This window comes from Pseudomonas sp. GW821-FHT04D07, assembly GCF_059420225.1.
Genome location: NZ_JBWKTH010000019.1, coordinates 57,672 through 114,464, shown reverse-complemented (window position 1 = coordinate 114,464; position 56,793 = coordinate 57,672). Strand labels below are relative to the sequence as shown.

49 protein-coding genes, 1 tRNA gene and 2 pseudogenes (2 of these 52 running past the window's edge) are annotated in these 56,793 nt (G+C 62.1%); 16 read left to right on the top strand and 36 right to left on the bottom strand.

Annotation, left to right across the window (positions count from 1 at the left end; all coding sequences use genetic code 11):
• From ssuE to AC07T0_RS21180, 6 genes are all read left to right on the top strand, one after another.
• Positions 1-324 carry the 3' portion of an NADPH-dependent FMN reductase gene (ssuE, locus tag AC07T0_RS21205; RefSeq protein WP_495003057.1) on the top strand. Its footprint begins 270 nt before the window's first position, so the window shows 324 of its 594 coding nt (coding positions 271-594); its start codon lies beyond the left edge, outside the window; its stop codon occupies positions 322-324.
• Between the two features lie 93 nt (positions 325-417).
• Positions 418-1,383, top strand: a complete 966-nt coding sequence (locus AC07T0_RS21200; protein ID WP_495003056.1) for a sulfonate ABC transporter substrate-binding protein — start codon at positions 418-420, stop codon at positions 1,381-1,383.
• A 25-nt stretch (positions 1,384-1,408) separates the two neighbouring features.
• A complete protein-coding gene (gene ssuD, locus AC07T0_RS21195) occupies positions 1,409-2,557 on the top strand; it encodes an FMNH2-dependent alkanesulfonate monooxygenase (protein ID WP_495003055.1) in 1,149 nt (382 codons plus the stop codon).
• Between the two features lie 8 nt (positions 2,558-2,565).
• On the top strand, positions 2,566-3,348 hold the full coding sequence (gene ssuC, locus AC07T0_RS21190; protein ID WP_495003054.1) for an aliphatic sulfonate ABC transporter permease SsuC: 783 nt from the start codon (positions 2,566-2,568) through the stop codon (positions 3,346-3,348).
• Positions 3,345-4,151 carry an aliphatic sulfonates ABC transporter ATP-binding protein gene (gene ssuB, locus AC07T0_RS21185; RefSeq protein WP_495003053.1) on the top strand — a complete coding sequence of 269 codons (807 nt, stop codon included), beginning with the start codon at positions 3,345-3,347 and terminating at the stop codon, positions 4,149-4,151. Before ssuC ends, ssuB begins: the two co-directional genes overlap by 4 nt.
• 41 nt (positions 4,152-4,192) lie before the next feature.
• Positions 4,193-4,408 carry a TOBE domain-containing protein gene (locus AC07T0_RS21180; RefSeq protein ID WP_248797965.1) on the top strand — a complete coding sequence of 72 codons (216 nt, stop codon included), beginning with the start codon at positions 4,193-4,195 and terminating at the stop codon, positions 4,406-4,408.
• A gap of 61 nt (positions 4,409-4,469) precedes the next feature.
• Here the strand turns inward: AC07T0_RS21180 and AC07T0_RS21175 are convergent, their stop codons facing one another.
• Complete coding sequence (locus AC07T0_RS21175) at positions 4,470-5,159, bottom strand: NYN domain-containing protein (protein WP_495003070.1); 690 nt, start codon at positions 5,157-5,159, stop codon at positions 4,470-4,472.
• A gap of 508 nt (positions 5,160-5,667) precedes the next feature.
• Here AC07T0_RS21175 and AC07T0_RS21170 point away from each other — a divergent pair.
• Entirely contained in the window at positions 5,668-5,964 is a 297-nt protein-coding gene (locus tag AC07T0_RS21170) for a DUF6124 family protein (RefSeq protein WP_495003052.1), read from the top strand.
• Positions 5,965-6,249: 285 nt separating this feature from the next.
• Here the strand turns inward: AC07T0_RS21170 and AC07T0_RS21165 are convergent, their stop codons facing one another.
• The 12 genes from AC07T0_RS21165 to AC07T0_RS21110 all read right to left on the bottom strand — a co-directional run bounded on the left by AC07T0_RS21165 (position 6,250) and on the right by AC07T0_RS21110 (position 18,725).
• Complete coding sequence (locus tag AC07T0_RS21165; RefSeq protein WP_495003051.1) at positions 6,250-6,879, bottom strand: class I SAM-dependent methyltransferase; 630 nt, start codon at positions 6,877-6,879, stop codon at positions 6,250-6,252.
• A gap of 202 nt (positions 6,880-7,081) precedes the next feature.
• Positions 7,082-7,726, bottom strand: coding sequence for a methionine ABC transporter permease (locus tag AC07T0_RS21160; RefSeq protein WP_495003050.1), 645 nt, complete (start codon positions 7,724-7,726; stop codon positions 7,082-7,084).
• On the bottom strand, positions 7,716-8,837 hold the full coding sequence (locus tag AC07T0_RS21155; protein ID WP_495003049.1) for a methionine ABC transporter ATP-binding protein: 1,122 nt from the start codon (positions 8,835-8,837) through the stop codon (positions 7,716-7,718). Before AC07T0_RS21155 ends, AC07T0_RS21160 begins: the two co-directional genes overlap by 11 nt.
• Position 8,838: 1 nt before the next feature.
• Positions 8,839-9,648 (bottom strand): MetQ/NlpA family ABC transporter substrate-binding protein, encoded by an 810-nt coding sequence (locus AC07T0_RS21150; protein WP_495003048.1) that lies wholly within the window; start codon positions 9,646-9,648, stop codon positions 8,839-8,841.
• Between the two features lie 171 nt (positions 9,649-9,819).
• Positions 9,820-11,175 (bottom strand): LLM class flavin-dependent oxidoreductase, encoded by a 1,356-nt coding sequence (locus AC07T0_RS21145; RefSeq protein ID WP_495003047.1) that lies wholly within the window; start codon positions 11,173-11,175, stop codon positions 9,820-9,822.
• Complete coding sequence (locus AC07T0_RS21140; protein WP_495003046.1) at positions 11,175-12,368, bottom strand: SfnB family sulfur acquisition oxidoreductase; 1,194 nt, start codon at positions 12,366-12,368, stop codon at positions 11,175-11,177. The genes AC07T0_RS21145 and AC07T0_RS21140 overlap by 1 nt, the downstream gene beginning before the upstream one ends.
• A 23-nt stretch (positions 12,369-12,391) precedes the next feature.
• Positions 12,392-13,633: an SfnB family sulfur acquisition oxidoreductase gene (locus AC07T0_RS21135; protein WP_495003045.1), complete on the bottom strand. Its 1,242-nt coding sequence runs from the start codon at positions 13,631-13,633 to the stop codon at positions 12,392-12,394.
• A 211-nt stretch (positions 13,634-13,844) separates the two neighbouring features.
• On the bottom strand, positions 13,845-14,600 hold the full coding sequence (locus AC07T0_RS21130) for a hypothetical protein (RefSeq protein ID WP_495003044.1): 756 nt from the start codon (positions 14,598-14,600) through the stop codon (positions 13,845-13,847).
• Between the two features lie 411 nt (positions 14,601-15,011).
• Entirely contained in the window at positions 15,012-15,761 is a 750-nt protein-coding gene (gene tcyN / locus AC07T0_RS21125; RefSeq protein ID WP_152741694.1) for an L-cystine ABC transporter ATP-binding protein TcyN, read from the bottom strand.
• A gap of 4 nt (positions 15,762-15,765) precedes the next feature.
• Positions 15,766-16,431: a cystine ABC transporter permease gene (tcyL, locus tag AC07T0_RS21120; RefSeq protein WP_103498504.1), complete on the bottom strand. Its 666-nt coding sequence runs from the start codon at positions 16,429-16,431 to the stop codon at positions 15,766-15,768.
• On the bottom strand, positions 16,431-17,228 hold the full coding sequence (gene tcyJ / locus AC07T0_RS21115) for a cystine ABC transporter substrate-binding protein (protein ID WP_495003043.1): 798 nt from the start codon (positions 17,226-17,228) through the stop codon (positions 16,431-16,433). Before tcyJ ends, tcyL begins: the two co-directional genes overlap by 1 nt.
• A gap of 504 nt (positions 17,229-17,732) precedes the next feature.
• Positions 17,733-18,725, bottom strand: a complete 993-nt coding sequence (locus AC07T0_RS21110) for a D-cysteine desulfhydrase (protein ID WP_495003042.1) — start codon at positions 18,723-18,725, stop codon at positions 17,733-17,735.
• A gap of 190 nt (positions 18,726-18,915) precedes the next feature.
• Between AC07T0_RS21110 and epsC the strand changes: the two genes are divergently transcribed.
• A complete protein-coding gene (epsC, locus tag AC07T0_RS21105; protein WP_495003041.1) occupies positions 18,916-19,845 on the top strand; it encodes a serine O-acetyltransferase EpsC in 930 nt (309 codons plus the stop codon).
• A gap of 225 nt (positions 19,846-20,070) precedes the next feature.
• On the opposite strand, the gene AC07T0_RS21100 is transcribed toward epsC, so the two are convergent.
• The 3 genes from AC07T0_RS21100 to AC07T0_RS21090 all read right to left on the bottom strand — a co-directional run bounded on the left by AC07T0_RS21100 (position 20,071) and on the right by AC07T0_RS21090 (position 22,250).
• Complete coding sequence (locus tag AC07T0_RS21100) at positions 20,071-20,328, bottom strand: hypothetical protein (protein WP_495003040.1); 258 nt, start codon at positions 20,326-20,328, stop codon at positions 20,071-20,073.
• 211 nt (positions 20,329-20,539) lie between these two features.
• Positions 20,540-21,436, bottom strand: coding sequence for an SDR family oxidoreductase (locus AC07T0_RS21095; protein ID WP_495003039.1), 897 nt, complete (start codon positions 21,434-21,436; stop codon positions 20,540-20,542).
• A 73-nt stretch (positions 21,437-21,509) separates the two neighbouring features.
• The gene (locus AC07T0_RS21090; protein ID WP_495003038.1) at positions 21,510-22,250 is read right to left on the bottom strand and encodes an SDR family oxidoreductase; all 741 of its coding nucleotides are present in this window, start codon (positions 22,248-22,250) and stop codon (positions 21,510-21,512) included.
• 125 nt (positions 22,251-22,375) lie between these two features.
• On the opposite strand from AC07T0_RS21090, the gene AC07T0_RS21085 reads away from it, so the two are divergent.
• The 3 genes and pseudogenes from AC07T0_RS21085 to AC07T0_RS21075 form a co-directional block, all read left to right on the top strand.
• A complete protein-coding gene (locus AC07T0_RS21085; protein ID WP_495003037.1) occupies positions 22,376-23,266 on the top strand; it encodes a LysR family transcriptional regulator in 891 nt (296 codons plus the stop codon).
• Positions 23,267-23,370: 104 nt separating this feature from the next.
• Positions 23,371-24,408 carry an L-glyceraldehyde 3-phosphate reductase gene (gene mgrA, locus AC07T0_RS21080; protein WP_495003036.1) on the top strand — a complete coding sequence of 346 codons (1,038 nt, stop codon included), beginning with the start codon at positions 23,371-23,373 and terminating at the stop codon, positions 24,406-24,408.
• 182 nt (positions 24,409-24,590) lie between these two features.
• Positions 24,591-24,827 (top strand): annotated as a pseudogene (locus tag AC07T0_RS21075) (AAA family ATPase); the annotation flags it as partial.
• 495 nt (positions 24,828-25,322) lie between these two features.
• Here the strand turns inward: AC07T0_RS21075 and AC07T0_RS21070 are convergent.
• The 4 genes from AC07T0_RS21070 to AC07T0_RS21055 all read right to left on the bottom strand — a co-directional run bounded on the left by AC07T0_RS21070 (position 25,323) and on the right by AC07T0_RS21055 (position 29,429).
• Positions 25,323-26,105: a MetQ/NlpA family ABC transporter substrate-binding protein gene (locus AC07T0_RS21070; protein WP_495003035.1), complete on the bottom strand. Its 783-nt coding sequence runs from the start codon at positions 26,103-26,105 to the stop codon at positions 25,323-25,325.
• A 268-nt stretch (positions 26,106-26,373) separates the two neighbouring features.
• Positions 26,374-27,282, bottom strand: a complete 909-nt coding sequence (locus tag AC07T0_RS21065) for a sigma 54-interacting transcriptional regulator (RefSeq protein ID WP_495003034.1) — start codon at positions 27,280-27,282, stop codon at positions 26,374-26,376.
• 58 nt (positions 27,283-27,340) lie between these two features.
• Entirely contained in the window at positions 27,341-27,922 is a 582-nt protein-coding gene (locus tag AC07T0_RS21060) for an alpha/beta hydrolase (protein ID WP_495003033.1), read from the bottom strand.
• Between the two features lie 433 nt (positions 27,923-28,355).
• Positions 28,356-29,429 carry a fatty acid desaturase gene (locus AC07T0_RS21055; protein WP_495003032.1) on the bottom strand — a complete coding sequence of 358 codons (1,074 nt, stop codon included), beginning with the start codon at positions 29,427-29,429 and terminating at the stop codon, positions 28,356-28,358.
• Positions 29,430-29,525: 96 nt separating this feature from the next.
• On the opposite strand from AC07T0_RS21055, the gene AC07T0_RS21050 reads away from it, so the two are divergent.
• Positions 29,526-30,530, top strand: coding sequence for an AraC family transcriptional regulator (locus AC07T0_RS21050; protein ID WP_495003031.1), 1,005 nt, complete (start codon positions 29,526-29,528; stop codon positions 30,528-30,530).
• A 19-nt stretch (positions 30,531-30,549) separates the two neighbouring features.
• Here the strand turns inward: AC07T0_RS21050 and AC07T0_RS21045 are convergent, their stop codons facing one another.
• Positions 30,550-31,236, bottom strand: a complete 687-nt coding sequence (locus AC07T0_RS21045) for a Crp/Fnr family transcriptional regulator (protein ID WP_495003030.1) — start codon at positions 31,234-31,236, stop codon at positions 30,550-30,552.
• Positions 31,237-31,322: 86 nt separating this feature from the next.
• Here AC07T0_RS21045 and AC07T0_RS21040 point away from each other — a divergent pair, with 86 nt between their 5' ends.
• Complete coding sequence (locus tag AC07T0_RS21040; RefSeq protein ID WP_495003029.1) at positions 31,323-31,847, top strand: Mpo1 family 2-hydroxy fatty acid dioxygenase; 525 nt, start codon at positions 31,323-31,325, stop codon at positions 31,845-31,847.
• Positions 31,848-31,927: 80 nt separating this feature from the next.
• Here the strand turns inward: AC07T0_RS21040 and AC07T0_RS21035 are convergent.
• From AC07T0_RS21035 to dibA, 9 genes and pseudogenes are all read right to left on the bottom strand, one after another.
• Positions 31,928-33,781 (bottom strand): annotated as a pseudogene (locus AC07T0_RS21035) (GMC family oxidoreductase); the annotation flags it as partial.
• The gene (locus tag AC07T0_RS21030; RefSeq protein ID WP_495003028.1) at positions 33,778-34,290 is read right to left on the bottom strand and encodes a sorbitol dehydrogenase; all 513 of its coding nucleotides are present in this window, start codon (positions 34,288-34,290) and stop codon (positions 33,778-33,780) included. The gene AC07T0_RS21030 and the pseudogene AC07T0_RS21035, both read right to left, overlap by 4 nt.
• A complete protein-coding gene (locus AC07T0_RS21025) occupies positions 34,287-35,660 on the bottom strand; it encodes a cytochrome C (RefSeq protein ID WP_495003027.1) in 1,374 nt (457 codons plus the stop codon). The genes AC07T0_RS21030 and AC07T0_RS21025 overlap by 4 nt, the downstream gene beginning before the upstream one ends.
• Before the next feature lie 271 nt (positions 35,661-35,931).
• Positions 35,932-36,921 carry a sulfate/molybdate ABC transporter ATP-binding protein gene (locus AC07T0_RS21020; RefSeq protein WP_495003026.1) on the bottom strand — a complete coding sequence of 330 codons (990 nt, stop codon included), beginning with the start codon at positions 36,919-36,921 and terminating at the stop codon, positions 35,932-35,934.
• Positions 36,922-36,924: 3 nt separating this feature from the next.
• Complete coding sequence (cysW, locus tag AC07T0_RS21015; protein ID WP_495003025.1) at positions 36,925-37,797, bottom strand: sulfate ABC transporter permease subunit CysW; 873 nt, start codon at positions 37,795-37,797, stop codon at positions 36,925-36,927.
• Positions 37,798-37,810: 13 nt separating this feature from the next.
• Positions 37,811-38,629, bottom strand: coding sequence for a sulfate ABC transporter permease subunit CysT (cysT, locus tag AC07T0_RS21010; RefSeq protein ID WP_495003024.1), 819 nt, complete (start codon positions 38,627-38,629; stop codon positions 37,811-37,813).
• A gap of 70 nt (positions 38,630-38,699) precedes the next feature.
• The gene (locus tag AC07T0_RS21005) at positions 38,700-39,710 is read right to left on the bottom strand and encodes a sulfate ABC transporter substrate-binding protein (protein WP_495003023.1); all 1,011 of its coding nucleotides are present in this window, start codon (positions 39,708-39,710) and stop codon (positions 38,700-38,702) included.
• 156 nt (positions 39,711-39,866) lie between these two features.
• A complete protein-coding gene (gene oscA, locus AC07T0_RS21000; RefSeq protein WP_040071968.1) occupies positions 39,867-40,049 on the bottom strand; it encodes a sulfur starvation response protein OscA in 183 nt (60 codons plus the stop codon).
• A 337-nt stretch (positions 40,050-40,386) separates the two neighbouring features.
• Positions 40,387-42,306 (bottom strand): phosphodiesterase DibA, encoded by a 1,920-nt coding sequence (gene dibA / locus AC07T0_RS20995; protein WP_495003022.1) that lies wholly within the window; start codon positions 42,304-42,306, stop codon positions 40,387-40,389.
• A 167-nt stretch (positions 42,307-42,473) separates the two neighbouring features.
• On the opposite strand from dibA, the gene desA reads away from it, so the two are divergent.
• Both desA and AC07T0_RS20985 read left to right on the top strand, forming a co-directional pair.
• Entirely contained in the window at positions 42,474-43,658 is a 1,185-nt protein-coding gene (gene desA / locus AC07T0_RS20990; protein ID WP_495003021.1) for a delta-9 fatty acid desaturase DesA, read from the top strand.
• A 147-nt stretch (positions 43,659-43,805) separates the two neighbouring features.
• Positions 43,806-44,795 (top strand): GGDEF domain-containing protein, encoded by a 990-nt coding sequence (locus AC07T0_RS20985; protein ID WP_495003020.1) that lies wholly within the window; start codon positions 43,806-43,808, stop codon positions 44,793-44,795.
• Between the two features lie 174 nt (positions 44,796-44,969).
• Here AC07T0_RS20985 and AC07T0_RS20980 read toward each other — a convergent pair whose 3' ends face one another.
• The 3 genes from AC07T0_RS20980 to gabD all read right to left on the bottom strand — a co-directional run bounded on the left by AC07T0_RS20980 (position 44,970) and on the right by gabD (position 49,214).
• Positions 44,970-46,181, bottom strand: coding sequence for an HDOD domain-containing protein (locus tag AC07T0_RS20980; protein ID WP_495003019.1), 1,212 nt, complete (start codon positions 46,179-46,181; stop codon positions 44,970-44,972).
• A gap of 132 nt (positions 46,182-46,313) precedes the next feature.
• Positions 46,314-47,597: a 4-aminobutyrate--2-oxoglutarate transaminase gene (gene gabT, locus AC07T0_RS20975; RefSeq protein WP_495003018.1), complete on the bottom strand. Its 1,284-nt coding sequence runs from the start codon at positions 47,595-47,597 to the stop codon at positions 46,314-46,316.
• A 174-nt stretch (positions 47,598-47,771) separates the two neighbouring features.
• Positions 47,772-49,214, bottom strand: a complete 1,443-nt coding sequence (gene gabD / locus AC07T0_RS20970; protein WP_495003017.1) for an NADP-dependent succinate-semialdehyde dehydrogenase — start codon at positions 49,212-49,214, stop codon at positions 47,772-47,774.
• Positions 49,215-49,611: 397 nt separating this feature from the next.
• On the opposite strand from gabD, the gene AC07T0_RS20965 reads away from it, so the two are divergent.
• Positions 49,612-49,688, top strand: a tRNA-Arg gene (locus AC07T0_RS20965).
• Positions 49,689-50,011: 323 nt separating this feature from the next.
• Here AC07T0_RS20965 and AC07T0_RS20960 read toward each other — a convergent pair.
• The 3 genes from AC07T0_RS20960 to pgaC all read right to left on the bottom strand — a co-directional run.
• Positions 50,012-55,297, bottom strand: a complete 5,286-nt coding sequence (locus tag AC07T0_RS20960; protein WP_495003016.1) for a dermonecrotic toxin domain-containing protein — start codon at positions 55,295-55,297, stop codon at positions 50,012-50,014.
• Between the two features lie 132 nt (positions 55,298-55,429).
• Positions 55,430-55,936 carry a poly-beta-1,6-N-acetyl-D-glucosamine biosynthesis protein PgaD gene (pgaD, locus tag AC07T0_RS20955; RefSeq protein ID WP_495003015.1) on the bottom strand — a complete coding sequence of 169 codons (507 nt, stop codon included), beginning with the start codon at positions 55,934-55,936 and terminating at the stop codon, positions 55,430-55,432.
• Positions 55,933-56,793: the 3' portion of a poly-beta-1,6-N-acetyl-D-glucosamine synthase gene (gene pgaC / locus AC07T0_RS20950; protein ID WP_495003014.1), read on the bottom strand. The gene runs 495 nt beyond the window's last position; the window shows 861 of its 1,356 coding nt (coding positions 496-1,356); its start codon lies beyond the right edge, outside the window — the gene reads right to left on this strand; it ends in the stop codon at positions 55,933-55,935. Before pgaC ends, pgaD begins: the two co-directional genes overlap by 4 nt.

Sequence of the window (56,793 nt, the reverse complement as noted above, 5' to 3'; positions counted from 1 at the left end):
CTGCTGCCCGAACGCGCCCTGAGCCACAAGGTGGTGCTGCCCATGGCCACCGGCGGCAGCATCGCCCATATGCTCGCGGTGGATTACGCCCTCAAGCCGGTGCTGTCGGCGCTCAAGGCCCAGGAAATGCTCCACGGCATCTTCGCCGAAGACAACCAGATCGCCTATGGCGAAGGCAGCGCCCTGGCGCAGCTGGCACCGGCCCTGGAACAACGCCTGACCGAGGCCCTGGAGCAGTTCCACAGCGCCCTGGCGCGACGGCCCAAGCCGTTGGACCCGACACTGCTCAATGATCGCCTGCTCAGTGCTCGCTGGAGCATCTGAGTCGCTTCACCCGATACCGATGTACTGGCCTTACTCGCCCGCCAACGGGCAAGCAGGTGCAGCCAAAACCCTCACAGCAAAAAGGAGAGCGCCATGCGCACTGTCATTTTGCGTCGTGGTCTGGTCGCTCTGTTTGCTGCGGCTGTCACCTTCGGCGCTATCACTCAAGCTCAAGCCGAGACGCTTCGGATCGGTTATCAGAAATACGGCACCCTGGTGCTGCTCAAGGCCAAGGGCACCCTGGAAAAACGCCTCGCCGCCCAGGGCGTGCAGGTGCAATGGACTGAATTCCCCGGCGGCCCGCAACTGCTCGAAGGGCTGAATGTCGGTTCCATCGACTTCGGCGTGACCGGCGAAACGCCGCCGGTCTTCGCCCAGGCCGCCGGGGCCGATCTGCTCTACGTCGCCTCGGAACCGCCGGCGCCCACCAGCGAAGCGATCCTGGTGCCCAAGGACTCGCCGATCCAATCGGTACAAGATCTCAAGGGCAGGAAGGTCGTCCTCAACAAAGGCTCCAACGTCCATTACCTGCTGGTCCGCGCCCTGGAAGACGCCGGTCTGAAGTACAGCGATATCCAGACCGTGTTCCTGCCGCCAGCCGATGCCCGCGCCGCTTTCGAGCGTGGCAGCGTCGATGCCTGGGTCATCTGGGATCCCTACCAGGCCGCCGCCGAACAACAACTGCAGGCCCGCACCCTGCGTGACGGTACTGGCCTGGTGGACAACAACCAGTTCTACCTGGCGACCAAACCCTATGCCGAAAAACATCCCGAAGTGATCAAGGCCCTGGTGGAAGAAGTCCGCGCCGTGGGCGACTGGTCCAAGGCCAATCCCGAGGAAGTCACCAGCCAGGTGGCGCCGCTGCTTGGCCTGCCCGCCGACATCACTCGGATCTCGGTGAAACGCCAGGGCTATGGCGCGCAATTCCTCACGCCGGAAGTGATCGCGGCGCAACAGAAAATCGCCGACAGCTTCTACCAGCTCAAATTGATTCCCAAACCGCTAAGCATCAAGGACGTGATCTGGACCCCGCCGGCGGCCGTTGCCAAAACACTTTGAACCGTATTCCTTAGGAGACCACTCCATGAGCCTCAATATTTTCTGGTTCCTGCCTACCCATGGCGACGGCCATTACCTTGGCACCGCCGAAGGCGCGCGCGCCGTTGACCACGGTTACCTGCAACAAGTGGCCCAGGCCGCCGACCGCCTCGGTTTCGGTGGCGTGCTGATCCCTACCGGGCGTTCCTGCGAGGACTCCTGGCTGGTGGCCGCCTCACTGATCCCAGTGACCCAACGCCTGAAATTTCTCGTTGCCCTGCGCCCCGGGATCATCTCCCCGACGGTGGCGGCACGCCAGGCCGCGACGCTTGACCGACTGTCCGGCGGGCGCGCGCTGTTCAACCTGGTGACCGGCGGCGACCCGGACGAACTGGCCGGCGACGGTCTGTTCCTCAGCCATGAAGAACGCTACCAGGCTTCGGTGGAGTTCACCCGTATCTGGCGGCGCGTGCTGGAAGGTGAAACCGTCGACTACGACGGTCAGCACATCAGCGTCAAAGGCGCCAAGCTGCTCTATCCGCCGATCCAGCAACCGCGCCCACCACTGTACTTCGGTGGTTCGTCGGAAGCCGCCCAGGACCTCGCCGCCGAACAGGTGGAAATGGTCCTGACCTGGGGCGAACCGCCCGCCGCCGTTGCCGAGAAGATCGAGCAGGTCCGGGCCAAGGCCGCCAAGCTCGGGCGCACCGTACGCTTCGGTATTCGCCTGCATGTGATTGTCCGTGAAACCAATGCCGAAGCCTGGCAAGCGGCGGACAAACTGATCTCCCATCTGGATGACGAGACCATCGCCCGCGCGCAGAAATCCCTGGCGCGCTTCGACTCCGTCGGCCAACAGCGCATGGCCGCCCTGCACGGTGGCAGCCGCGACAACCTGGAAGTCAGCCCCAACCTCTGGGCCGGCGTCGGCCTGGTCCGCGGCGGTGCCGGCACAGCGCTGGTCGGTGACGGCCCGACCGTGGCCGCGCGGGTCAAGGAATATGCCGACCTGGGCATCGACACCTTTATCTTCTCCGGTTATCCACACCTGGAAGAGTCATACCGGGTCGCCGAACTGCTGTTCCCGCACCTGGATATCGAACATCCGGAGCTGCCGAAAAGCGCCGGCTACGTCAGCCCCTTCGGTGAGATGGTCGCCAACGACATCCTGCCCAAAGCCGTGTCCCAGAGCTGAGGCCGGCCATGACCAGACTTACCCACAAGCTCGCGCCCTGGGCCCTGCCGGTGCTGTTGCTGGCGGTGTGGCAACTGTCGGTGTCGGCCGGTTGGCTGTCGACCCGGATCCTGCCCGCGCCGAGTGCCGTGGTCGAAGCCGGCATCGCCCTGGTGAAGAGCGGTGATCTCTGGAAACACCTGGCCATCAGCGGCTGGCGCGCCGGTATCGGCTTTGCCATCGGCGGCGGCATCGGCCTGGCCCTGGGCTTTATCACCGGCCTGTCGAAATGGGGCGAACGCCTGCTCGACAGTTCGGTGCAGATGATCCGCAACGTGCCGCACCTGGCGCTGATTCCGCTGGTGATCCTCTGGTTCGGCATCGACGAGTCGGCGAAGATTTTCCTGGTGGCCCTGGGCACCCTGTTTCCGATCTACCTCAATACCTACCATGGCATTCGCAACGTCGACCCGGCGCTGGTGGAAATGGCCCGCAGCTACGGCCTGTCCGGTTTCAGCCTGTTTCGCCAGGTGATCCTGCCGGGCGCCTTGCCCTCGATCCTGGTGGGCGTGCGTTTTGCCCTGGGCTTCATGTGGCTGACGCTGATCGTCGCGGAAACCATTTCCGCCAGTTCCGGTATCGGTTACCTGGCGATGAACGCCCGGGAATTCCTGCAAACCGACGTGGTGGTTTTGGCCATCGTTCTCTACGCCGTCCTCGGCAAACTGGCGGACCTCGCGGCCCGTGGCCTGGAACGGGTCTGGCTGCGCTGGCACCCGGCCTATCAAGTGAGCAAGGGCGGTGCGCAATGACGGCGCAACAACCTCCACGCCTGCTGCGGGGTATTCCGTTGGCGGTGCGCAACCTGCAAAAAACCTTTGGCCCGCGCCAGGTGCTGCGAGAGATCGACCTGCATATCCCGGCCGGGCAGTTCGTCGCCGTGGTCGGCCGCAGCGGTTGCGGCAAAAGCACCCTGCTGCGCCTGCTGGCCGGTCTCGACCAACCTAGCGGCGGTGAGTTGCTGGCCGGTTCCGCGGCGCTGAGCGAGGCCCGCGAAGATACCCGGCTGATGTTCCAGGAAGCGCGTCTGCTGCCGTGGAAAAAGGTGATCGACAACGTCGGCCTGGGTCTCAAGGGCAACTGGCGCCCGCAGGCTCTGGAAGCGCTGGAAGCGGTCGGCCTGGCGGACCGTGCCCATGAATGGCCGGCGGCCCTGTCCGGTGGCCAGAAGCAGCGCGTGGCCCTGGCCCGTGCGCTGATCCACAAACCGCGCCTGTTGCTGCTGGACGAGCCACTGGGGGCCCTGGACGCCCTGACCCGGATCGAAATGCAGCAACTGATCGAGCGGCTCTGGCAGCAGCATGGTTTTACCGTGTTGCTGGTGACCCATGACGTCAGTGAAGCCGTGGCCATCGCCGATCGGGTGATCCTGATCGAAGACGGCCAGGTCGGCCTGGACCTGCACGTCGAACTGCCGCGTCCGCGGGTGCGGGGTTCCCATCGCCTGGCGGCGCTGGAGACCGAAGTGTTGAACCGGGTGTTGTCGCTGCCTGGCGTACCGCCCGAGCCGGAACCTGTATCGCCCTTGCCTACGCAGTTGCGTTGGGCGCTGTAACCCATGCCTTGCCTACTCAATCAACGACAGGAATCCATGCCATGACCATCAAAGCCATCAACGTTCGCAACCAGTTCAAGGGCACCATCAAGGAAATCGTCAGCGGCGACGTGCTCTCGGAAATCGACGTACAGACCGCTTCGGGGATCGTCACCTCGGTGATCACCACCCGTTCGGTGAAAGAACTGGAACTGCAGATCGGCAGTGAAGTGATCGCCTTTGTGAAATCCACCGAGGTGTCCATCGCCAAGCTGTAAGCGATGGAACCCTATGGCCCCGGAGGGTTTGGCCCTTCGGGGTTTCTTTTTGGACAAAAGCTCACCAGTAATCCGGTTTTCTCGCCGGTTTTTTTCGGGTAGGCACTTGGCGTGGCAACTGACACGCGGCCAACTCCTCCCGTGTCACGACGTGGCGCATCCAGTGCGAGTGATTCCTCAATGAACCGGGGGCATTACGCTTGATATCTTCTCGATGCGGAAGAATCACCCCCACTTGGACTTCAGGGTAATCCTCTCGAAGTGCCTTGAGGACGGGAGTCATATCGGTATCGGCAGACACCAGCACGATTTGCCCGATGCGCTCACAGGCAGGCAATGCGGCTTGTTTGGCCGCGAGTCGATACATGCTGATCGCGATGTGAACATCGGTCTCTTTTTCTTCAAGCTTCCAGATAGCGACCTGATCCAGCCTTGACGCCGGTGTATTTCGATCGACGAATCGAGGTGCAAGCCTCGGCTCCAGTGGATGCCGCCCGTAATACACACGAACGCCTTTTTCGATGAGCGCACGTAGATAAGTGTCTTGAGCTTCTTTAGAGGTACGACCGCGGGTCGCGAGATCGGGTTTGACACCCGAGGTGAAAAAACACACCGACGCCAACTCGCTCTCTGGCTGTTCAGCATGAAGGATATGGGTAAGCAACGCAGGAAGGTCCAGCCATTTGTACTCAGTTCCTGCCAGCAGGCCGTAAAACAGGTTGTATCCGTCCACGAAGCAGGCTGTACGCACAGATTCAGTCCCTTGAAACGAAAAAACCGGCGCTAGGCCGGTTTTTTCACCCCAACAGCCAGCGAACTGAATCGCTGCGTACGGGGCTGAGTAGTGTTTTAAGAATGCCACAGATGACGTTGATGTCAACTCACTACGACCGTTGAATACATTCTTGGTGCAAGCACCAAAGCTCATCAGCAAGACGTTTCCCTTTCCCTTGCGTGAACTTTCCTAGAAAATCCTTTCGGCTTGCGCCTGCCATTCTCGGGACCTAGGCTTGGACCTGTCACTGCAAAAACACAGTGATCGGGTTTGGTAGCCCGAGGTCAATCAAGGCGCATGGCGCCACCGAGTCGATTTTCTGTTGGCGTTTTTTATTGCCCACGGTTTTCGTCTATGGCGGCTCTGCGCAGGGCACCTTCGGGTGCGCTGGGTTCCTTGATTCCCGGTCTACCAACCTGCGTATAGCCGCCACCCATATCGTTTGGTAGCGATCAGTGTCGGCTCCATCAATCAAGGAGTTGCCATGAAAACAATCGTTCCTGATCCGCCCGTACAAAATGCATCTTTTGTAGATGCCGAGGCCGCCGAACGCGCCTTCGCTCACTATGAATTGCCACGCCATCCTGTGCGCAAAGCACTGACTCCGAACACCGAAGACACCCTGAACAATCTCGACTCGATCCTACGTTCGGCAGCCGCGACGGCGTATGAGTCCGCCGATCATCTCAGCGGCACGCCTCGCCAACTGGCGATGGCCTCGGTGCATCTGATCGAGCTGGCGCAGAGCCAGGTGGATGACTTGCTCGCACAACGACACTGACGCGCCGGACATGTCCTTTGTGGGAGCTTGAGAGCGCCACGAAACCTGTGGGAGCTGGCTTGCCGGCGATAGCGGTGGTGAATATGACGTTGCTATCGCTGGCAAGCCAGCTCCTACAGGGGATCGCGTTTCAAGGCACCTGCAAAGGGGCTCTTGAGGCCGTCAAAAGCTTCGCGGGCAAGCTCCGCTCCCACAATGTCCGAGTTGTCCGCAAATTTTGTGGATGCCCCCGGACCTGTGGGAGCGGAGCTTGCCCGCGAAGACGTCAGAACAAGCGCCGCAAAATCAGATCTTGCGCCACACGCTCGCCAGCCAAGGCTGTTGCTCACGCGGCAATCCGGTGGGGCGATAGTAGTGCTCCAATTCGACAAAACCCGCCGCCGTCAGCAGCTCCCGCCAGGCCGCCAGGTCATGGTACGAGCCATAACGCTCGCCGTTCCAGCCTTCCTGGTTTTCCCCACGCGGGTTGGAACTGAACAACACACCGTCAGGCTTCAAGGCGCCGTGTAATTGCCCCAGCACTCGCGGCAATTCCTGGCGCGGGATATGGAACAACACAGCGTTGGCGAAGATCCCGTCGAAGCGCTCGGACGGCAAATCGAGTTCAAGGAAGTTCTGTTGCAGCACCTCGCAACCGCTGTCCTCGCGGGCCATCTGCGCAAAGCGCTCGGAACCGTCGAGACCGACCGCGATATGGCCCATGCGGGTGAAGGCCTGCAAATCCCTTCCCGGACCACAGCCGAAATCCAACACGGTAAACGGCGCCGTACCCTGGATATGCCGCAGCAGTGCATCGATGTTCTGGCTCACATCGTGGTCGCGGGTACCTTCGCGGAAGCCTTCGGCACTGCGGTTGTAGTGACCAAGGGTGGTGGAAGCAATCTGTTCGAGGTCGTTGGGGCCGAGGGTTTTCATCGAGGTCTGCACGGGCTGGGGGCGGATGATCTGAATATACCATCCAGGCTATTTCTGCGGTGCCTGTCAGGCCGTCTTCGCGGGCAAGCTCCGCTCCCACAGGGTTTCCGGTCGGACACAAGAATCCGGTACGGCCGCAAAACTGTGGGAGCGGAGCTTGCCCGCGAAGGGGCCAGACCATCCACCGCCCAACCCACTACCCTCAGCGCTTGTTCAGCACCCGCGCCAACCGATCCCCACCCAGCTGAATCACCGCCACCAGGATCACCAGCAAGACGATCACCGTCAGCATCACCTGGCTGTCAAAACGCTGATAGCCATACCGATAAGCAATATCCCCCAACCCACCCGCACCAATCGCACCCGCCATGGCCGAGGAGTTGATCATGGTCACCAACGTGATGGTGAAACCGCCGACAATCCCCGGCAACGCCTCGGGCAACAGCACATGCCAGACGATATGCCAGCGCCGGCAACCCATGGCCTGGGCTGCCTCGATCAAACCATGATCAACCTCGCGCAGGCTCACCTCGGCGATCCGCGCAAAGAACGGCGTGGCCGCGATGGTCAGCGGCACCACCGCCGCCCACACGCCATAGGTGGTACCGACGATCAATCGGGTAAAGGGAATCAACGCCACCATCAGGATCAGGAACGGGATCGAACGGAACAGGTTCACAAACGCCCCCAGCACCCGGTTCACCACCGGCGCTTGATAGATCCCGCCCTTGCCACTGGTGACCAGGATCACCGCCAACGGAATGCCCAGCAACAAGGCGATCAGCGACGACACGCCAACCATCAGGAAGGTGTCGATCACCCCCTGCCACAAACGATCAAGCCACATAACCCAGCACCTCCACCTGTTGCGCCCAACGCCCGGCCCGCTGGCGCAGCTCCTCGGCCGCCAGCGCCGAACCGCTCACCGCCAGCAGCAGCTGCCCCAGCGCATGTCCCTGGATCCGTTCGACACCGCCCTGCAGCAAGCGCACGCGCCCGCCGAGGGCACTGAACAGCGCCGCCAGATCCGGTTCGTCGGCAACGCTGCCGGTCAATTGCAAACGCAACACCACCGCCGATTCCGATGACTCGGGCCGTGCCCGCAAGCGCTCTTGCAGCTCCGCCGGCAAGGCGTGTTGCAGTGGCGCCAACAAGGTCCGGCTGACCTCATGTTGCGGATCGCCAAACACCTGCCAGACCGGCCCCTGCTCGACGACCCTGCCATGCTCCAGCACCACCACCCGGTCACAGATCTCGCGGATCACCGCCATCTCGTGGGTGATCAGGACAATGGTCAGGCCCAGGCGCTGATTGATCTCGCGCAGTAAGCCGAGGATCGATTGCGTGGTTTCCGGGTCCAGCGCCGAGGTCGCCTCGTCACACAACAGGATCGCCGGGTCATGGACCAACGCCCGGGCAATCCCGACCCGCTGTTTCTGCCCGCCGGACAACTGCGCCGGGTAGGCCTTGTGCTTGTCCCGCAGCCCCACCAGGTCCAGCAACTCGCGGACCTTCTGTTCCCGTTGCAGCTTCGGCACCCCGGCCACCTTCAACGGCAGCTCGACGTTCTGCCAGACCGTCTTGGCCGACATCAGGTTGAAGTGCTGAAAAATCATGCCGATGCGTCGACGCAGCTCCACCAGACGGTTTTCATCAAACTCACCGATATCGACCTGGTCAATCAGCACCCGCCCCGAACTGGGTTGCTCCAGGCGATTGATGGTGCGGATCAGCGACGACTTGCCGGCGCCGCTGCGGCCGATAATGCCGAATACCTCGCCACGTTGGATGTCCAGGTCGATACCTTGCAAGGCATGCACCGAGCCCTCGCGGCCGTCGTAGGTTTTACCCACGCCGATAAAACGCACGTGGGCACGATTGAGTTCGGGATGCAGTTCGGTCTGCTCGGCACTGCGCGGCGTTTCCTCACGCGGGCGCTGGAGGTTGACGACACTCATGTCAGCCTTCCCAACCGGCCTGGTACAGCTTGCCGTGGGCTTTATCCAGGGCAGCGCGCACCGCCGGCGAATGCTGGTAGATATCGACGAACTTGATCAGCCGTGGGTCGCTTTTCTCTTTCGGCTGGATCACGAACTGGATCACGTATTCCTTGTGATCGAGACCATCGAACAGCAGCGCGGAGCCGGCATCGAAGGTCTTCGCCAGACGGATATAGGCCGGATAGCCCTGGACCAGATCGGCATCATCGTAGGCGCGCACCAATTGCACGGCTTCGACCTGGAGGATCTTGATCTTTTTCGGGTTGCTGATGATGTCGTCTTCGGTGGCCTTGTAGCCGACGCCAGGTTTCAGGCTGATCAGCCCGGCCTTGGCCAGCAGTTGCAGGCCGCGGCCGCTGTTGATCGGGTCGTTGGCGATGGCCACGGTGGCGCCTTGCGGCAGCTCGTCGAAGCTTTTGTATTTTTTCGAGTAGAGACCGACGTTGTTGATGATCCCTGGGGCAAAGGGCACCAGGTCGAAACCGGCGGCGGCCTTGGCATTTTCCAGGAAGGGAATGTGCTGGAAGTAGTTCACGTCGATATCGCCGGCGGCGAGGCTGACGTTGGGCGCGATCCAGTCGGTGAACTCCACCAGCTCGACTTTCAGGCCCTGTTTGCCGGCCTCTTCGACGGCGGCTTCCAGGGGAATGGCGAAGGCGGCGGTGGTGCCGACCTTGAGGGGCGCGTCAGCGGCGTGGGCGATGACGCTGAAGAGGCCGAGGGCCAGAACCAGTGCTTTGACTGGTTGGGTGAGGCGTGTTGTTTTCATGATGGGGTTCCAGTCATAGGTTTTGGGGTGTCCGGGCGGGCCTCTTCGCGCTCCCACAGTTTTGAGCCGTACCTGATTCTTGTGTACGACCGCCCCCCCCCTTGTGGGAGCGGAGCTTGCCCGCGAAGACGACAGAACAGGCGCAGCAGTATCAAAGGGTGACTCAGGCTCTCAGGACCGGCGATAACCCGCCCCGGCATGTTGCTGCGGCAGATACGCCTCACCGTGAAACAGCTTTTCGCGCAAGGTCCCCTGGTCATAAGCAGTCTTGTACGACCCGCGCCGCTGCAACTGCGGAATCACCAACTCGATAAAGTCCACATAGCTTTCCGGAGTGACGATGCGTGTCAGGTTGAAGCCATCCAGCCCGGTTTCGGCGACCCAAGACTCCAGCTCATCAGCCACCTGCTCGGCCGAACCGACCACAGTGAAATAGCGCCCACCCAAAGCGTGCTGCTCAAGCAACTTGCGCCGGGTCCAGTCGTTGTTCTGCAAGTTCCTGGTCGCCGACTGGATCGCGTTGCTCTTCACATACTGGATCGGCTCATCCAGTTCGTACTCGGCAAAATCGATCGCGGTGGACGCGGAAAAATGCGCCACCCCTGCCTCTGCACTGGCATAGCCCAGGTACTCGGCATGCTTGGCCCAGGCCACCTCTTCGGTTTCGCCGACAATCACGTTCAAACCCATGAACACCTTGATGCCGTCAGGATCACGCCCCGCCGCCACCGCACTGGCTCTTACCTTGTCCACCTGGACCTTGGTCGCCGCCTTGTTCTGCCCGCTGATAAACACGCACTCGGCATGCCGCCCGGCGAACTCCAGGCCACGCTCCGAACTGCCGGCCTGAAACAGCACCGGCGTGCGTTGCGGCGACGGCTCGCAGAGGTGATAACCCTCCACCTGATAGAACTCGCCGACGTGATTCACCTTGTGCACCTTCTCCGGCTGGGCGTAGATCCGCCGGACCGGATCGTTGAGTACCGCGTCGCTTTCCCAGCTGCCTTCCCAGAGTTGGTAGAGCACCTCCAGGTACTCATCGGCCTGATCGTAGCGGCGGTCATGCTCAACCTGCGCCTTGAGGCCCATGGCCCGGGCGGCACTGTCGAGGTAACCGGTGACAATGTTCCAGCCGACCCGTCCACGGCTCAGATGGTCGAGCGTCGACATCCGCCGGGCGAACAGGTACGGCGCCTCGTAGGTAAGATTGGCGGTCAGGCCAAAACCGAGGTTTTTCGTCACCGCCGCCATGGCCGAGACCAGCAGCAACGGATCGTTGACCGGCAACTGGATCGATTCCCGCAGCGGCACCTCCGCTGAACCCTGATACACGTCGTAGACCCCGACGATATCGGCGATAAACAAACCATCGAACAACCCGCGCTCAAGCAACTGCGCCAGCTCGGTCCAGTACTCCAGCGTCTTGTACTCGGTCGAGTTATCCCGCGGATGGGTCCACAAACCGTGGTTGATATGCCCGATGCAGTTCATGTTGAAGGCATTGAGCAGGATCTTTTTCTTCGCCATCAGAGGGTCCCCCGCAGCGGCGGGTTTTGCGCGTTGAGGTAGTAGTTGCCCACCGCGTGGTACTTCCAGCGCACCGGGTCGTGCAGGGTGTGCACCCGCGCATTGCGCCAGTGGCGATCCAGCCCGTGTTCGGCCAGGGTCGCCTGGCTGCCGGCCAGTTCGAACAGGCTGCTGCCGGCGGCCAGGGAGATTTCGCTGCTGATGGCCCGCGCTTGGGCAACGGCAATCGAGGCCGCCGCGACAGTCTCGGCGTTGGTCTCGGCCTGGGCTAGGTCGAGGTATTCACCGGCCCGCTCCAGCAAGGCCTCGGCGGCGTGCAGGCGAATGCTCAGGTGGCCGATACTCTTGAGGGTCAGCGGATCTTCAGTGGCCTTGTCGCTGCCGGCATCGATCCACGGACGTGTGCGGGTGCGGACAAAGTGCAAGGTGTCTTCATAGGCGGCGCGGGCAATGCCAGTGTCGATGGCCGCATGGAGAATCTGCGCCAGCGAGCCGACCGGGGTCGGGCGTTCGAAGGCGGTTTGAAAAGGGATTACGTCCTCAGCGGCGACATACACGTCCTCGAACACCACCGAACCGCTGCCGGTGGTGCGCTGGCCAAAACCGCTCCAGTCGTCGATCACGTGCAGGCCGGCGCTGTCACGCGGCACGAAGGCCAACTGCTGGATACCCTGCTCATCCACCACCGAGGTGGGGATGCGCTGGGCATACAAGGCCCCCGTGGCGTAGAACTTGCGACCGTTGATGCGGTAGCCGTCGCCGTCCCGGCGCAGGCTGGTGACACGGTCGTGGGCAGTCTTGGTCCCCAGTTCGGCCAACGCATTGCCAAAGCGCCGACCGGCGAGCACCTCGGCATACAGGCGCTGCTTCTGCGCCTCGTTGCCGTTGACCCGCAGCACTTCCAGGGCATAGAAATGGTTCTGTGGAATCTGTCCCAGGGAGGCGTCGGCCTCGGCGATCAGTTGCGTGACCTTGGCCAGGGTGACGTTGGACACACCGGCACCGCCGTAGGCTTTCGGCACGCTGATGCCCCAAAGGCCGGAGCGGGAAAACACCTCCAGTTCCGCCAGCGGCAGACGCCGTTCACGGTCGCGCAGGATGCTGTCGCGCTTGAAGTCTTCGGCCAGGTCTCCGGCCACGATCAGGGCTTGCTCGTCGCTGCTGATGAGCGCGACGTGTTGGGAAAAAGTCATGTGTTTCTCCAGAGGTCTGGTCGTCAAATCCAGGAATGCCGGGCCGGCAAACTGCCGTTCAGGTAATAGGCGCCAACGGCGTGGTATTTCCAGCGCACCGGGTCGTGCAGGGTGTGTACCCGAGCGTTGCGCCAGTGCCGGTCAAGGTTGAATTCGGCCAGGGTGGCGCGGCTGCCGGCCAGCTCGAACAGCTTCTCGCTGGCCAGCAGGGCAATTTCGGTGGTGAGGACCTTGGCCTCGGCCACGGCAATCGAGGCCCGCGCCGCGGCAGCCGCATCCACGGGACCGGCGCTGACCTGGTCAAGCACCTGCCCGGCCTTGCGCAACAGCGCCTCGGCGGCGTGCAGTTCGATTTTCAATTTGCCGATATCGGCAATCACGTAGAGGTCGTCACTGGCACGCTCGACCTTGGCATCGACCCACGGCCGCGAACGCTCGCGGACAAAGGCGATGCTGTCGTCGATCGCGCCACGGGCGATGCCCGCGTCGATGGCGGCCTGGATCAGTTGCGAGAACGCACCCTGGATATTCGGCACCTCGCCCTGGCGCCAGTTGTCGACGACATCTTCCGCGTCCACCCGCACGTTATTCAGCAACACCGTGCCGCTGGCGGTGGTGCGCTGGCCGAAGCCCGACCAGTCATCGACGATGCACAAACCCGGCGTGCCGCGCCGGACAAAGGCCATAACCTGGCGCCCTTCGTCGTTGATCGCCTTGACCGCCACCCAGTGGGCAAACAGGGCACCAGTGGAATAGAACTTCTGGCCGCTGATAAGAAAACCGTCACCGTCGGCGCTGATCCGGGTCTTGAGTTCCAGGGTGTTTTTCGTGCCGCGTTCAGGCCCCGCGTTACCGATGCGCCAGCCTTCCAGCACACTCTGGAACAACTGCTTTTTCTGGCGCTCGGTGGCGCTGCCTTGCAGTAACTGAAGGATGCCGAACTGGTTCTGCGGGATCTGCCCGAGCGCCGGATCGGCGGCGGAAATAATCGCGAAGACCTCGGCCACGGTGACGAATGAAACCTGCGGCCCACCATACTCACGGGGAAGCGTGATGCTGCCCAGGCCACTGCGGGTGAACTGCTCGATCTCGGCCCAGGGCAGCTTGCGCTGACGGTCGCGGCGCGCGGCCTGCGAACGGGCAACCTCGGCCAGCTCACGGGCGGCCTGCAAGGCTTCGGCATCGCTGCGCAGCACTCGCGCCGGGAGCAGCAACGGGGCAATATCCAGGTCGCTCTGGACCTGTGCTTCGTGCAAGTTAGACATCAACGCCGCTCCGTGGCGTGCGCAATGCCCTGGCGATCCGCACAAGGGTGATTGTGTTCCTGACCATACCGTCCTCATCTCTCTTTGGAGGCGTCGCGAAAGCACGACGCCAGCGAAATCAAATAAGTCCGGTGGTCCGGTTCATATACCCTAAGCGCGTATAAAAATTAAATAAACTAACATTTAGGAATATGCATAGAAGGTCAGCCTCTCAGCCCCGGCAGGGTTGGACGAGCTTGGCCAAAGGCGCGCGCGGGGTGCGAATGTAGTGCCGGGCGCTGCCGACCCTGAGCCGCCTTGCCGGCGCCCAGCGGGAATTGTTGCCGACCCGGTCGATCACGCAGTAGGTGAGGTCCAGGCCACTGTCTTCACCCGCTTCCTGGATGACCGTCGGTGGCACGAAGACCCTGACCGGCTTGCCGATGTCCTCCCCCGCGAGCTTGGGCAGGTCGAGGCGCACATCGCCCCAGAGCAGGGTGATTTCGTCCTCGACGGCCATGTTCAGATAGGGCGCCAGGGTCAGTGGCACGCCCCGGCGCATCTGGCTGGGGTTGACCCCGTAGCGCTGGATCGGCGCGGGAATGATCAGCGGCGCCAGCCCCTGGTTTTCCTCACCGAAGGGCTGGCCACCCGGGCAAGCGAGCTTGACCGGTACCTGCAGCCGACGCGAACAGGCGCCGGCACTGCCCACCCGCATAACCCGATAGTGAACCCGCGCCAGGCCGTCCAGGACGAAACTCTCCGGCACCCGCAAACTCAGCGACTGGCCCACGTCGTTGGCCGCTACCTGCCGGGCGGTCACATAACAACCGTCCCAGAACAACTCGATCAGGTCGCCCTCATCCATCCCGACATAAGGCCGGATGACAATCGACAGCTGCGCGGCGGCCAACAGGCCAATACCACGCCCGTGGGCCTGGGGGACGACAGGCGGAGCCAGCCGCAGGGTTTCCTGAAAATGAGTCATGCAAAAATCCTTTTTGTAGGGTGACGAAAAGTCCAACGTGCAGGCGCGGGCCTGGGCCGCATGAACAACCGTTGTCCTTGAACCTCAATAGGCGTCCTTACCATCGAACATTCTGGAAGGCGCACGCGCAGTCCGGCGAACAGTTGGCCGAAACGTGCATACGGTCCTGATAACGTCGTGCAGGTTGTGAAGTGCAGCTAAGAGTTTTGCCAGGAAGGTGTCAAGCCATTAAACAGTCATGGCGAGGATCGCCCGGGAATTCGGACACTTCCTACTTTCGTAATCGTTAGCGTGAAAGAAGAAGCAGAGGAAAGGCGCTAGTAAACATTTATGACCTGACACGCGATAAAACAACTTTTCCAAACTGTCGTACTCATTCCCTGAGTACGCCTTATTTAGTCAAGAAGTGTCCTACGTATTACCGAGAAACTTACTGAGAAACTGCCGTGTGCGCTCTTCCTTTGGATTAGCAAACAACGCCTTGGCTTCACCCTGCTCGACGATCACACCCTTGTCGAAAAAGATCACCCGATTGGCCACATCCCGGGCAAAGCTCATTTCGTGGGTGACGATGACCATGGTGCGTTTTTCTTCGGCCAGACCACGAATGGTGGCCAGCACTTCACCCACCAGTTCCGGATCGAGGGCCGAGGTTGGCTCGTCGAACAGGATCACTTGTGGCTCCATCGCCAGCGCCCGGGCAATCGCCACCCGTTGTTGCTGACCACCGGAAAGCCGACGTGGATAGGCGTCTTCCTTGCCCGCCAGGCCGACCTTGGCCAGCAGCTTGCGGCCTAGGGCAAGTGCCTGGTCACGCGGGGTCTTCTTGACCACCAGCGGGCCTTCGATAACGTTCTCCAGCGCCGTGCGGTGGGGAAACAGGTTGAAGTTCTGGAACACGAAGCCGACCTGCTGACGCAATTTACGCACCAGGCCCAGTTGCTGGTTCAGCGGACGGCTGCCATCGATTTCGATGTCGCCGACCTTGATCCGGCCGCTGGTGGGTTCCTCGAGGAAGTTCAGGCAACGCAGGAAGGTGGTCTTGCCGGAACCGCTGGGACCGATGATAGCGATCACCTCGCCGGCCTCGACCGTCAGGTCGATGCCGTTGAGCACGGTCTGCCCTTTGAATTGCTTGGTCAGTTTTTCAACCACAATCATGCTGTCAAGACTCCTGGTCATGCCGATTGACCCGCTCTTCCAGACGGTTCTGCAAGTGCGCGAGCAGGCTGGCAAGGACCCAGTAGATCAGGGCGGCGGCAAGATACATGGTGAAAATTTCAAAGGTCCGGGCAGTAATCAGCTGGGCCTGGCGGAACAGTTCCGGTACCTGGATGGTCGCGGCCAACGCCGTGTCCTTGACCAGGGAAATGAAACTGTTGCCCAACGGCGGCAGGGCCGTGCGCGCGGCTTGCGGCAGGATCGCCCGGCGCAGGGTCTGCGCCCGCGACATGCCGATGCTCGCCGCGGCTTCCCACTGGCCACGCTCGATGGAGCTGATGGCGGCCCGGAGGATTTCACAGGCGTAGGCCGCCATGTTCAGCGAGAAGCCGATCAGCGCGGCGGGCAGCGGATCCAGCTCGATGCCCATCTGCGGCAGTCCGTAATAGATCACGAACAACTGGACCAGCAGGGGCGTGCCGCGAAAGAACGACACATAGACCCTGGCAATCCAGCTCACCGTCTTGAAGCGCGACAGGCGCATCAAGGCCAGGCCGAAGCCCAGCAGCAAACCGAAGAACATTCCACCCAGGCTGAGGATGACCGTGTAGTACGCGCCCTGGAGCAGAAAGGGCGCGGAGTCCAACGCAAGCTGAAAAGCTGCTTCCATTATTGAGTGACGTCAGCGTTGAAGTACTTTTCCGACAGCTTCTTCAAGGTGCCGTCGGCGCGCAGTTCGTCGATGGCCTTGTTCACCGCGGCCAGCAACTCGGGTTCGCCTTTGCGCAGGGCGATACCGGCTTCCTGACGGGAGAACGGTTCACCGGAGACGGCCAGGGTGTCGTTGGTTTTCTTGATCAGTTCGAAGGCTGCCAGGCGGTCGACCAAAATCGCGTCGATACGGCCTACACGCAGGTCCTGATACTTGGTCGGATCATCGTCATAGGTCTTGATCACGGCTTTCGGCACATTGTCCTTGAGCCATTGTTCATAGTTGGTGCCCAGGCCGACACCGACCTTGTGGCCCGCCAGATCCTGGGCGGTCTTGAACTTGTCGACGTCCTTCTTCTGCACCAGCGCCTGGATACCGGAAACGGTATAAGGCTCGGAGAAGTCATACTTCTTCTTGCGCTCTTCGGAGATGGTCACCTGGTTGATCACCGCGTCCAGGCGCTTGGACTCCAGGGCGGCAAGAATCCCGTCCCACTTGGTCGGTTGCAGCTTGACCTTCACACCCAGTTTTTTCGCCAGGGCTTCGGAGAACTCGACCTCGAAACCGGCCAGCTTGCCGTCGGCACCGATGAAGCTGAACGGCGGGTAGGTGCCTTCCAGGCCGACGTTGATCGTGCCGGCCTTCTTGATGCTGTCCAGTTGCTCACCGGCAAAGGCCTGGCCGAGCAGTCCGGCACCGAGTACCAACCCCAGGCTGCCGACCAGCAGACGCTTGCGAAATGCGGAAATATTCATGACGAGCCCCGTGTGTTTTCTTATGGGAGGGAACGCGAAACTGACGCTCTGAAGAGCAGCGTCAATCCTGCCTTAAAGTGGCGCTGGCGTCTCGCGCCAAATCGCCTGCGCCGCGACTATAGCGAGCGCCATATATTCTATAAAATAATAAAAAACTATTTACATATTCTATTACAACCCATCCTGATACCGCTATCGCCAGCAAGCCGGCCACAGAGGATTTGTGTCGTACGCAAATTCGGTGTTCGACACAAATCCCGTGTAGGAGCTGGCTTGCCAGCGATGAGGCCGGCAAGCCTTGCAGCGATCATTCGGCCGCCATCGCCGGCAAGCCGGGCTCCTACAGATCAGTGTCTCACCGCAAATGATCAGGACGGCTCCGTTCCGTGTAGGAGCTGGCTTGCCAGCGATGAGGCCGGCAAGCCCTGCGGCGATCATCCGGCCGCCATCGCCGGCAAGCCGGACTCCTACAGGGTCCGCGCTCGCCTCATAATCAAGGCCGGGCTACAGCATAGCGTTGTAGGCGAACAACGCCGGTGCTCCGCCGGTGTGCAGGAAGATGATCGGACCGTCCTCGAAACGCTGGCGGCCAATGCCGTCGAGCAGCCCGGCCATGGCCTTGCCGGTGTAGACCGGGTCGAGCAGAATGCCTTCCTGGCTCGCCAGCAGCTTGACCGCCGCCAGGGTCCCAGCGTTCGGCTCGCCATAACGGGGGGCGAAATACTCGTCCCAGAGTTCGACCTTGAAACTGGCCGGCAGCGGCACCCCCAGCAACTCGGCCGTGCGCTCGGCCAAGCCCTGCACCTTCGGCCGCTGCGCCTCGTCGCTACGCGACACCGTCACGCCGACCACTGGCAACCCCGGCAGCGCTTCGCTCAAGGCCAGGCCCAGGCCGCTGTGGGTCCCGGCACTGCCGGACGCCAGCACCACCGCGGCAAATTCCAGCCCGCTGTCCTCGATTTGCGCAGCCAGCTCGAAGCCGGCCCGCACATAACCCAGCGCGCCCAGGGCATTGGAACCGCCGATCGGCACCAGATACGGCTTCTTGCCGTTGCTGCGCAAGCGCTCGGCCAGGGCCTGCAACTGCTCGTCGGCCTTGTCCAGGTTGTCCACCAACTCGACCCGGGCATCGAACAGGTCGAGCAACAGGCGGTTGCCGTTGCCCAGGTAGTTGGCGTCCTCGGTGCCGATGGGGTTTTCCAGCAAGGCCACACAGCCCAGCCCGAGCCGGGCCGCCAGGGCCGCGGTCTGGCGCACATGGTTGGACTGGATGGCACCCGCGGTGATCAGCGTATCGGCGCCGACCGCCAGGGCATCGGCACCCAGGTATTCCAGCTTGCGCAGCTTGTTGCCGCCCAGGGCCAGGGGCGTCAGGTCATCGCGCTTGATGTAGATATCGCGCCCGACCCACGCCGACAGGCGTTCGAGCTTTTCCAGAGGCGTGGCCTGGACCAGGAGTTCCAGACGGGTAAAACGGGCAAGCTGTTGTTTGATCATGGGTCCGAGCTGGCTGTAGGAGATGCCTGGACTATAGGCAGGGGCTTTTCCCCAGGCAACTGTCATTCGCTTATGCCGGAAAAATCTGAGTAAAGCACCATTCGTTCTTAATTACCGTTTGTGTCGGTGCCGTAAAGTGGAAGTCATTCAGGCGACCCAATGGGTCGGTCGTCCCCTCGGAGATTTGATCGTGAGCGAGCGTTCCAGCCATTGGCAACTACAGACCATCGTCGGCCAGCTGCGCAGCGCCCGGGATGAGTGGCGCAGCCGTAATGGCCGGGTCAGCGACGAACAGGGCGGCCGCGAGTTGCCATCGCGCCAGGCCATGGCCGAGATTCTCGAATCGCTCTGCGGCGCGCTGTTTCCCATGCGCCTGGGGCCGGTCGACCTGCGCGAGGAAAGCGAGGACTTCTACGTCGGCCACACCCTCGACGCGGCCCTCAATGCCCTGCTGGCCCAGGCTCGCCTGGAGCTGCGTTACGTGGCGCGGCACGGCGGTGAGTCGGACAGCGCGGTTCAGGCCAAGGCCGTGCAACTGATCCAGGACTTCGCCATGGCCCTGCCGGAACTGCGCCGGGTGCTCGACACCGACGTCCTCGCCGCCTACCACGGCGACCCGGCGGCGCGCAGCGTCGATGAAGTCTTGCTGTGCTACCCGGGGATTCTCGCGGTGATCCATCATCGCCTGGCCCATCACCTGTATCGGGCCGGGTTGCCGTTGCTGGCGCGGATCAGTTCGGAAATCGCCCACTCGGCCACCGGCATCGACATTCACCCCGGGGCACAGATCGGCCGCAGTTTCTTTATCGACCATGGTACTGGCGTGGTGATCGGCGAAACCGCGATCATCGGCGAGCGGGTGCGGATCTACCAGGCGGTGACCCTCGGCGCCAAACGCTTCCCGGCGGACGAGGACGGACAGTTGCAGAAGGGTCATCCGCGGCACCCTATTGTCGAGGACGATGTGGTGATCTATGCCGGGGCGACCATCCTCGGGCGCATCACCATCGGCCGCGGCGCCACCATCGGCGGCAATGTCTGGCTGACCCGCAGCGTGCCGGCCGGTTGCAACTTGACCCAGGCCAACCTGCAGCAGCATGAGGAAGGAACACAGCGCTGAGATCAGGAACAATCTTGTCGTCTGTTCCGGCCTCTTCGCCGCACCGCCGCGGAAGCAGGTCGCCCAGTTGCACGCGCGGGCAGCGCTGTCCAGCTCACGCCGTAGCGGCTGGCGCCAGCGCCTGAGCCAGGCGGTGCACTTCCCGTCACGGGACGAGTTCTATGCTTCCTCGACCAGTACGAACGGCATGTGCAGTTCCTGCGCCTGGTCCGTTGAAACACTGCTTCAGGCCTTGTCCAGCACCATGAACAAGGCCATGGTGATGGCCGGCAGGCCGAACACCGCCAGCCCGATCATCAACTCCGAAAGGAGGCTCTGGTGGGCGGTGATCACGCCGATGGCGCCGTTGACGATGGTCGCCAGCAGCCACATGCCGAGAAAGCCGGCGCCGAGGATTTGCCGGCTGATGCCCAGGCGCTGACCGAAGAACAGCGTGCCACCAAGCAGGATCAGGCCGATGGCGAGGATGATGGCGGTGTGCATGGCGCGTCCTCCAGGGCTGCGTTGTCTGTCAGCCCCAATGCTGATTTGTAGGCGCCGGATTGCTGGCGATAGCGGCCGATCGAGCAATGCAATGCCCCCTGGCCCCATCGCCAGCAAGCCGGCTCCTACAGGTTCGTATTCCAGCCTTGGCTGAGCGGTGCAGGGACCTACTCTCACCCCTCTCTGATACTGTAGATCGAAACCCGCGCCTTCACTGGCCACTGACCTGCAACAGATCCTCCAACCCAATCCGCCGGAACATCTCCGCGCGCACCCGATCGGCCATGGCATTGACGACTTCGGCACCGTCCTGGGACGGATCGATATGGCACCGGAACGGACGACGGCCATGGGGCATGTCGACGATCTCGACAATCGCCCGGGCCACTTCGGCCACATCGGCATCCGCCGGCTCCAGCGCCGCCAGGCCTTGCAACGCCTGATCCGCCACTCCGACATAAGGCCCCTCGGTGTATTCAAGCGCACGCACCTGGTCGGCGGGCGAACCGGAATGCACGAAGTGGTTGGTACCTTTGGTAAACGCCCCCGGCACCACGATCGAGGTTTCCACACCCCAGCGCACCAGTTCGCTGGCATAGGACACCGCCAGGGAATCCATCGCCGCCTTGGCCGCGAAATACGGGGCCAGGAACGGCGGCGTGCCGCCGCGAGCGCTGCTGGAGGAGACCCATATCACCAGGCCTTTGCCCTGCTTGCGCAGTTGTGGCAGGGCCGCGCGGTTGACCCGCTGGGTGCTCAGCACATTGATGTCGTAGAGCTGGGCGAATTGTTCCGGGGTGAAGGCTTCGGTAGGGCCGAAGGACATATGCCCGGCGTTGTGGATAAGCACATCCAGCCGGCCGCAGTCGGCGATGATCTGCGCCACACCTGCCTCGACCGACTCACTTGACGCCACGTCCAGCTCGACACTGCGCAAGTCCACCGAGTGCTCGGCGGCATAGCGTTGTACTTGCGCCACCTGCGGCGCATTGCGGCCAAGGGTTTCACGCATGCTGGCGTAGACGGTATGGCCGGCATCGGCCAGGGCGCGAGCAGTCAGGGCACCGAAGCCGCTGGAGGCACCGGTAATCAGAATCACGGATTTCATCGGGTTTCACCTTGGATTCGCTGGGGCAAGACCGCCCGTGAACCGGGCGATCATTCAGAGGGTGAGGCGCTGATCAGACCAGGCCACCGTTGGCGCGCAGAACCTGGCCATTGATCCAGCCGGCAGCCGGACTGACCAGGAAGGACACCACGTTGGCGATGTCTTCCGGCTGACCGAGACGCTCCAGCGGTGGCATCTTGGCGAAGGTCTGGATCTGCTCTTCGCTCTTGCCGTGCAGGAACAATTCAGTCGCCACCGGGCCGGGGGCCACGGCATTGACGGTGATCTGGCGACCGCGCAGTTCCTTGGAGAACACGTGGGTGAAGGACTCCACCGCCGCCTTGCTGGCGATGTACACCGCGTAGCCGGGCATGTTCAGGGCCACGGTGCTGCTGGAGAAGTTGACGATACGGCCACCATCGTTCATCCGGGTCGCGGCTTCGCGCAGGGTGTTGAAGGTGCCGCGGGTGTTGATGGCGAAGGTCTGCTCGAACAGATCATCGCTGTGCTGGGCCAGAGGCATGACCTTGAGGATGCCGGCGTTGTTGATCAGCACATCGACCTTGCCCAGCTGCTGCTCGGTCTCGTCGAACATCCGCGCGACATCGGCGGAGCTGGCGACATCGGCCCGGATCGCTATGGCCTGGTGACCGGCCTGACGCAGCTCCACCGCCAGTGCCGAGGCTTCGGTGGCGCTGCTGGCGTAGTTGATGGCGACGGCAAAACCTTCCGCCGCCAGCTTGCGAGCGATGACGGCACCGATGCCGCGCGAGGCGCCAGTGACAATGGCCACTTTCTGAGTCTGGGTAGTCATGTCGAATCTCCTGAGGTGTTCGTTGGGTGTGGGGCTAATTTCACATGTTTACCCAGGGTGATAAATGCCCGATAGTTGGCTTGACTGTTCAATAATCACCAACAATCAATCGCAACGGAGCCCCCATGGATCAAGTCAAGGCCATGAAGGTTTTTGTCCGGATCTACGAACGCAGCAGCTTCACTCTGGCGGCCGAGGACCTGAACCTGCCTCGCGCAACCCTGACCCATACGCTGAATCAGTTCGAGGCCTGGCTCGGTACCCGGCTGTTGGAGCGGAGTACGCGCCGCGTCCGCCCGACCCTGGACGGCGAGGCCTATTACCGCCGCTGCGTGCAGTTGCTGGCGGAGCTGGAAGAAGCCGAACTGGCGTTTCGTTCGGTGGCGCCCAAGGGGCGCTTGCGGGTTGACTTGCAAGGTACGCTGGCGAAGTACTTCGTGGTCCCGGCGCTGCCGGAGTTTCTCGAACGCTATCCGGATATCGACGTCTCGATGAGCGAGGCCAGCCACTTTATCGACCTGATCGCCGAGGGCGTGGACTGCGTGCTGCGCTCCGGCAATCTCGGCGATTCATCGCTGGTCGGCCGGCGCGTCGCCAACCTGCGGCAAGTGACCTGCGCCAGCCCGGCGTACCTGCGCAAATACGGCGAGCCACGGAGTCTCGCGGACCTGAGCCGGCATCAGGGCGTGAACTACGTTTCCAGGACCACCGGCAAACTGTTCCCGTTTGAGTTCACCGAGGCCGGCGAGCTGCGCGAGGTGCCCCTGGCGGGCCGGGTGTCGGTCTTCGGCGCCGAGATCTATGCCGCCTCGGCGGTTTCCGGGCTGGGGCTGATCCAGGTGCCGCATTACCGGGTGGCGGAACAGATCAGCCAGGGCTTGCTCAAGGAGGTCCTGCCGGACCATCCGCCACCACCGATGCCAGTGTCGGTGCTCTACCCGCAGAACCGGCATATGTCGCCGAGGGTGCGGGTGTTCGTGGACTGGATCAGCACGATCTTCGCCAAGGCAACGTAGAGACATGAAAGGTTTCAGCAACGGATAGAACCGCTGTCGGAGATGGTCTGAGTTCGGCGTATGCTGGACCACTTCGCTGAAACTGCCCAACGAGAGAGGATTCGATGACTTACCAAGCTGCCGAAAACCGCTACGACTCCATGCCCTACCGCCGCGTCGGACGCAGCGGGCTGGTGCTGCCGGCCCTGTCCCTGGGCCTGTGGCACAACTTCGGCGACAGCACGCCGATCGACACCCAGCGCGCCCTGTTGCGTACCGCCTTCGACCTGGGCATCAACCACTTCGACCTGGCGAACAACTACGGCCCGCCCTACGGCAGCGCCGAGATCAACTTCGGACGCCTGCTGCGCGAAGACTTCAAGCAGTACCGCGATGAACTGATCATCTCCAGCAAAGCCGGCTGGGACATGTGGCCCGGCCCTTACGGCCAGGGCGGCGGTTCACGTAAATACGTGCTCGCCAGCCTCGACCAGAGCCTGCAACGCCTGGGCCTGGACTATGTGGATATCTTCTACTCGCACCGCTTCGACCCGGACACCCCGCTGGAAGAAACCGCCAGCGCCCTGGCCACGGCCGTGCAGCAGGGCAAGGCACTGTATATCGGTATCTCGTCGTATTCCGGGGTGAAAACCCGCGAGATCGCGGCACTGCTGAAAGACTGGAAAGTCCCACTGCTGATCCACCAACCGGCCTACAACCTGCTCAATCGCTGGGTGGAAAAAGACCTGCTGGACACCGTCGAAGAACTGGGTACCGGGGTGATTGCCTTTACCCCGTTGGCCCAGGGTCTGCTGACCGACAAATACCTCAATGGTGTGCCGAAGGATGCGCGGGTCAATCGTCCGGGCGGCGGTTCGTTGCAGGCGTCGCACTTGTCCGAGGCAAACATCGCCCACGTGCGAGACTTGAATGAAATCGCCCAGCGTCGTGGCCAGAGCCTGGCGCAATTGGCCTTGGCCTGGACGCTACGCGATCCACGGGTGACCTCGGCCCTGATCGGCGCCAGCCGGCCGGAGCAGATCATCGAGAACGTCGGCGCGCTGAAGAACCTGAGTTTCACTCAGGAAGAACTGGCGGAGATTGATCGATTTGCCCAGGAAGGCGGGATCAATTTGTGGGAAAAGCCGTCGACGGCCGAGTGATCTCTGCGTTTGCGGTGGGTTGCAGTCAACGAAAACTTGCGCACGCTCCATGGCGTAATACTCTTTGGTCGGTGCCATTACGACTGTTTGCCTCGGACAGGCAACTTTGACTCGACTCACCCCGCAGGACGCTTTCCATGCTCAAGACCCTGGCGGTCGCCAACTACCGCTTGATCAACAAACTTCTGAACGAACCGGAAACCAGCCTGCACCCGGACCTGTAGCCGGCCCTGGCGCGCCTGATCGTGCAGGCTTCGGAGCAATTCCAGGTGAGGGTGGTGTCCCATGCCAGCCGCCTGATCGCGGCGTTGCAGCAGGACCCGGCGTGCACTTGCATCGTGCTGGAAAAGGAGCTGGGGCAGACCACCATTGTCGGCCAGGGGATGCTCGACGAGCCGGCCGGGAACTGGCCGGATTGACAGCGGCAGCCCAACCCCATGCAACGAGGCTCAACCAGGAGCCTGACCACCGGAATTTGCCGGACAGGGGGGCGGCGACTACCTTGATCGGGTTGCAGTACGGATCTTTTTTACCCGAGAGGGCTCCAAGCATGGATGCCAATGGCCAGATTCGATGGCCCCTCATTACAAGGAAAGTACCCATGACCCAGGCAAACACACCGGAAAAGCTCGATCCCCAGGACATTGTGAAACTGCTGGTGGCACTGCGGCGCGCGGTCAAAGCCCAACCCAACGGGCACGCCGCCAAACCGCGGTTGTAGGCGCTGGCTTGTCGGGACGCCGCACCGCAGCGATGGGGCCGACAAGCCTTGCGTTGTTCTCGCGGACGCCATCGCCGGCAAGCCGGCTCCCACAGGATCCGCGTAGAACTGGGGATCTACGTACCACGCAAAATAAAAAACGCCGACGCGGGTTGCTCGTCGGCGTTCAAACCTTGAAGAGATTATTTGCCAATCAGAACGCCGGCAGTACCGCGCCTTTGTACTTCTGGGCGATGAAGGCTTTCACTTCCGGGCTGGTCAGGGCCTTGGCCAGTTTCTGGATCGCGTCGCTGTCCTTGTTGTCCGGACGAGCTACCAGGAAGTTTACGTAAGGCGAGTCGGCACCTTCGATCAGCAGCGCGTCTTTAGCCGGGTTCAGGCCCGCATCCAGCGCATAGTTGGTGTTGATCATGTCCAGGTCGACCTGGTCCAGAACCCTCGGCAGCAGCGCCGACTCCAGTTCCTTGAACTTCAGGTGTTTGTCGTTCTTGACGATGTCTTTCGGCGTCGACAGCGCGTTGGTCGGGTCTTTCAGAGTAATCAGACCGGCTTTCTGCAGCAGCAGCAAGGCACGGCCGCTGTTGCTGCCTTCGTTCGGGATGGCCACGGTGGCGCCGTCCTTCAGCTCAGCCAGGCTTTTGACTTTCTTCGAGTAACCGCCGAAAGGTTCGACGTGCACGCCGATCACCGTGACCAGGTTGGTGCCCTTGCCTTTATTGAAGCCATCCAGGTACGGCTTGGTCTGGAAGTAGTTGGCGTCCAGGTGTTTCTCGGCCACCTGGCTGTTCGGTTGTACGTAGTCGGTGAACACCTTGATTTCCAGGTCCACGCCCTCTTTGGCCAGGGTCGGCTTGATCAGCTCGAGGATCTCGGCGTGGGGGATCGGCGTTGCAGCCACGACCAGTTTCTCGCCGGCCTGGGCCAGACCGGCCGTCAGAGCGGCCGCCAATGCGGTAAACAACAGAACCTTTTTCATGCAGTGTCCTTATCGAAAATCACGGTCGTCATCGACGACAGCCTTGAGAGAGGTGCCAGTAAAGTGATATCGCTGGCGTGGAGCAGAAGATACCGATATTTTTTATTCCAGAACAATATCTTTTATTCATCTTCATATTCCATTTTGTTCATGTTCTCTGCCCACCACATGCCTCTGTAGGAGCCGGCTTGCCGGCGATTCAGGCGACTCGGTGTGTCAGGGACACCGCGTTATCGTTCATCGCCGGCAAGCCGGCTCCTACAGAAGGTCAGGCGCCCGCGTGTTCCAGCAAGCGCTTGAGCGCCGCCAGTTCCTCGGCGGAACTGCTACCTATCCATTGCTCGATCAAGGCCAGCGGTGCCGGCAGATTCAAATGCTCCGGTAAAATCTCGTCGCCGCTGCTGACCAGCAAGGCGAAGTGAATGACATTCTCCAGCTCCCGGGTGTTGCCCGGCCAACTGTGCCTCTCCAGGGCGCGCTGGGCACTTTCACTGATCAGCGGCACCGGCAGGCTCAGGCGCTGGCTGTAGATGCCGAGGAAATACTCGGCCAAGGGCAGGATGTCGCCGACCCGTTCGCGTAGCGCCGGCAATTCCAGCTGGCCTTCGCTGAGGTAGTGATAGAGGCGCTCATGGAATTTGCCGACCGCCACCGCCTGCGCCAGGTCGATGCTGGTGGCCGCCACCAGGCGCACATCCACGGGGCTCGGCTGCGGCGCGCCGACCCGGGTGACTTCGTGATTCTCCAGCGCGGCGAGCAATTTCACCTGGATCGGCAGCGGCAGATCGCCAATCTCGTCCAGGTACAAAGTGCCGCCATTGGCCGAACCGAACCAGCCGGCGCGACTGCTGGCCGAGCCGCTGTAGGCCCCCACGGCATAACCGAACAGCTCGGCGTCGGCGTAGGTCGGGCTGATGGCGCCACAGTTCACCGAAACGAACAACCCGGAGCGGTCGCTGGCGCGGTGGATATGCCGGGCAAGCAACTCCTTGCCGGTCCCGGTCTCGCCCCGAATCAATACCGGCAGCGCCTTGGGCGCCAGGGTTTCGAGTTCTTCGCGCAGTTGCCGCGAACGCGGATCGACGAACACCAGCGCCTTGGCGCGAATACTCAGGGGGCTCTTTTCCGAATCGGGAAAGGTCAGCAGCGGCTGACCGAAGGTTTGATGCAGGCTCATGGCAGACTCCCGCCCCAAACCGCCAACTGGCGGGGGGCGTTCAAGCAAAAGAAAAAATTCAGGCGCGACGCAGGGAATGCTGTTCCATTCGGGTCTGCAGGCGGTACAGGTAGGCAAAACCCTGTTCCCAGCGCTGGTGACCGGACTTCACATTGATATGCCCGGCGCCGCTGAGGATGCTCGCTTGCGCGCCCCAGTCGCGGGCCAGTTCCAGGGTCCGTGGGGCGCTGACGGCGGCGTCGTTGTCGGAGGCGACGATCTGGCTCGGGAACGGCAACAGGTCGCTCGGAATCGGCGCAAAGTTACGCAGCGCCGGGGTACAGGCAGGACGCTCGACATCGGCCGGGGCCACCAGCAACGCGCCACGGACCTGGCGCAGCAGGTGCAGCGGCGCCGTTTGCGCCCAGTGGGCGACGGTGATGCAACCCAGGCTGTGGGCGATCAGGATCACCGGCGTGTCGTCGGCGGCAATGGCTTCGGCCAGGGCCGCGACCCAGTCTTCGCGACGCGGCGTCAGCCAGTCGGCCTGCTCCACCCGCGCACTGTTGGGCAGGCTGTTCTGCCAGTGGGTTTGCCAATGATCTTCTGGCGATCCTTGCCAGCCCGGCACGATCAGATAACGAATCGACTCGTTGCGCATGGGATACACCTCCTCCTGCGTTTGCGTTCCTGATCGAGTATAGGGAGGAGAGTTATATTCGTTAAGGAATAAGAAGCTATTTGTTAATACCACAAAGAAATATAAGAACTTACGAATCGCTCCCTGCCGACACAAACCCTGTAGGAGCCGGCAAGCCGGCTCCAGGTTTTCGCTCGGACACAAAATTTGCGAACCACTCGGACACTGTGGGAGCGGTGCTTGCCCGCGAAGGGGCCTTGAGCCTTGCGGTGTCGATCCGGCCGCCATCGCCGGCAAGCCGGCTCCTACAGGGTTTCGCTCGGACACAAAATTTGCGAACCACTCGGACACTGTGGGAGCGGAGCTTGCCCGCGAAGGGGGCCTTGAGCCTTGCGGTGTCGATCCGGCCGCCATCGCCGGCAAGCCGGCTCCTACAGGGTTTGTATAACCACCTTCAGCCTTGTGCCGCACTCACTGCCTGCGGGCTCTGGCGCTCGGCCCGGACAAACCGATTGGCCCGCCCGAACGTCCCGAAATCATTGAAGCGCACGCCCATCTCGGCCATCACCTTGTGCGCCACCGGCGCGGTCATCTGGCGGATGTAGAACGGTTCCTTGACCACGAAATGATGAATCCCGTGGGTGCTGCCGAAGTTGAAACAGAACGCCTGCAACGGCCACAGCCACCAGGGATTGAGCACCTGGGTCTGCTGGATCACATTGCCCGCTTCAAGATCCCCGTAATAGTGCATGTTCGAACTGACGAAATGCAGGCAAAAGGTCCGCAGCACATTCGGCCCGATAATCACCACCGCGGCGATATCGATCACCTGCATCACCGCCAGGGTATGGGCCGACCAGTCGATGGAGATGCCCAACAGACCGGCGATCCCGTTGGCCGCATGAAAACCAAGAAATACATACCACGCCCCCCAGTGCAGCAGCGCCAGCGGCGCATAGACCCGGAGCGTGCGTTTGAGGACGAAGAACTTGTGGCTCCAGGTCTTGGCCCGCCGCATGCGGATCAACGAGGACATCACGTTGTCGCCGACCATCAACAGACGGGCAATCCCCCACGGCTCGCCATTGGTAATGGCACGCTCCTCCATGTCCGCTTCAGTGCCGGAGACCTTGTGATGATTGAGGTGCAGATGGCGCCGAATCCACGGGTTGATGGTGCTCGGCCGCGCCAGCCAGACCAGTGCCAGCATCAGGTTGTGTGGCAGCCGTTGCTTACGGAAATACATGCTGTGGATCAGGTCGTGTTCCAGCTCGTGGGTCAGCGAGGCAAAAAAAGCATTCAGTAACAAACACCCCCACCAGGCCAGATAGCCGTCCACATAAAGCACCGCCGATCCGATCATGCCGGCCAGGGCAAACGCCAGGATGCCCGTGCCCAGGGCGTCCTGATGGTTCAGCAGCGGATAGCGTCGGCGCAATTCGACGCCCCGGGCCATGACCGTTTCACGAATACCGGCTGATCGTTGTTGAGCATTCAGGCGCTCGGGACTTGCGCAAACACCGTCCATGATTCCATCCTTTGGTTATTGATGTTCGTATCCTGCGCCGTCGCCGCATCAAAGGTCGTAGCCGCGAACGCCAACCCGTTGACCGGATACGCCAACATGCCAGAACCGACCTCGCTCTCCAGCTGGACCCGCGCCCTGCGCAAGCAGCTCGACGCCCTGGGCCTCGACAGCGCAGCCCTGTGCCGCGAAGCCGGGCTCGACCCGCAATTGATGGACGACCCCAACGCCCGCTACCCGCTGTCGGCCACCACGCGCCTGTGGGCGCTGGCCGTGGCCAGCAGCGGCGACCCGGCCATCGGTTTGCGGGTCTCGCGGTTTGTCAGTCCGACCACTTTCCACGCCCTCGGCTACGCGCTGGTGGCCAGCGGCAGCCTGCGCGAGGTATTCGAACGGATCGTGCGTTATCACCACGTGGTCAGCGATGCCCTGGAACTGGAATTCAGCCGCGAGGGCGAACGTTATCGTTTTCGCCTGCAAGTGCCCAAGGACGGCCCGGCGCCCGCCCCCGAAGCCATCGATGCCTTCGTTTCGATCTATGTGCGCACCTGCCGCAACCGCCTGGGTCGCGATTACGCGCCGTTGGCGGTGTATCTGCGACGCCCGGCACCGGCCGATCCAACGCCCTGGCACACGGTGTTCCGCGCGCCGGTGTTCTTCGCCGCCGAGGAGGACCGGCTGGAGTTCGCCTGTAGCGATTTCGACAGCCACCTGGACGATGCCAACCCGGAACTGGCCGAGCACAACGAGACGGTGCTCAACCGCACCCTGGCGCAATTGAAGCCGCTGACCTGGGAGCGCCGCGTGCGTGAGGCCATCGAGGCTCAGTTGCCGGAAGGCGAGCCGTCGGCGGAACGCATCGCCCAGACCCTGCACCTGAGCCTGCGCAGCCTGCAACGGCACCTGGCCGATGAAGGCGCGCGCTACGACACCCTGCTCAACGAATGTCGGGAGAACCTCGCACTGCTGCACCTGCGCGACCCGCAGTGCTCGCTGAGCGAGGTCAGCTATCTGCTCGGTTTTGCCGACACCAGCAGCTTCAGCCGGGCGTTCAAGCGCTGGACCGGGATCACTCCGGGGCAGTTTCGCGACGGCTTGCGCTGAGCGCACCAGTAACAGATTTTCACTCACTCGCCACGGAACGCAGGCGCTCCAGATCGAGGATCTCGAGCCCGCCATAGTGGGTGCGCAGGATGCCCTGCTGCTGGAAATCCTGGAGGATCTGGTTGGTGGTCTGGCGCGACAGCGACAACATCGCCGCCAACTGCTCCTGGGACACCTCGATCAATTGTCGCGAACGGTTCAGTTCGCCGTAGCCTTCGGCAATCAATAACAGACGGTGCGCCAGGCGCGCCGGGGCCGACATCAGGCTCAACTGTTCCAGGCCGAGAAAGGTCAGGCGCAGTTTCTGGCTCATCAGCAAGGCGAACTGCCGCCAGTACTCCGGGTGTTCGTCGAGCAGCTTGAGTAAAACATCCTGAGGCACCTGCAACAGAATGGTATGCCCCACAGCATAGGCATCGTGGGTCCGTGGCAGGCCATCGAACAGAGAAATCTCGCCGAACCAGTAAGGCAGTTCGATCACCCCGAGCAAGGCCTCCTTGCCCTTCTCGCTGAGGGTCCCGACCCTGATCGAACCTTCCAGCACCGCATACAGCCCGCACGGCGGATCGCCGCGCTGGAACAGGCGCTGGCCGGGCGTCAGGCGCCGGCCCTTGGCGGCGGCGAGCAGGCTATCCTGCAAGTGAGCGGGCAGGTGGTTGAACCAGTGTCCGGTCAGCAGGCGCGAGCGCCAGGCAGATACATCCATGAGAACTCCGAGACGATTGTCGTGTAGCTGACAGAGTGAAGGTTTCGCGTAGGGCATGATCCCATCACCCTACAGGAGGAATAACAATGAAAAACCTCGTCGAGCATCTCAGTCAATACGCCGACTATCACCGTGACCCGCGCAATATCGCCAGCCACTTCATCGGCATTCCCCTGATCGTGGTCGCCGTGGCGGTGTTGTTGTCACGGCCGGAGTGGCCGGTGGCCGGGCTCGGGATCAGCCCCGCAGTGTTTTTGGCGGTGGTCGCGGCGGTGTTTTATCTGCGCCTGGAACGGGACCTCGGACTGCTGATGACAGTGCTGCTCGGCCTATCCGTTTGGGCGGGCCAAACCCTCGCGGCACAGAGCACGCTGGTGTGGTTGGCGAGCGGAATCGGCCTGTTCGTGATCGGCTGGGCGATCCAGTTCGTCGGGCATTACTACGAAGGGCGCAAGCCGGCGTTTGTCGATGATCTCAGCGGGCTGATCGTCGGGCCGTTGTTCGTGGTGGCGGAGTTGTTGTTTTTGCTCGGGCTGCGCCAGGGCTTGAAACGCGCCATCGAGGAACGTTCAGGCCCGGTCGCCTTGCGCAGTAAAAATATCTCGGTATGAAACGGCGGGTACCGGAGCGCTGAGCACTCGCTCCGGTTCGATCCTTCAGCCGCAACCGACCTGCCCCCGTCCCCTCACTTGAGATCCTTGATCAGCACATCGGCGGCCTGGAACGACAGCGCGGCGATGGTCAGGCTCGGGTTGGAGGTCCCGCTGCTGGGGAACACCCCATCGCCGACCAGGAACAGGTTGGCGTGATCCCAACTGCGCTGATCCTTGTTGACCACCGAGGTCCTCGGATCGGCGCCCATGCGGTAAGTGCCCATCAGGTGCCCGGCCCCCTGGAAAGGGTAGCGCTGGCCCTCGTAGTCGAAAATACCGGCATTGAAGGCAGGGTCTGGATTGAGGTCGGTCAGCTCGGTGGCCCCCAGCAACTCCTTGATGATGTAGCTGGCGGCGATACGTGCCTGCTTGAACCCTTCCTTGGTGTAGTTGGACAGGTCATAGTGGATCTCGGGTCGCGGGATACCCAGGCGATCCTTGTAAACGGCCGAAGGGCTGATGTAGCAGTTGGCACGGTCCGGATCATCTTCCACCTGCTCCACCAGGAAGCCGATGCGGAACTGGCGGATCAACCGGTCGTTGAGGGCCTTGATCAACGCGCTGCCATAGAGCGTCTGTGTTGGCTGGTCGGTGCCCGGCAGTGGATTGCTCTTACTGGCGTTCTTGCCATCGACCAGGTCGGAAACCGTGGTATAGGGGTCACCGACCGGCCAGTTCCAGCCTTCATTTCCGATCTCTATCCGCCAGGCCGCGCGCTGGCGGCGAAACGCCCCGTCGCGCAGGCTCTCGATACCGGCGGTGGACACCGGTCCACGATATGGGAACACCGATTTCCCCTCCGGCATCATCCCCCAGGCGAGATAGATCGGATGGTCCGACAGGCTGCGCCCGACCTGCCCGCTGCTGTTGGCAACGCCGTGAGGCCACTGGGTGCTGGTGGAGTTGAGCAACAATTTGGGGGTCTCGATGGCATGCGCGGCGATCACATAACGCTGCGCGGTCGCCACCCCGGTACCGGTGGGTGGGCCATCGCCGAGTTGATACTGGATGAATTCGATGCCGCTGATGCCCTTGTCCGCCGCCACCGTCACCCGACTGGCCACGGTCTTGTAGAGCACCCGCACATTGCCGGTTTCCAGGGCCTTGTTCAGGGTCACCGTGGCATCGTACTTGGCCTGGATCGGACAGATCGGCGTGCAGTTGGTATTGCCCGCGCACACTCGTCGGCCGGCATAAGGCTCGGAGTTCCGGCCAGCAGGAGTCGGACTCACCACCAGCGGCAAGCCGGCGAACGACTTGCCCTGTACCGCCTGCACAAAGCTGCCGTCAACCAGTGACAGGGGAATGCTGTGCATCGGAAACTCGTAACCTTGCGAGAAGGTCAGGCCCAGGTAGCCCTGGTCGGCTACCGCGGCCGACACACCGATCTCCTCCTCGGCCCGGCAATAGGCGCTCTGCAAATCGTCATAGCCAATCGGCCAGTCGACGCCGACACCGTAAAGAGTCTTCAGGCGGAAGTCGTTGGGCAGCATCCGCAGGCAGGTGCCGACCCAATGCCAGGTGGTGCCGCCACCGACGCGCTCATAGGTGCTGGCGAAGGCCAGCGGACCTTTCTGTACCAGATAACTGATATTCGGGTCCTTCCAGCCATTGATCAGATCGGCGATGGTGGGCCGTGGCGCGTTTTGCATGGCGGGGTTGAGCTCGGGGTGCAGCACAGGCTCCAGCGTGCTGGCCGGCGGGTAAGGCGACTCCGGCGTTTTCAGGGTGGCGGTATAGAAGCGCTCCATGTATTCGCTGCGGTTGGCCGGTATCGACGGACCCGACTCCAACACCAGGACCTTCACTCCAGCCAGGCCCAACTGGTAGGCGATGATGCTGCCCGCCAGGCCGGCACCGACGATGACCACATCCGCATGTTCAGTGCTCATGACCAGGCTCCTTGTTTTGCACTCGCCGGTACGCCGGTGAAAGCCTCCAGGCTCGGCGGTGTTTCACTCCAATAACCGAAATGGAACTGGCTGTAGCCCATGGGATGGGCCTGCGCGACCTTCCACGCCCAACTCTCCTGATAGGCCAGGTCAGAGACCACCCATTGCCGGTCCTTCTTGGAGAAACCGACGTTATAGGGTTGGTACCAGACCCCCAGCAGCCAGAGCTTCATGATCGAACGGGCCGCCTCGGCGGTTTGCGTCTGAGCCGGCTGTGCGCCACTCATGAGGATCGCCTGGGCAATCTGGTCAGGCGTCTGATGATCGGCCAGCAGCGTCGCATACTGGCTGAGCAGCGCGGTAAGCACCCGGTCCGTAAGCTTGGGCCGGATGTAGGTCAGAAATTGCGGTGCCAGTGCGATGGGATCGATCGGTGGCGCCAGCTTGTCGGCCGAAATACCCAGCAGGGCCGAGGACAAACCGATGAAATTATCCAGATCAGTACTCATGGCTTACTCCCTGTGCCCGTGGTGGATTGGGCACGTTCAAGCAAATAGGTGAAGTCGGCAAAAGCGGTACGTGGGTTCTGCGTCACACGGGTCGTGGCGTTGTTATGGCATTCCATGCAACTGGACGACGCCTGCGGCACCGAGCCCTGGATAAAGGTTTCCAGGGTGGTGTTGGCCAGGAAGGTCGGCGCCGGAGTGCCCAGCGGGTTGGTCGGGGACGGCACCTCGCAGTCGGCGGCCGGTTGGGTCGGCCACTGGGTGCTGATCAACTGGTAGTTGGCCCAGACACTATTGCGATTCACCGTGCGCAGCAGGCTCTGATAGGTGCTGTTCAAGGTCTTGGTCGCCGCGCTCAAGGGGGTCTCACGCACGATTTGCGAAGGCGTGGCCTTGACCGCCGGGTTCCAGGGACGCGGCGGCGGTTGATTGACCGGCGCGTTGCTGGCTGCGTTGTAGAACAGGTAAGGTCCTGTGCGCTGCGCCAGCGGCGTGGTCTTTTCCGGCACATTGTCCACGTGCTCGAAGGTCGACCAGACCCACTGCGGCGCACCGGCGGTCTTGTGCACGATGTGCAGCCCCACCAACCCCACCGGCTCGGCCTTGCAGGACTCGGCAACGATAGGCCCATGGGTCGGATCGCTGTTGCCGGGGGTGTAGACCAGAGCATCGACTGTATGGAAGCGCGAGCGCTGGTCATTGCCGTCAAGCACCTTCCAGGACGCCTTGACCATGACCGCCCCGACTTGCCGGGTCTTGTTCGAGCCACAGCTGAACGCCACGCGATTGTGCGGGTTGGCCGCGAAGAACGCCTGTTGTCCCTGGACGCTGTAGAGCCCCTTGCCGGTGATGTCGTTGAACATCGACTGGTTCACCACAATCTCGTTGCGGGTGTAAGTCCCGGTCTGATCCACCAACGGGCCACTCTGGAACGGCTGGATAAACTCATCCAGCACGTCCGGGACCTTGCCCATCTGTTGCAACAGGCGCCCGGACTTGAGGCCCTCGCAGGCCTTGGGAAGGGTCGGCGGGGCACTCCAGCCAGCGGGGGTCTGGCCCTTGGGCAGAAAGATCTGATAACTCTCTCGCCAGCTTTCCCAGACAGTGGCGCCATCCTGCTTGCCAATCTGGACACCGGTATTGGGATTACCGTTCTCCAATGCCGGCCAGTTCAGAGCGATAAAGGTCTGCCATGACAGCACATCGAAATCCTGTTGCAGGCTGCTCAGCGTAGGGGCTGGTGGAGTGACCACCGTGACATCGAAGGGAATTTGCGTCGACAACGTGGGGGCGGCGAAGGTCATGGGACTCAGCAGCGCGCAAAACAAAGCACCACCCAGAGCCGGGCAGGGCCGACAGACTTCCATTTTCATGCGTGTATCTCCTTGGCATCAGGCTAACCAGGAGGTAAAACGCCGGTCCTTCAAAGACTCTTTAACTGCGCCCTCCTGGCATAACCAGCAGCGTAGATAAGGATTCGAAAGGTCATGGAGCGCTTGTTAGATCGAAATGAACTAAAGGCAATAGCTAATAGCCGTATTTTTTGGAAAGCCCCACGGCAACACGCCGACCGGCCAACGCGAGGAGAAAAGCGCGGACAGCAGCGGGCAAGCCATCGAAGCGTCGACGGCTCGCCCGGACGTTTCAGAGAGTGGCGAGTTTCTGCCAGACCTTGGGCTTGAAGAACAAGGTTTCCCCCCGCGTCAGGCCGATCAGGCTGTCGTGGTCCTTCACCACTTCGGCTTCGATCAGTTCGCTCTGGCCTTCAACCTTCAAGGTCACCCGGGTCGTCGCACCCAGCGGACGGATATCGCGCACTTCGGCGGCATGGTGGTCTTCCAGCTCATGGCGCGACAGCGACACTTCATGGGGCCGGAACAGCACATGGTTGTCGTCCCCCAGGTGCAGGCGGTTGGAGTCACCGAGGAAGTGGTAGACGAAATCACTGGCCGGGTTCTCATAGACCTCGCCCGGTGAGCCGATCTGCTCGATCACGCCCTTGTTCATCACCACGATACGGTCGGCGACTTCCATCGCTTCTTCCTGATCGTGGGTCACGAACACCGAGGTCAGGTTGATATCTTCGTGCAGTCGCGCCAACCAGCGCCGCAGCTCCTTGCGGACCTTGGCATCCAGCGCGCCGAAGGGTTCGTCCAGCAGCAACACCTTGGGTTCCACCGCCAAGGCCCGGGCCAGGGCAATACGCTGGCGCTGACCACCGGACAACTGCTCCGGGTAACGGTCGGCCAGCCAATCGAGCTGCACCATGTTCAGCAGCTCATGGACCTTGGTCGCGATCTGGCTTGCGTTCGGGCGCTGGTTCTTCGGCTTCATGCGCAGGCCGAAGGCGACGTTGTCGAACACCGTCATATGCCGGAACAGCGCGTAGTGCTGGAACACGAAACCGACGTTGCGATCACGCACATCGTGGCCGGAAACGTCTTCGCCGTGGAACACGATACTGCCCTCATCCGGGGTTTCCAGCCCGGCGATGATCCGCAGCAAGGTGGTCTTGCCGCAACCGGACGGGCCGAGCAAGGCCACCAGCTCGCCGCTCTGGATATCCAGATTGATGCGATCCAGGGCCTTGAAGGCATTGAAGTTCTTGCTGACATTACGGACTTCGATCGACATGACTTATTCCTCCGCGGCGCTGGCGCGCAGGCGGTTGATACGGTTTTCGCTCCACTGCTTGAGCAGCAGGATGAAGAGCGCCAGGATCAGCAACAGGCTCGCCACGGCGAACGCGGCCACGTGGTTGTATTCGTTGTAGAGGATCTCGACGTGCAGCGGCAGGGTATTGGTCACCCCGCGAATGTGCCCGGAAACCACCGACACCGCACCGAACTCGCCCATCGCCCGCGCGGTGCAGAGCACCACGCCGTAGATCAGGCCCCACTTGATGTTCGGCACGGTGACATGCCAGAACATCTGCCAGCCGTTGGCGCCCAGCAGGCGCGCGGCCTCTTCTTCCTGGGTGCCCTGCTCCTGCATCAGCGGGATCAGTTCCCGGGCGACGAAAGGCACGGTGACGAAGATGGTCGCCAGGACGATGCCCGGCAAGGCAAAGACGATCTGGATGTCGTGATCCGCCAGCCAGGGGCCGAAAAAGCCCTGGGCGCCGAACATCAGCACGTAGACCAGACCCGCAATCACCGGCGAGACCGAGAACGGCAGGTCGATCAGGGTCACCAGCATGCTCTTGCCACGGAACGAATACTTGCTCACGCACCAGGCGGCGCTGACCCCGAAGACCAGGTTCAGTGGCACCGAGATCAGCACGGCGATCACCGTCAGTTTCAGCGCCGAGAGGGCGTCCGGTTCGAAGATCGCGGTGAAGAACGCCCCCAGGCCGAGTTTCAGGCCCTGGGACACCACGATAAACAGTGGCAGGAGTAAAAACAGCGCAAAGATCAGCCAACCAAGGCTGATCAGGATACGCCGCGAAACGGCGCTGCCACGGCGGGCAGCGTTGGCCGACGAGGCGGCGGTAATAGACGATTGGGACATTTTCCGCGCCTCCTTATGGGGTTTCAATGCGCCGCTGCAACAAGTTGATCAGCAGCAACAGGACAAAGGAAACCACCAGCATCAGCACGCCGATGGAGGTCGCGCCGGTATAGTCGTATTGGTCGAGCTTGACCATGATCAGCAGCGGCAGGATCTCGGTTTTCATCGGCATGTTGCCGGCGATGAAAATCACCGAACCGTACTCACCGACACCGCGGGCGAAGGCCAGGGCAAAACCGGTCAACCAGGCGGGCAGCAGCGCCGGCACCAGGATGTAGCGGAACACTTGCAAGGGCTTGGCCCCCAGGCAGGCGGCGGCCTCTTCGATTTCCCGGGGGATATCGGCCAGCACCGGCTGCACGGTGCGCACGACGAACGGCAGCGTGACGAAGGTCAGCGCCAGGGTAATGCCCAAGGGGGTGTAGGCGATCTTGAAACCGAGGTCGGCGGCGAACTGCCCCACCAGGCCTGTCGGCGTGTACAGCGCGGTCAGCGCGATACCGGCCACGGCGGTGGGCAAGGCGAACGGCAGGTCGATCATCGCATCGATGATCTTGCGACCGGGAAAGGTATAGCGCACCAGCACCCAGGCCAGCAGCGTACCGATAATGCCGTTGACGATCGCGGCGTACAGCGCGGTACCGAAGCTCAGTTTCAACGCCGCCAGCACGCGCGGCGCGCAGATGATGGCGTAGAACTGGTCCCAGGTGAGTTGCGCGGCATGTACAAACATCGCCGCCAGGGGGATGAGTACGATCAGGCTGAGGTACACCAAGGTGTAGCCCAGCGTCAGCCCGAAGCCGGGTATGACGGGGGAGATACGACGCGACATAAAAGTCCTTGGTTAACGGGTAGATACCACTGTAGGAGCGTCGACCGGCGGCTCCTACAGGTAGTGTGGCTTACTGCGCCGTGTAGATCTGGTCGAACACGCCACCATCATTGAAGAACTTCGGTTGGGCCGCTTTCCAGCCGCCGAAGTCTTTGTCGATAGTCACCAGATCCAGTTTAGGGAACTGTTGGGCGTACTTGGCGGCGATCTTCTCATCCCGTGGACGGTAGAAGTTCTTCGCGGCGATCTCCTGGCCAGCCGGGCTGTACAGGTGCTTGAGGTATTCAGTGGCGATCTCGCTGTTGCCCTTTTTCTCGGCATTCTTGTCGACCACGGCCACCGGTGGCTCGGCGAGGATCGACAGGGACGGCACGACGATATCGAACTTGTCGGCGCCGCCGTCTTCCTTCAAGGCCAGGAAGGCTTCGTTTTCCCAGGCCAGCAGCACGTCGCCCTGACCGTTGTTGACGAAGGTGATGGTCGAGCCGCGAGCGCCGGTGTCGAGGATCGGCACGTGCTTGAACAGCGCCTTCACGTATTCCTGAGCCTTGGCTTCGCTGCCGCCGGCTTTCAGGCCGTAGGCCCAGGCGGCGAGGAAGTTCCAGCGCGCACCACCGCTGGTTTTCGGGTTCGGGGTGATCACCGAGACATCTTTCTTGAGCAGGTCGCCCCAGTCCTTGATGCCCTTGGGGTTGCCCTTGCGCACCAGGAACACGATGGTCGAGGTGTAGGGGGTGCTGGCGTCCGGCAGGCGTTTTTGCCAGTCCTCGGGCAAGGTCTTGCCGAGCTTGGCGATTTCGTCGATATCGCCGGCCAGGGCCAGGGTCACTACGTCGGCACGCAGGCCGTCGATCACGGCGCGGCCTTGCTTGCCCGAACCGCCATGGGATTGCTGGATCTTCACATTGTCGCCAGGATGGGCCTGCTTCCAGAAGCGGGTGAATTCGGCGTTGTAGTCCTGGTACAGCTCACGGGTCGGGTCGTAGGACACGTTGAGCAACTCGTAATCCTTGGCAACGGCGGAACCGGCAAATACGGCACTGGCGAACGCGGCCAGGGCGTAACGGCGAATCGACGACATGCTGAAACTCCCGAAAATGTGGGTGTATTGGCTTTTTTCTGATGGCGCTTGCGGCCCGCATTCGGGCTCGAACGCTCTGGTGTTGACCGGGGCTCATGGGATGGCGCCCGCAGGTGATCAGTCGCGCCGCTGATTGAACAGAGGAAGACGCGCGGCTCAGCTGGGTTTGCTGCCCGGGTTTTGCAGACGGAATTTTTCCTTGCGTTCGATCTGGACCACTTGTGCGTTGTGAACGGTGATCTCGACGGCGCCGAAACGCAGGTCGCGCAAGGCGCTCTGGATCTCACGCAGAATGGTTGCTTCGTCCTGGCCGTCAACGCTACGCAGAGATGCGCTCATGGTCGTGCTCCTGAAATGAGAGTTGCCCCGGCAGTGGGGCACTGCTTGTGGCGTGAGGGCAATCTTAGACAGGCGAAGTTATTCTTAAAAATACTATTTAAGAATTTTAATATAACCAAAATATCATTAAGGGAACTGCAAGGAGTGGCCGCCGCTGCGCGTCGGATCGCCAGCAAGCCGGCGCCTACAGGAGATCGTGTCAAATGCAGGATTTCGTATGGCACAGCCCCAGTAACAGGGGCTGTGCCGGACAAGGGATTTGTGGAAGGCACAAATCCTGTGTGGGAGCCGGCTTGCCGGCGATGGCGTCCGGACAGACGGCGTAAGACTCAAGCGGTCAGGCAATCACCGGCGCGCACAACCAATCGAGCTTCTCCGCCGGCATCGGCCGTCCGAACCAGTAGCCCTGCCCCAGGTCGCAGGACTGATCAAGCAGGAAGCGCGCCTGCTCGGCCTGTTCGATGCCTTCGGCCTGGACCTGCATGCCCATGCTTTGCGCCAGGGCGATGACCACCCGGACAATCGCCGCATCGTCTTCGTCCCACGGCAAACCGGCAACGAAGCCCTGGTCGATCTTGAGTTTCTGCACCGGCAGCCGCTTGAGCCGCAGCAACGAGGAATACCCGGTGCCGAAATCGTCGATCGCCAGGCTCACCCCCAGTTCGCGCAAGCGATGCAGTTGCTCCAGCGCCACCTCCGGGTCGTCCATCACCGCGCTTTCGGTCACCTCCAGCTCCAACAACGCCGGGTCCAGACCGGTGTCGTCGAGCACCTTCGCCACCTGCTGGTACAGCTCGCGCCGGGCAAACAGACGACTGGAGACGTTCACCGCGATAAACGACAGCTTCACGCCGTCCTGCAACCACTGGCACATCTGCTGGCAGGACTGCTGCATGACCCAGGCGTCGATCTCGGCGATCAGCCCGGTGCGCTCGGCAATCGGGATAAACTCGCCGGGCGACACCAACCCGCGCTGCGGATGTTCCCAGCGCACCAGGGCTTCGACCCCGATCAGCCGGCTGCTGCTCAGGTCATGCACCGGCTGGTAATAGACCCGCAACTCGTCCTGCTCCAGCGCCCGACGCAACTCACCCGCCATTTCCACCCGATGCTGGGCATGGGCGGTCAGCTCCTCGGTGTACAGGGCATAACCTTCACGCCCCGCGCTCTTGGCCTTGAACAAGGCCGAGTCGGCATTGCGCAGCAATTGCTCGGCATTCAACGAATCGCTGGGGAACAGGCTGATGCCGATACTGGCGCTGATAAACAACTGATGCCCATCGAGCTGGAACGGCTCCTTCAAACCCTCGATCACCCGCTGTGCCAGGGCCGCCGCTTGCACCACCTGTGGGCAGTTCTCCGCCAACACGGCGAACTCGTCACCGCCCAGGCGGGCCAGGCTGATGCCACTGCCGAACAGCTGCTGCAGGCGCTCGCCGACCGCCTTGAGCAATTGGTCGCCGATGTTGTGGCCGAGGCTGTCGTTGATGATCTTGAAGTGATCCAGGTCGATCAGCAGCAAGGCGCAACCGCGCTTGTGCACCTGCGCCGAGGCCAGCGCCTGGCTGGCGCGGTCGGTGAACAGCAGGCGATTGGGCAGGCCGGTCAGAGGATCGTAGTTGGCCAGTTGCGCCAGCTCGTGCTGCGAGTCCTTGATCGCGCTGATATCGGAAAACACCGCGACATACTGGCTGAGCTGCCCCAGATCGTCGTGGATCGCCCGGATCGTCTGCCACTGCGGATAGATTTCGCCGCTCTTGCGCCGGTTCCAGATCTCACCGCTCCACTCGCCGGTGGCCTCCAGCGCCTGATAGACCTTCTGGTAGAAGTCCGCCGAATGCCGGCCGGACTTGAACAGGTTCGGCCGCTCCCCCAGTACCTCGGCTTCCTGATAACCGGTAATGGCGACAAAGGCGCGGTTGACGTGGACGATCAAACCGTCCTTGTCGGTGACCAATACCCCCTCGCGGGTGCAATCGAACACCGCCGCGGCCTGGCGCAAGCGTTCACGATCCTCGGACCCGGGCTTCAAGTCCGGGACGGCGTGGCCGAAACGCTGGTAACGGGCATGGATCAGGAAAATCAGCACGGCGCTGACACTCACCCACAGGTAGCCGCGAGCGATCTGCCAATGCACCAACTGCTCAGGGTCATCGAAAAAACTGCTCAACAGGTGCTGGCTGAGCTGGATCCAGAGGACCGACAGCAGCAGGTAAAGCAGACCTGACCTCAGGGCATTGCGATTTGAAATCGACATAAACGGTACTAATTCCCTCTAGAAACGCCAAACTGCCCTACAAATTGGCCGGAATTATAGAGTAAGAAACATCCCGCCACTCTTATCTGAAACAGCGACTGGTTTTCTCTGTGGGCTCGGTGATAATGCACGGGCTGTTCTTTACTTTTTCGAGGGCCATACAGCCTATGTGGTACAACGGTTTTCTTGACCTGTCAGCCTGGCAAGTAGTGGCGGTCACCCTGTTGATGACCCACGTGACCATTGTCGGCGTCACGGTCTATCTGCATCGCTATTCGGCCCACCGCTCCCTGGAGCTCAACGGTGGCCTGAAACACTTTTTCCGCTTCTGGCTGTGGCTGACCACGGCACAGAATACTCGCGAGTGGACCGCGATCCACCGTAAACATCACGCAAAATGTGAAACCGTCGACGACCCCCACAGTCCGGTGATCCTCGGCCTGTCCACGGTTCTGCGTACCGGTGCCGAGCTATACCGGGCCGAGGCCAGCAACCCCGAGACCCTGCGCATCTACGGCAAGAACTGCCCGGACGACTGGCTCGAGCAGCGCCTCTATTCGCGCTACAAAATGCTCGGTATCGCCCTCATGGCGGTGATCGACCTGCTGCTGTTCGGCGCCATCGGCATCACCGTCTGGGCCATCCAGATGATGTGGATTCCCTTCTGGGCCGCCGGCGTGATCAACGGCCTGGGCCACGCGGTCGGTTATCGCAACTTCGAATGCCGTGACGCCGCCACCAACCTGATGCCCTGGGGCATCCTGATCGGCGGCGAAGAGCTGCACAATAACCACCATACCTACCCCAACTCGGCCAAGCTGTCGGTCAAGAAATGGGAATTCGACCTGGGCTGGGCCTGGATCAAGGTCTTCAGTTTCCTGGGACTGGCCAAGGTGCAACGTGTCGCGCCCATCGCCCACCGGGTCGAAGGCAAGGGTCACCTGGACATGGACACGGCCATGGCGATCCTCAACAATCGCTTCCAGATCATGGCCCAGTACCGCAAGCTGGTGATCGCCCCGCTGGTGCAACAGGAGCTGGCCAAGGTCGATCATTCGGTACGCCATCAGTTCCGCCGGGCCAAGCGCCTGCTGTCGCGGGAAACCAGCCTGCTCAGCGAAAACCACCAGGTGCGCATCGAAACCATGCTCGCCCATAGCCAGGCACTCAAGGTAATTTACGAGAAACGCCTGGCCCTGCAACAGATCTGGGTCAAGACCAGCTCAAATGGCCACGATATGCTTGCCGCGATCAAGGATTGGGTCCACGAAGCCGAGGCCAGCGGCATCCAGTCGTTGCGCGACTTCGCCGATCAGCTGAAAACCTACTCGTTGCGTCCCTCGGTTGCCTGACACCGTTGATCGGCGCGCCCCTTCCCGGGGCGTGCCAAACGGAACTTAGCGGCCCTGGCCCTATCTCAAAAACACGTCGCCATCCCGGCGGGTTGTAGCGTGGCCGTGCCGCCTTAACGGTCGGCACGTCCTGTGAGATGAGTGCCGATGGTCAACAAGAATTCGAAACCGCCTTCCCTCCCACAGTGGCCAAAAGCCGCTGAAACCCTGCTGGCCTTGATGCACGCCCAGGCGGAAGTCGCCCGCCTGGGCGAACGCGAACAACTCTTCAGTTCCCTGCTGGTCAGCGTCAATGCGGTGCTCTGGGCACTGGACTGGGATACCCAGCAGATGCTCTATGTCAGCCCCGCCTACGAGCGGATCTTTGGCCGCTCGGCCGGCCTGCTTCTGGCCGACTACCGCGAATGGCGCAACAGCATCTACCCCGACGACCTCGACTACGCCGAGCGCAGCCTGGCCCAGGTGCTGGAAAAAGGTTCGGTGGAGGATCGCGAGTACCGCATCATCAGTGCCGACGGGCAGATTCGCTGGCTCAGCGACAAGTGCTTCATCAGTCGCCATGCCGAGCCGCGGCAACGGGTGATCGTGGTCGGCATCGCTGAGGACATCACCGAGAAGAAAGCGCTGGAAGACGAGTTGCAGCGCCTGGCCACCACCGATGTGCTGACCGGCAGCAGCAACCGCCGGCACTTTTTCGACAGTGCCCATCGCGCCTTCGAAGAGGCCCGCCTGCAGAATTCGCCCCTGGCGTTCCTGCTGCTCGACATCGATGACTTCAAGCTGATCAACGACACCTACGGCCACCCCGAAGGCGACCTGGTGTTGCAGCGGATCGCCGAGACCGGACGCGGTGCGCTGCGCATTGGCGATCTGTTCGGTCGGATTGGCGGTGAAGAATTCGCCGCGCTGCTGCCCGGCTGCGCACCGGAGATGGCCCGGCAGATCGCCGAGCGCCTGCAACGGGAGATCCAGCGCCTGAGCTTCAGCCACGACGGCAAAGGCTTCGGCGTTACCGTCAGCCAGGGCCTGACCAGCCTGACGCCGGAGGACGAGAGCCTCGATCCGCTGTTCGCCCGGGCGGACAGCGCGATGTACCAGGCCAAGCGCCAGGGCAAGAACCAGATCGTACTGGCGTAACCCCCGTTGTAGAGGCCGTCTTGCCCCTGGACTCGCAACGCCGGTCAACGCAATCACTGTGGGGGCCGGCTTGCCGGCGATGAGGCCAGCAAGCCTTGCATTGATCTCACGGCCGCCATCGCCGGCAAGCCGGCTCCTACAGGGTTATGTGTACAACCCGGAGGCGGGGGATCATCAGTTTTTGCGCAAACGCATCAACTCCGGCAACCCGACTTTGAGCAAGCGCGCCGTGCGGCTCTTGGCGATTTCTTCAACGCCCTCATGGGGCGTCAGCCGCGCCATTTGCGCCGCCAGGTTCATCACCAGGGCCTCGCGCGAGTAAACCCCGCCACCGAGCTGATAGACCGCCGCAATCAGCTCCCGCAACTCCAGCGGCAGACGCCAGCGCGTGCGCAGCGCCGAACCGAAGCCGGCGCCAAGGGCATAGAGCGATTCGCCGATCAGTTCATCATCCAGCTCACCGCCCGCGCTCAGCCACTCCTGCAAACACCGCAACAAGGCCAGGTCACCCAGACGATGCAACAACCCGGCGCAATAACAACGCTCCTGATCCAGATCGAGCAAGCGCGCCAGGGAGTAGCCATATTCGGCCGTGTGCAGCGACAACTCCCAGTAACGCTCGGCGTAGTCACCCAGGGCCGCATCACTGAGCCGGGCACTGCGCTTGAGAGTCAGGCCGAGGATCAGGTTCATGCTCTGCGCCGCACCGAGCCGTTGCAACGCCTGGGCCAGAGTCTGCACCGCACTGCCATGATGCTGGGCCGCACTGTTGGCTGCCGCGATCAGCACGGCGGTGATTTGCGGGTCGGTGCGGATTTCCTGCTCCAGCAGCTTCAGGTCAAGGCCGCCGGGATTGAGGCTGCGGTTGACCGCCACCTGTACATCCGCCATCAGCGGCGCACCGTCCGACTCCTCGCGACGGCGTTCGAGAAACTTCGCCACGGTCATGCCCGGTACCAGGGCCGGAATTTCGCACGAGACCGCCTGTCCTGCATCCAGCAACAGATCCTGCAGGCGCTGGGTCAGGCTCTCCATATTCAGCGGTTTGGTCAGGTAAGCCGTCGGTTGCAGCGGCAGGATTTCCCGCACGCTGGCCACGTCGTTACGCGAGCCCACCAGAATGAACGGCAGTGGCGGAGTGCGTTTTTTCTGACGCAGGCCGCGCAGCAGGCTCAGGCCATCGACACCCGGCAACTCCCAGTCCGCAATCACCAGATCGAAGGCTTGCTCGCTGAGCAACTCAAGCGCGTGGTGGCCATCAGCACAGATTTCCAATCGGGCATCACAACGCACGTTCAACAGCACCTGCTTCAACAGGTCCCGTGACCAAGGCTCCGCCTCGACAATCAACACACGGGGTACAGCGGGTAAATCCACAGCAGTCATCAAGCACTCTCCGAGAGCAATCCTGACACATTAGTCAATACACGCAGGCAGATACAGCCAAAAGCCACTATTACGCCGCCGTGAAACAAAAAAACCCGCCGAAGCGGGTCTTTTTGTCTATCGAGTCACAACTCAGGCGAGTTCAGCGAAGCACTCTTCGATGATTGCCAGGCCTTTGTCCAACTGCTCGTCCGGCGAGGTCAGCGGAACCAGTACGCGCAACACGTTGCCGTAGGTGCCGCAGGACAGCAGGATCAGGCCCTTGTCACGGGCCTTGGCCACGACCTGAGCCACAGCGGCCGCGTTCGGCTTGTGGCTGTCGCCGCCTTCGAACAGCTCGATCGCGATCATCGCGCCCAGGGCCCGCACTTCACCGATCACCGCCGGGTACTTGGCCTGAATCTTCTTCAGACCGGTCACCAGGCGCTCGCCGACCGCTTTGCAGCGATCCAGCAGGTGCTCTTCCTCAAACACTTCCATCACGGCCAGGGCCGCGGCGCAAGCGATCGGGCTACCGGCGTAGGTGCCGCCGAGGCCGCCGGGCGCAATGGCGTCCATGTATTCGGCCTTGCCGCAGACACCGGCCAACGGGAAGCCGCCGGCAATGGATTTGGCGAAAGTGGTCAGGTCGGCGGCAACGCCCATCTGCTCCATGGCGAAGAAGGTACCGGTACGACCGGCGCCGGTTTGCACTTCGTCGGCGATCAGCAGGATGCCGTGCTGGTCGCACAAGGCGCGCAGGCGCTGCATAAACGCTTTAGGCGCGACGTAGAAACCGCCTTCGCCCTGGACCGGCTCGATGATGATCGCGGCGATATCACGGGGCTCGGCGTCGTTCTTGAAGATGCGCTCGATGCTGGCGATGGAGTCGTCGATGCTCACGCCGTGCAGTTCGTTCGGGTACAGCGCGCGGAAGATGCCGCCTGGCATCAGGCCCATGCCGGCCGAGTAAGGCACGACTTTACCGGTCAGGCCCAGGGTCATCATGGTGCGACCGTGGTAGGCGCCGGTGAAGGCGATCACGCCGGCGCGGCCAGTGGCGGCACGGGCGATTTTCACGGCGTTTTCCACGGCTTCGGAACCGGTGGTGACCAGCAGGGTTTTCTTGGCGAAATCACCCGGGACCTTGGCGTTGATTTTTTCGCACAGCTCTACGTAGGGTTCGTAGGCCAGGACCTGGAAGCAGGTGTGAGTCAGCTTGTTCAACTGCTCGGTCACCGCGGCGATGATTTTCGGGTGCAGGTGACCGGTGTTGAGCACGGCGATACCGCCGGCGAAGTCGATGAACTCGCGACCTTCGACGTCGGTCACCGTGGCGTTCTTCGCGTGGTCGGCGAAGATCGGGTGGATCTGGCCGACGCCGCGCGGTACAGCGGCTTCGCGGCGTTTCATCAGGGATGCGTTGGTCTTGCTCATGGTGTCCTCATTCACCGCTCATCGGGCGGCGTGGTTCAAGGATGACGCGGCGGGGAGCCCACTGCACCAGCATACGATGATCGACTGGTACAGCGTTCCGGCCACACTAAAGTGTCGTTTGAAACGCGACAGGAGCAGCGCTCTCGTGCCCCTCTCGCTGAACCACCTGCCGGGTTAGATGCCCAGGCAGAGATATTTGATTTCCAGGTAGTCTTCGATGCCGTACTTGGAGCCTTCACGGCCCAGGCCCGACGCCTTGATGCCGCCGAACGGCGCGACTTCATTGGAGATCAGCCCGGTGTTGACACCGACCATGCCGTATTCCAGGGCTTCGGCCACACGGAACACCCGGCCCAGGTCACGGGCGTAGAAGTAGGAAGCCAGGCCGAACTCGGTGTCGTTGGACATCGCGATCACTTCGGCTTCGTCTTTGAAGCGGAACAGCGGGGCCAATGGACCGAAGGTTTCTTCCTTGGCCACGGCGGCGTCCTTGGAGACGTTGGTCAGGATGGTCGGCTCGAAGAAGTTGCCTTCGATGGACTTGCCGCCGGCCAGCAGGGTCGCGCCTTTGCTCAGGGCGTCGGCGATGTGTTCCTGAACCTTGGCCACGGCCTTCTCGTCGATCAGCGGACCGGTGGTGGTGCCGTCTTCCAGACCGTTGCCGATCTTCAGCTTGGCAACCGCCACTTTCAGCTTCTCGGCGAACGCATCGTAGACCGAATCCTGGATGTACAGGCGGTTGGCGCAGACGCAGGTCTGGCCATTGTTGCGGTACTTGGAAATGATCGCGCCTTCGACGGCCTTGTCCAGGTCCGCGTCGTCGAACACGATGAATGGAGCGTTACCGCCCAGTTCCAGGGAAACCTTCTTGATGTCCTTGGCGCATTCGGCCATCAGTTGACGACCGATTTCGGTCGAACCGGTGAAGGACAGCTTGCGCACGATCGGGTTGCTGGTCAGCTCGCTGCCGATATCGCCGGCGCTACCGGACACCACGCTGAACACGCCTTTCGGGATCCCGGCACGTTGGGCCAGTTCGGCCAGGGCGAAGGCCGAGAACGGGGTTTGCGAAGCGGGCTTGAGCACCATGGTGCAACCGGCGGCCAGGGCCGGGCCGGCTTTACGGGTGATCATCGCAGCCGGGAAGTTCCACGGGGTGATGGCGGCGGTGACGCCGATCGGCTGCTTGATCACGATCAGGCGCTTATCCGGCTGGTGGCCCGGAATCACATCACCGTAGATGCGCTTGGCTTCTTCGGCGAACCATTCGATGAAGGAGGCGGCATAGACGATTTCGCCCTTGGCTTCGGCCAATGGCTTGCCTTGTTCGAGGGTCATCAGGCGGGCCAGATCGTCCTGGTTCTCGATGATCAGCTCGTACCAGCGACGCAGTTTGTTCGCACGCTCTTTGGCGGTCAGGGCACGCCAGGCCGGCAGGGCCTTGTCAGCGGCTTCGATGGCACGACGGGTTTCGGCGGCGCCCATTTTTGGCACGGTGCCGAGGATTTCGCCGGTGGCCGGATTGTTGACCTTGATCGTCTGACCATTGTCCGCATCGACCCAAGCCCCATCAATGAAGGCTTGCTGGCGGAACAACTGGGTGTCTTTGAGCTGCATGTAGGCTTTCCTTAACAGCACCGCGCATGCGCGGAGCGAATTATTGATTGTAGAAAGGCGCCTTGAGGGCTGCCGTCAGGAAATTCATTCACCGGGCCGAAGCACATAAATAGCGCACATGAGATCGATGTGCGGTTCAGCACCCAGACAAGAGCGTTTGAAATCTCAAACGAATCCTAGGATCAATGGGGGTAAAGGACAATAGTCTGTTCGAAAAAAAGAACGAAAATGGCGCTTTTGCCGGTTTTTTCTGATCAACGTGAAGCTCGGGCCTTCGCGCGCCCTTTCGAAGTCGCCAGGACGGGGCGCTCAGTCGGAGAAAATCCACAAAGAGAATTTCCCGACAAAACCTGAATGGACGCCCCGGGCTGACATGGGTATGATGTCGCCCGCATAAGCACCAGTAGCTCAGCTGGATAGAGTACTGCCCTCCGAAGGCAGGGGTCGTGGGTTCGAATCCCGCCTGGTGCACCATCTGCAAATAAAATGCCCCGGATCGTTGATCCGGGGCATTTTTGTTTTCGGGCCCGGGTCGGCCGGGACAGCCACTGATCAGCCTCTTGGTCTAGAACTTCAATCAGTTTGCCTATGAATGGCTCGTCGATATCGGTACGTCTCGCCTAGCCGAATTACCAGGCTCAGATGTCAGGTGCAATTTAAACACCCGCATTTTTTTGCCCAACAAAAAACCCCTAAGCAGTCTCAGCACCGAAGCGCATCAACCGAGAGGGGCCGTGTTACCGGCGATTATAAAGGTTAAAGCCCTCCATCAACAGCCATCCCCCCCGCAGAACCCTCTATTGCGCCCTGACAAAAAACACCACCACCTGATCAGTGCCCGACACCCGTTGCAAGCCTGCGACCATTTTCACCAGGCGCCCCTGTTCCATTGCTTGCCTGACCGGCTGCAGCAGCCGGTGCTGGTTCATCGTCCTCAGCTCGGCGATTCTGCGCAGCCATTCATCCGTCAGTTGCTGCGGTGCCCCTCGGGAACGGCGCAAGGTCACCGACCAGCGTTTGGTCCATTTGAGCATGATGAAGTACAGCTGATCCGAGCCCGGGTGAGTACACAACAGGTTGACCGTATTGAAGGACCGCGACTTCGGCACCTCGGTCACCACAAAGCCATGGCGGCGCAGGATCGGCATCACCGCTTGCTCGGTATTCAGTGCCAGGCCGGCAACGCGAGGCGGTCCACTGACGTCGAAGAGCCGCGGGTCAACCATGTGGGGAGTATGAAAATCCAGGCGGGAAAACCCCGTCGTGCTGTTCGGCTCGTCGATTGGAAAGTTGCGCCCGCGGATGGGCCGGATATCAAGCTCGCTGAACAGCACATGCATGTCCACCCCGCGCGTGACCCAGGCCTCTTGCGTGCGCCTCAGCCCGACCATACGACTGGCAGTCACCGATGTGCTCTCCACATCGGAGCGTTCGATCAGCCGATTGAGCGTCCTGCGCTGGGTGGCTTGCATCATGCCGTCCAGGGGCCGCGCCAGGGACTGCTCCGCAGGTACGCTGAACAAAGGCGTGCGCAGTGTCCAGGTCTGGCTCCGATGATCGAAGGTGGCCGGAATCGGCTGCTCGTCCAAATGCGCCCACCAGTGGTTGAAGTCGGTTCGAGCCTGCGCGGACAACGAACCGGGACGTTTCAGAAAAACGATGTCGGGGTGAATATGCGGACCGTCGGGAAGCAGTTCGAAATAACGATTATCGAGTTTCAACAGTCGCGTCTTGTGTATTTTCCCCTGCCGGCGATACAGCCCCTGGGGCGCCGATAACAGCTGGACCTGCTCGTCATCCAATAACAGCCCCCACGCTCTCCAATCCGTGGACAACAAGGCCGGTCGCCGTGTCATCCATTCCAATTGCGGCACCGGCGCCCCCTCGACAACCGACGCCGCCGGCGGCTCCCAGGGGCGGTGCCAGATGGCCCGACTGGGGCCAGGCACGGGCTCGGGCGCGTCGGCACGCAACAGGTATTCGCCAGGCTCGTGGATATGCAGAATCAGTTCATTGTCCTGCGCGGCGGTTTTCTTCAAGCGCAGGGCCTTTTCACCCTTGGGCCGATAGACCTCATAGCTGTTGCTGCCGTCGGTGATGAACTGCACACCCTTTTTCACGTAGCTGCCGGCATTGCTCGGACCGTGCAGGGCGACCGCGTCGTCCGGGCTGATCTTCACTTCATACCCCGGGAGCACAGGCCTGGGTTTGGCTGCGGCGTCGACCTTTTTCAGGGCCAGCGCACCTTTGTGCGAGAGAGCCTGGCGATTGTTGATGGCCTTCAGCGCCCCGCGCGGCCACAGCGCATGGCCGGTCCGAGCCGAGCGGGTCGCCAGGCTGCCGGGATAAAAGGTCAGCGCGGCATCGACCAGCGTCATAAGCGCGGCCTTGAAAAGCTCGAAGGCATCGCGCGAATCGCCACTGCGGTGAAACCGGCGCAAGGCCACGGCCGTCTCATGGACATTGACCGCGATACTGACCACCGGTACCACCGACAACACCCTGAGCCAGTAGGCCGAGCGTTGCTCGCGCTCACGCAATTCGCGGATCTGCGCCAGTTGCCGGGCGGAGTTCGAGACCGACCGGGCCCGCTGCTGCGCCCGCAGGACCAAGGCGTGCGCCAGGATCAGCGACAGGTCGCAGCGCTGGGTTTTCCTCAGGCGCAGCCAGTGCCCGGGATTTTCCGCGATTTCACGCCTGACCTCCTTTTCCAGCACTGCGGAGTCCGGCACCGCTTGCTCCGGCTCACTGCTCCACCAGCTCTTGATGGTCTTGACCAGAGAAGTAGCGGCGCGCGTGGAAACAGGATCAATCCCCAAGGGCGTCAGGCCCCATGCCACCCGCTCATCGCGCAGCGGCGTCAGGCCCGTTGCGCACGCCGCCCCTGGGCCTTGCTCGGCCGGGTAACCCTCGACGACTTCCGCCTCCCAGCCCGCCGCCAGCCTTTGCACAATGTCCGCCGGCCGTTGCGACGTCTGTTCGACCTTCACCAGCGCCCGTTGCGCGGCCAGCAAATCGGTGTGCTCCGTCAGCACCTGCTCATGCGGGGCACCCGGCAGATAGACCAGCGTTCTCCCGGAAAGCTTGTCGTGGATTGCCACGGCATTGCCCACATGCCGGGCCCGGGCAAACGCCCGGCCGGCAAAGGTGACGAAGTACAGTTCGAGCTCAACATGCGCGTTGCGCAGGTCCGCGACGAACTCGGCATTCAGGGCCCTCTCGAAGACCTCGGCGGCCCAGTCGCCAAGCCCCTGTTGCCGGGCACTGAACAACTCCAGGTGGGCGCGTTGTCGGATCAGCCGGTACAACAGCGCCTGGTCGAACGCCCGCAGCGGTTCGAGCCGGGGATTATCGACGCCGTAAAAAGCCCGCTGGATCAGGCTGTCGTAGTGTCCGCCAAGGTCGAGTGCCGAAATCGTGCTGATCAGATAATCAGGCGCCAGGCGCGCTTGCCAGGCAGGATCCAGGATCCGTCCATGTTGCAGCCGACGCTTGGTCCCCGCTGAGTGCGGATCGAGGTTTTCCAGGGCCAGGCGCAAGAAGCTGTAGGTGTGGCGCGAATCGCTGACCACCGTCTTCGGGCCCGCCTCGCCCACCGTGCGTTCAGGATGGCCAGCCCACACCCGCTCGACACTGTCGGGCAGATCGAACAACGGTTTGTCGATATCCAGCCCCGGATAAAAACCGTCCTGTTTGAGTCGTTCGATGACTTTCCCCCGGGCAAAGTCATCCAGATCCGGCAACTGACGCTCCAGTTTGAGCTCCAGGGCCTGCACACTTTTCTGGTAGCGGGCCAACAGTCGTGCGTACTGCCGGCGGTCCGTTCGTGATGCCTCGGACAACCAGGCGGGAAGACCTTGCGCCTGCACGGCACCGAGTTGCAGGACAGCCATGTTATCCAACGCGCGCTCGCGGGCATCGTGACCCGGGACGCCGAGGTTCTCCGCCAGCTCATGGGCCAGCAGTTGCAAGGAGCTGCTGGCGTCAGCGATTTCCGAGAATGGCCGCAAGCCGCCCTCGATCAACCGGCAAACCCGCAGGTGGTCCTGGATCTGTTGCTGGAGACTCTCTTGTAAAGCGTCCGTTTCAATCGGCTGATAGTCGATGGGGATTCGCTCGCCACCGGGCAACCCGCGCACCCAATTGCGCAGCGCCGGCCGTCGGTCCCGGGCAATCAGCGGCCAGAAGCTTTCGCACTCCGGGCTGCGCATGCTGATGTCCAACTGTTGCGAAAGGCTGTCCAGGGTCACGAAACGTTGCAGCCCACCCAGCCGGCCCGGCACAAACAGCAGCGCCGACACGCTCAGGCGCGGATCGGCCAGCGCTGAGCGGGTACTGATGACGCAGGCCCCGCTCAGCGTCCAACGTGAGTGCGGCGGCCCCAGGCTGATGGCGGCGACCCGTGTCTCACTGGCCAGCCGCGCCAAGGGCGCTGGCAGCATATCGAGCACACGCGCCAGCTCCTTCTGATCGATCAGACCGAGTTGATGCTGCATCTGCGCCTCGTACAAAAGTCCCTGGCCACGGCCCTTGAGCAATTGGTCGGGAAGATCGCTGCCCTCCTTGTCCCGGGTGTTCCAGAACTCAGACGTTGCGTGCCCTTCGCGCTCCTGAAACAGGCTCTGGACATACACCACCTGTTGTCGCCAAAGACTGTGACGCGCCAGCAACTCGCTGTAGGCCAGGGTATCTCGCCCCGGATCCCGCTCATCGAGGAGCTTGAGAATGCCCCGTTCCTGCTGTCGGACCTTACTCTGACGCAGACGCACGGGAAGATCCTCCACCAGGCTGCCAAAGGTGATCTCCAGCATTCTGCGCTGTTCGTCGCGCCGCAGCAGTTGCGCCAGCAATGTCCCGAGGGGTGGCAAGCCCGTCAGCGCCTGGCGTGAGCCCTCTACAGCCTCAACCACCTGCAACGGCGTCAAGCGCCCGGCATCGGCCACGCCCTCGGGCAGCATATACGCCGTGTTGAGCAGCAACCCGGCAGCCCACTCGTTGGCCAACTGCGTATCCAGCCGGCTCAGGGCACTGTGGGCCAGGGCATCGCCGGTGAGCTCGGTACAGGCGTGGAAGCGATAAGCCAGGGCCGGGCGATCCGGTCGGGTAAACAGCTGGTCGCGCTCCTGCAGTGCCAGCAACTGCCAGGGCCGATAATTGCCCGGGGTATTGAACAACTCCGCAAGCCGGCGTTGCATCTCGACGTGGCTGGCAAACTCGAAGAACTCTTCGGACACCCCAGGCACGAAGACCACCTGCCTCCCCCGCTCCGCGCTACCAGAACCACGCAAGTGCAAGGCCCCGCTCAAAGCCAGCGGCGCCGAGTCCTTTCCCGGCCAGACCAGCTCCGACACCGTGAGCCGCCCCCAACGGCCACCGGCAAGCGCCCGTGCTGCGGGGGTCGGCGCATCCAACAGGCCCATCAGCATGTTGAACGCGGCAGCCGACAACCCGGCGACGCCATGGGCCAGCAGGGCCTTGTCGTGAAACAGCAACTTGTGCAGCTCGATCAGGCGCTCACGCCGCGCGACATGGCTATCGCTGGCCGGTTGATGCCAATAGCCGCGCAGGGCGGTGTCGAGCCTGGAAGACAACCCCAAGGTTTTCAGGCGCGCCAGAACCTGCTCCGGGTCCAGCGACAAGACCTTCTCCGGTTCGCCGGCCAGGCTCAGTCGCACAGTATGACCCGGCACCAGGGACAGAAACGGATTGCGCAACAGCGACATGGCCAACTGCGCCAGGGACCGAGCCGTTTGCCCGGCGCCGCAGCACAACGGCGGAACGAACAGCAACCTGTGCGGATCGTGCCCGAAGGCCTCGCTCAAGATCTGCTTGAGCAGCACGCCGATCCGCGGTGCCCGCTCGAAGAGCTTCTTGAGCTGGTGCTGACTATCGAGCCCACGCACCAGCGCCGCCTGGAGCCGGTTGAGCAACAGGCTGGGGCGTTCCACGCTCGCGATATGTTCGGCAAGTTGCTCGCCGAGGCGCTCCAGGGCGGCACCATTGGGATCGGGTAAAACCGCCGTGGCGGCCTCGTTGGCCGACTCAACGGCCTCCCCGGGAGGGTCCTCTACGGAGGGGTTCATAGGCTTTCCCTTGTTCCATGGAAAAAGGGAAAAGCCTAGAGCCCGCCACGACGTATCCGTGCATTAGATAGTTAAGGCGCAACGACCGGCGCCGCCCGCTGTTGGTCTGGGCGACGTCACTGCGAACCGGCGCTACAGGACCTGGCGGCTACCGTCATCTTCCGACGGCAGCCGGATGACCTGAGGCGGCGCCAGCGGTTGCGGCTCTTGCGGCTCAACGCGATGCAGGGACGTAATCACTTCAAGGACCCCGCCGTGCTCATCGTTGTGCACGATCATCGTCGCCGACTGGCGCATCCGGGCGAAGTTGTCCTCGCTGAGCTCGAAGCTACGGCTCAACCCCTCATCGCCGACCACTGGTGCCGGCAACCGACGCTGGGAATAGCTACGGCTCTTGCGCTGCTGATAACGCGCCCAGGCAATCAACAGCGCCGCATTCAACAGGCCGACCCACAGATACACCTGCAAGGAATTCAGGGCATCGAAGAACGAGATATCGATCTGCGGCCCCCCGTGCCCGTCGAACAACGGCCACAGCCCCTCGATCAGCAGGTACAACAAACCGACCCAGGCCAGCACGGTCAGGACCACATCGACTGCCAACATCAGTGGTCGCTGGCGGGTTCTGATGATTTTCATGAACGCACCTTCTGCTTGTGATCATCGGCCGCCTTGATCCCCCGGTCCGGGCTGACCCAGCGGGCCCGTTTGCCGCCCCGGCCGAACAACACCCGGGGAAAGCTGACCAGGGTGGTGAAGAAGCTGATAAACCAGAACACCAGCGGGTACCAGACCACCCAGAACATGATTTTCCACAGGTCTCTTTCGTAGCGGCGGTCGATCAGCACGCTGACCGCGAACTGCCCCAGGCAGACGATTGCCAGCAGCAGCCCGGTAAAGGCCGGCGGCACGATGCGGTGCACGGCAATCGAGGGCGGCAGCTCGACGAACAGACCTGCGCCGTAGAAGAGGATCGACAACAGGAAAGTAAACGCCCAGCCGGTCGACAGGCAGTACTCGAACAGCAACGGCCACAGGTAACGATGGTTCCACTGCCAGATGCTGCGGATGTTCTTGAACAACACTTCGGCGCCGCCCTGGGCCCAACGCAGCCGCTGCCTCCAAAGTCCGCGCAGGGTCTCCGGCATGAGGATCCAGCACAATGCCCGCGGCTCGTAGAAAATGCTCCAGTGATCCAGCTCCAGCTTCCAGCTGATATCGATGTCTTCGGTGATCATGTCCGGGCTCCAGTAGCCGACCCGGTCCAGCGCTGTACGGCGGAAGGCACAGATCACCCCGGAGATGGTGAAAATCCGTCCGAAGACCCTTTGCGTGCGCTTGATCAAGCCGATGATCGAGGAAAATTCGCCAACCTGGACTCGCCCGATCAAGGTCGAGCGGGTGCGGATCCGCGGGTTGCCGGTCACGGCGCCCAGGCGGGCGTTCTCCAACATCGGCGCCACCAGATAGGCCGCCGTGTGCGGCGCCAGCAACGC

Bases quoted from the DNA above. Each gene is read 5' to 3' on its own strand.
- dibA (WP_495003022.1), bottom strand. From the start codon at position 42,306: ATGTCGATTTCAAATCGCAATGCCCTGAGGTCAGGTCTGCTTTACCTG.
- AC07T0_RS21055 (WP_495003032.1), bottom strand. From the start codon at position 29,429: ATGGACGGTGTTTGCGCAAGTCCCGAGCGCCTGAATGCTCAACAACGA.
- cysW (WP_495003025.1), bottom strand. From the start codon at position 37,797: ATGTCCCAATCGTCTATTACCGCCGCCTCGTCGGCCAACGCTGCCCGC.
- AC07T0_RS21180 (WP_248797965.1), top strand. From the start codon at position 4,193: ATGACCATCAAAGCCATCAACGTTCGCAACCAGTTCAAGGGCACCATC.
- AC07T0_RS20960 (WP_495003016.1), bottom strand. From the start codon at position 55,297: ATGAACCCCTCCGTAGAGGACCCTCCCGGGGAGGCCGTTGAGTCGGCC.
- AC07T0_RS21110 (WP_495003042.1), bottom strand. From the start codon at position 18,725: ATGATCAAACAACAGCTTGCCCGTTTTACCCGTCTGGAACTCCTGGTC.
- AC07T0_RS21045 (WP_495003030.1), bottom strand. From the start codon at position 31,236: ATGGATGTATCTGCCTGGCGCTCGCGCCTGCTGACCGGACACTGGTTC.
- mgrA (WP_495003036.1), top strand. From the start codon at position 23,371: ATGACTTACCAAGCTGCCGAAAACCGCTACGACTCCATGCCCTACCGC.
- AC07T0_RS21170 (WP_495003052.1), top strand. From the start codon at position 5,668: ATGAAAACAATCGTTCCTGATCCGCCCGTACAAAATGCATCTTTTGTA.
- AC07T0_RS21005 (WP_495003023.1), bottom strand. From the start codon at position 39,710: ATGTCGTCGATTCGCCGTTACGCCCTGGCCGCGTTCGCCAGTGCCGTA.
- AC07T0_RS21050 (WP_495003031.1), top strand. From the start codon at position 29,526: ATGCCAGAACCGACCTCGCTCTCCAGCTGGACCCGCGCCCTGCGCAAG.
- AC07T0_RS21130 (WP_495003044.1), bottom strand. From the start codon at position 14,600: ATGACTCATTTTCAGGAAACCCTGCGGCTGGCTCCGCCTGTCGTCCCC.
- AC07T0_RS21040 (WP_495003029.1), top strand. From the start codon at position 31,323: ATGAAAAACCTCGTCGAGCATCTCAGTCAATACGCCGACTATCACCGT.
- AC07T0_RS21200 (WP_495003056.1), top strand. From the start codon at position 418: ATGCGCACTGTCATTTTGCGTCGTGGTCTGGTCGCTCTGTTTGCTGCG.
- AC07T0_RS21150 (WP_495003048.1), bottom strand. From the start codon at position 9,648: ATGAAAACAACACGCCTCACCCAACCAGTCAAAGCACTGGTTCTGGCC.
- AC07T0_RS21065 (WP_495003034.1), bottom strand. From the start codon at position 27,282: ATGAGCCTGCATCAAACCTTCGGTCAGCCGCTGCTGACCTTTCCCGAT.
- ssuB (WP_495003053.1), top strand. From the start codon at position 3,345: ATGACGGCGCAACAACCTCCACGCCTGCTGCGGGGTATTCCGTTGGCG.
- AC07T0_RS21060 (WP_495003033.1), bottom strand. From the start codon at position 27,922: ATGCGCAACGAGTCGATTCGTTATCTGATCGTGCCGGGCTGGCAAGGA.
- AC07T0_RS21030 (WP_495003028.1), bottom strand. From the start codon at position 34,290: ATGAGTACTGATCTGGATAATTTCATCGGTTTGTCCTCGGCCCTGCTG.
- tcyN (WP_152741694.1), bottom strand. From the start codon at position 15,761: ATGATTGTGGTTGAAAAACTGACCAAGCAATTCAAAGGGCAGACCGTG.
- desA (WP_495003021.1), top strand. From the start codon at position 42,474: ATGTGGTACAACGGTTTTCTTGACCTGTCAGCCTGGCAAGTAGTGGCG.
- AC07T0_RS21085 (WP_495003037.1), top strand. From the start codon at position 22,376: ATGGATCAAGTCAAGGCCATGAAGGTTTTTGTCCGGATCTACGAACGC.
- cysT (WP_495003024.1), bottom strand. From the start codon at position 38,629: ATGTCGCGTCGTATCTCCCCCGTCATACCCGGCTTCGGGCTGACGCTG.
- AC07T0_RS21095 (WP_495003039.1), bottom strand. From the start codon at position 21,436: ATGAAATCCGTGATTCTGATTACCGGTGCCTCCAGCGGCTTCGGTGCC.
- AC07T0_RS21135 (WP_495003045.1), bottom strand. From the start codon at position 13,633: ATGTCTAACTTGCACGAAGCACAGGTCCAGAGCGACCTGGATATTGCC.
- AC07T0_RS21160 (WP_495003050.1), bottom strand. From the start codon at position 7,726: ATGTGGCTTGATCGTTTGTGGCAGGGGGTGATCGACACCTTCCTGATG.
- AC07T0_RS21020 (WP_495003026.1), bottom strand. From the start codon at position 36,921: ATGTCGATCGAAGTCCGTAATGTCAGCAAGAACTTCAATGCCTTCAAG.
- AC07T0_RS21025 (WP_495003027.1), bottom strand. From the start codon at position 35,660: ATGAAAATGGAAGTCTGTCGGCCCTGCCCGGCTCTGGGTGGTGCTTTG.
- AC07T0_RS21100 (WP_495003040.1), bottom strand. From the start codon at position 20,328: ATGCACACCGCCATCATCCTCGCCATCGGCCTGATCCTGCTTGGTGGC.
- AC07T0_RS21140 (WP_495003046.1), bottom strand. From the start codon at position 12,368: ATGACTTTTTCCCAACACGTCGCGCTCATCAGCAGCGACGAGCAAGCC.
- AC07T0_RS21155 (WP_495003049.1), bottom strand. From the start codon at position 8,837: ATGAGTGTCGTCAACCTCCAGCGCCCGCGTGAGGAAACGCCGCGCAGT.
- AC07T0_RS20985 (WP_495003020.1), top strand. From the start codon at position 43,806: ATGGTCAACAAGAATTCGAAACCGCCTTCCCTCCCACAGTGGCCAAAA.
- gabD (WP_495003017.1), bottom strand. From the start codon at position 49,214: ATGCAGCTCAAAGACACCCAGTTGTTCCGCCAGCAAGCCTTCATTGAT.
- gabT (WP_495003018.1), bottom strand. From the start codon at position 47,597: ATGAGCAAGACCAACGCATCCCTGATGAAACGCCGCGAAGCCGCTGTA.
- tcyJ (WP_495003043.1), bottom strand. From the start codon at position 17,228: ATGAATATTTCCGCATTTCGCAAGCGTCTGCTGGTCGGCAGCCTGGGG.
- ssuD (WP_495003055.1), top strand. From the start codon at position 1,409: ATGAGCCTCAATATTTTCTGGTTCCTGCCTACCCATGGCGACGGCCAT.
- AC07T0_RS21090 (WP_495003038.1), bottom strand. From the start codon at position 22,250: ATGACTACCCAGACTCAGAAAGTGGCCATTGTCACTGGCGCCTCGCGC.
- AC07T0_RS20980 (WP_495003019.1), bottom strand. From the start codon at position 46,181: ATGACTGCTGTGGATTTACCCGCTGTACCCCGTGTGTTGATTGTCGAG.
- tcyL (WP_103498504.1), bottom strand. From the start codon at position 16,431: ATGGAAGCAGCTTTTCAGCTTGCGTTGGACTCCGCGCCCTTTCTGCTC.
- AC07T0_RS21165 (WP_495003051.1), bottom strand. From the start codon at position 6,879: ATGAAAACCCTCGGCCCCAACGACCTCGAACAGATTGCTTCCACCACC.
- ssuC (WP_495003054.1), top strand. From the start codon at position 2,566: ATGACCAGACTTACCCACAAGCTCGCGCCCTGGGCCCTGCCGGTGCTG.
- oscA (WP_040071968.1), bottom strand. From the start codon at position 40,049: ATGAGCGCATCTCTGCGTAGCGTTGACGGCCAGGACGAAGCAACCATT.
- AC07T0_RS21145 (WP_495003047.1), bottom strand. From the start codon at position 11,175: ATGGCGAAGAAAAAGATCCTGCTCAATGCCTTCAACATGAACTGCATC.
- pgaD (WP_495003015.1), bottom strand. From the start codon at position 55,936: ATGAAAATCATCAGAACCCGCCAGCGACCACTGATGTTGGCAGTCGAT.
- AC07T0_RS21070 (WP_495003035.1), bottom strand. From the start codon at position 26,105: ATGAAAAAGGTTCTGTTGTTTACCGCATTGGCGGCCGCTCTGACGGCC.